General features: G+C 65.2%; 42 protein-coding genes, 10 pseudogenes and 1 riboswitch. Of the genes and pseudogenes, 27 read left to right on the top strand and 25 right to left on the bottom strand.

All coding sequences use genetic code 11. The features are described from left to right. Positions 1 to 133: 133 nt before the first annotated feature. The 8 genes from ACMGEZ_RS28265 to ACMGEZ_RS28230 form a co-directional block, all read right to left on the bottom strand. On the bottom strand, positions 134 to 1459 hold the full coding sequence (locus tag ACMGEZ_RS28265; RefSeq protein WP_436825592.1) for a D-amino acid dehydrogenase: 1326 nt from the start codon (positions 1457 to 1459) through the stop codon (positions 134 to 136). Positions 1460 to 1543: 84 nt separating this feature from the next. Further along, positions 1544 to 1649: riboswitch (glycine riboswitch) on the bottom strand. A gap of 699 nt (positions 1650 to 2348) precedes the next feature. After that, complete coding sequence (locus tag ACMGEZ_RS28260) at positions 2349 to 3134, bottom strand: 3-ketoacyl-ACP reductase (protein WP_436825591.1); 786 nt, start codon at positions 3132 to 3134, stop codon at positions 2349 to 2351. A gap of 33 nt (positions 3135 to 3167) precedes the next feature. Next, on the bottom strand, positions 3168 to 4043 hold the full coding sequence (locus tag ACMGEZ_RS28255) for a sugar phosphate isomerase/epimerase family protein (protein WP_436825590.1): 876 nt from the start codon (positions 4041 to 4043) through the stop codon (positions 3168 to 3170). Beyond that, a complete protein-coding gene (locus tag ACMGEZ_RS28250; RefSeq protein ID WP_436825589.1) occupies positions 4043 to 5227 on the bottom strand; it encodes a dihydrodipicolinate synthase family protein in 1185 nt (394 codons plus the stop codon). The genes ACMGEZ_RS28255 and ACMGEZ_RS28250 overlap by 1 nt, the downstream gene beginning before the upstream one ends. Before the next feature lie 17 nt (positions 5228 to 5244). Further along, a complete protein-coding gene (locus tag ACMGEZ_RS28245) occupies positions 5245 to 6051 on the bottom strand; it encodes a shikimate dehydrogenase family protein (protein ID WP_436825588.1) in 807 nt (268 codons plus the stop codon). Further along, positions 6048 to 6833, bottom strand: a complete 786-nt coding sequence (locus ACMGEZ_RS28240) for an enoyl-CoA hydratase/isomerase family protein (protein ID WP_436825587.1) — start codon at positions 6831 to 6833, stop codon at positions 6048 to 6050. The genes ACMGEZ_RS28245 and ACMGEZ_RS28240 overlap by 4 nt, the downstream gene beginning before the upstream one ends. Next, on the bottom strand, positions 6830 to 8347 hold the full coding sequence (locus tag ACMGEZ_RS28235; RefSeq protein WP_436825586.1) for an acyl CoA:acetate/3-ketoacid CoA transferase: 1518 nt from the start codon (positions 8345 to 8347) through the stop codon (positions 6830 to 6832). Before ACMGEZ_RS28235 ends, ACMGEZ_RS28240 begins: the two co-directional genes overlap by 4 nt. Positions 8348 to 8358: 11 nt before the next feature. Beyond that, the gene (locus ACMGEZ_RS28230; RefSeq protein WP_436825585.1) at positions 8359 to 9318 is read right to left on the bottom strand and encodes a tripartite tricarboxylate transporter substrate binding protein; all 960 of its coding nucleotides are present in this window, start codon (positions 9316 to 9318) and stop codon (positions 8359 to 8361) included. Between the two features lie 176 nt (positions 9319 to 9494). On the opposite strand from ACMGEZ_RS28230, the gene ACMGEZ_RS28225 reads away from it, so the two are divergent. Both ACMGEZ_RS28225 and ACMGEZ_RS28220 read left to right on the top strand, forming a co-directional pair. After that, on the top strand, positions 9495 to 10541 hold the full coding sequence (locus tag ACMGEZ_RS28225; RefSeq protein ID WP_436825584.1) for a LacI family DNA-binding transcriptional regulator: 1047 nt from the start codon (positions 9495 to 9497) through the stop codon (positions 10539 to 10541). Positions 10542 to 10759: 218 nt separating this feature from the next. Then, positions 10760 to 10915: a hypothetical protein gene (locus ACMGEZ_RS28220; RefSeq protein ID WP_436825583.1), complete on the top strand. Its 156-nt coding sequence runs from the start codon at positions 10760 to 10762 to the stop codon at positions 10913 to 10915. A 134-nt stretch (positions 10916 to 11049) separates the two neighbouring features. On the opposite strand, the gene ACMGEZ_RS28215 is transcribed toward ACMGEZ_RS28220, so the two are convergent. Beyond that, positions 11050 to 12060: a LysR family transcriptional regulator gene (locus ACMGEZ_RS28215; RefSeq protein ID WP_436825582.1), complete on the bottom strand. Its 1011-nt coding sequence runs from the start codon at positions 12058 to 12060 to the stop codon at positions 11050 to 11052. Positions 12061 to 12134: 74 nt separating this feature from the next. On the opposite strand from ACMGEZ_RS28215, the gene ACMGEZ_RS28210 reads away from it, so the two are divergent. The 4 genes and pseudogenes from ACMGEZ_RS28210 to ACMGEZ_RS28195 form a co-directional block, all read left to right on the top strand. Beyond that, on the top strand, positions 12135 to 13649 hold the full coding sequence (locus ACMGEZ_RS28210; protein ID WP_436825581.1) for a sulfatase: 1515 nt from the start codon (positions 12135 to 12137) through the stop codon (positions 13647 to 13649). Positions 13650 to 13674: 25 nt separating this feature from the next. Continuing rightward, entirely contained in the window at positions 13675 to 14643 is a 969-nt protein-coding gene (locus tag ACMGEZ_RS28205) for a Bug family tripartite tricarboxylate transporter substrate binding protein (protein ID WP_436825580.1), read from the top strand. 7 nt (positions 14644 to 14650) lie between these two features. Further along, positions 14651 to 15511, top strand: coding sequence for an aldose epimerase family protein (locus ACMGEZ_RS28200; protein WP_436825579.1), 861 nt, complete (start codon positions 14651 to 14653; stop codon positions 15509 to 15511). A 96-nt stretch (positions 15512 to 15607) separates the two neighbouring features. Further along, positions 15608 to 16285 (top strand): annotated as a pseudogene (locus ACMGEZ_RS28195) (AMP-binding enzyme); the annotation flags it as partial. A gap of 366 nt (positions 16286 to 16651) precedes the next feature. Here ACMGEZ_RS28195 and ACMGEZ_RS28190 read toward each other — a convergent pair. Then, a complete protein-coding gene (locus tag ACMGEZ_RS28190; RefSeq protein ID WP_436825578.1) occupies positions 16652 to 16867 on the bottom strand; it encodes a hypothetical protein in 216 nt (71 codons plus the stop codon). Positions 16868 to 17222: 355 nt separating this feature from the next. On the opposite strand from ACMGEZ_RS28190, the pseudogene ACMGEZ_RS28185 reads away from it, so the two are divergent. From ACMGEZ_RS28185 to ACMGEZ_RS28165, 5 genes and pseudogenes are all read left to right on the top strand, one after another. Beyond that, positions 17223 to 18669, top strand: a pseudogene (locus ACMGEZ_RS28185) (IS1182 family transposase). 691 nt (positions 18670 to 19360) lie between these two features. Then, positions 19361 to 20320: a Bug family tripartite tricarboxylate transporter substrate binding protein gene (locus ACMGEZ_RS28180; protein WP_436825577.1), complete on the top strand. Its 960-nt coding sequence runs from the start codon at positions 19361 to 19363 to the stop codon at positions 20318 to 20320. Next, positions 20321 to 21079 (top strand): SDR family NAD(P)-dependent oxidoreductase, encoded by a 759-nt coding sequence (locus ACMGEZ_RS28175; protein WP_436825576.1) that lies wholly within the window; start codon positions 20321 to 20323, stop codon positions 21077 to 21079. 82 nt (positions 21080 to 21161) lie between these two features. Further along, positions 21162 to 22321: pseudogene (locus tag ACMGEZ_RS28170) on the top strand (acyl-CoA dehydrogenase family protein). Positions 22322 to 22356: 35 nt separating this feature from the next. Continuing rightward, entirely contained in the window at positions 22357 to 23565 is a 1209-nt protein-coding gene (locus ACMGEZ_RS28165; protein ID WP_436825575.1) for a CaiB/BaiF CoA transferase family protein, read from the top strand. Here ACMGEZ_RS28165 and ACMGEZ_RS28160 read toward each other — a convergent pair. Then, the gene (locus tag ACMGEZ_RS28160) at positions 23558 to 23710 is read right to left on the bottom strand and encodes a hypothetical protein (RefSeq protein ID WP_436825574.1); all 153 of its coding nucleotides are present in this window, start codon (positions 23708 to 23710) and stop codon (positions 23558 to 23560) included. The genes ACMGEZ_RS28165 and ACMGEZ_RS28160 overlap by 8 nt on opposite strands. Between ACMGEZ_RS28160 and ACMGEZ_RS28155 the strand changes: the two genes are divergently transcribed. Beyond that, entirely contained in the window at positions 23709 to 24578 is an 870-nt protein-coding gene (locus tag ACMGEZ_RS28155; RefSeq protein WP_436825573.1) for a tripartite tricarboxylate transporter substrate binding protein, read from the top strand. The genes ACMGEZ_RS28160 and ACMGEZ_RS28155 overlap by 2 nt on opposite strands. A gap of 61 nt (positions 24579 to 24639) precedes the next feature. Here ACMGEZ_RS28155 and ACMGEZ_RS28150 read toward each other — a convergent pair whose 3' ends face one another. After that, entirely contained in the window at positions 24640 to 25596 is a 957-nt protein-coding gene (locus ACMGEZ_RS28150; protein WP_436825572.1) for a Bug family tripartite tricarboxylate transporter substrate binding protein, read from the bottom strand. 303 nt (positions 25597 to 25899) lie between these two features. Here ACMGEZ_RS28150 and ACMGEZ_RS28145 point away from each other — a divergent pair. Continuing rightward, positions 25900 to 26103, top strand: a pseudogene (locus ACMGEZ_RS28145) (SMP-30/gluconolactonase/LRE family protein); the annotation flags it as partial. Positions 26104 to 26266: 163 nt separating this feature from the next. On the opposite strand, the gene ACMGEZ_RS28140 reads toward ACMGEZ_RS28145, so the two are convergent. Beyond that, the gene (locus ACMGEZ_RS28140; RefSeq protein WP_436825571.1) at positions 26267 to 27175 is read right to left on the bottom strand and encodes a LysR family transcriptional regulator; all 909 of its coding nucleotides are present in this window, start codon (positions 27173 to 27175) and stop codon (positions 26267 to 26269) included. A 297-nt stretch (positions 27176 to 27472) separates the two neighbouring features. On the opposite strand from ACMGEZ_RS28140, the pseudogene ACMGEZ_RS28135 reads away from it, so the two are divergent. Continuing rightward, positions 27473 to 28228: pseudogene (locus tag ACMGEZ_RS28135) on the top strand (IS30 family transposase); the annotation flags it as partial. Positions 28229 to 28489: 261 nt separating this feature from the next. Here ACMGEZ_RS28135 and ACMGEZ_RS28130 read toward each other — a convergent pair. After that, entirely contained in the window at positions 28490 to 29131 is a 642-nt protein-coding gene (locus tag ACMGEZ_RS28130) for a TetR/AcrR family transcriptional regulator (RefSeq protein WP_436825570.1), read from the bottom strand. Between the two features lie 7 nt (positions 29132 to 29138). Beyond that, entirely contained in the window at positions 29139 to 29492 is a 354-nt protein-coding gene (locus tag ACMGEZ_RS28125; RefSeq protein ID WP_436825569.1) for an MATE family efflux transporter, read from the bottom strand. A gap of 437 nt (positions 29493 to 29929) precedes the next feature. Here ACMGEZ_RS28125 and ACMGEZ_RS28120 point away from each other — a divergent pair, with 437 nt between their 5' ends. Further along, a complete protein-coding gene (locus ACMGEZ_RS28120) occupies positions 29930 to 30823 on the top strand; it encodes an NAD(P)/FAD-dependent oxidoreductase (RefSeq protein WP_436825594.1) in 894 nt (297 codons plus the stop codon). A 141-nt stretch (positions 30824 to 30964) separates the two neighbouring features. Continuing rightward, positions 30965 to 31426, top strand: coding sequence for a methyltransferase family protein (locus tag ACMGEZ_RS28115; protein ID WP_436825568.1), 462 nt, complete (start codon positions 30965 to 30967; stop codon positions 31424 to 31426). Positions 31427 to 31691: 265 nt separating this feature from the next. On the opposite strand, the pseudogene ACMGEZ_RS28110 reads toward ACMGEZ_RS28115, so the two are convergent. Next, a pseudogene (locus tag ACMGEZ_RS28110) lies at positions 31692 to 31863 on the bottom strand (IS5/IS1182 family transposase); the annotation flags it as partial. Between the two features lie 18 nt (positions 31864 to 31881). Then, positions 31882 to 32073 (bottom strand): annotated as a pseudogene (locus ACMGEZ_RS28105) (transposase); the annotation flags it as partial. Between the two features lie 116 nt (positions 32074 to 32189). On the opposite strand from ACMGEZ_RS28105, the gene ACMGEZ_RS28100 reads away from it, so the two are divergent. The 6 genes and pseudogenes from ACMGEZ_RS28100 (at position 32190) to ACMGEZ_RS28075 (ending at position 40808) form a co-directional block, all read left to right on the top strand. Continuing rightward, entirely contained in the window at positions 32190 to 33611 is a 1422-nt protein-coding gene (locus ACMGEZ_RS28100; RefSeq protein WP_436825567.1) for an efflux transporter outer membrane subunit, read from the top strand. After that, positions 33608 to 34741, top strand: a complete 1134-nt coding sequence (locus ACMGEZ_RS28095) for an efflux RND transporter periplasmic adaptor subunit (protein ID WP_436825566.1) — start codon at positions 33608 to 33610, stop codon at positions 34739 to 34741. The genes ACMGEZ_RS28100 and ACMGEZ_RS28095 overlap by 4 nt, the downstream gene beginning before the upstream one ends. Beyond that, positions 34738 to 37848, top strand: coding sequence for an efflux RND transporter permease subunit (locus tag ACMGEZ_RS28090; RefSeq protein WP_436825565.1), 3111 nt, complete (start codon positions 34738 to 34740; stop codon positions 37846 to 37848). Before ACMGEZ_RS28095 ends, ACMGEZ_RS28090 begins: the two co-directional genes overlap by 4 nt. A gap of 29 nt (positions 37849 to 37877) precedes the next feature. Further along, positions 37878 to 38789 (top strand): alpha/beta fold hydrolase, encoded by a 912-nt coding sequence (locus tag ACMGEZ_RS28085; protein WP_436825564.1) that lies wholly within the window; start codon positions 37878 to 37880, stop codon positions 38787 to 38789. Positions 38790 to 39010: 221 nt separating this feature from the next. Beyond that, positions 39011 to 39244: pseudogene (locus ACMGEZ_RS28080) on the top strand (TetR/AcrR family transcriptional regulator); the annotation flags it as partial. A gap of 19 nt (positions 39245 to 39263) precedes the next feature. Then, positions 39264 to 40808, top strand: a complete 1545-nt coding sequence (locus tag ACMGEZ_RS28075; RefSeq protein WP_436825563.1) for an IS3 family transposase — start codon at positions 39264 to 39266, stop codon at positions 40806 to 40808. A gap of 56 nt (positions 40809 to 40864) precedes the next feature. Here the strand turns inward: ACMGEZ_RS28075 and ACMGEZ_RS28070 are convergent. Next, positions 40865 to 40987, bottom strand: a pseudogene (locus ACMGEZ_RS28070) (IS5/IS1182 family transposase); the annotation flags it as partial. A 130-nt stretch (positions 40988 to 41117) separates the two neighbouring features. Between ACMGEZ_RS28070 and ACMGEZ_RS28065 the strand changes: the two are divergent. The 4 genes and pseudogenes from ACMGEZ_RS28065 to ACMGEZ_RS28050 all read left to right on the top strand — a co-directional run bounded on the left by ACMGEZ_RS28065 (position 41118) and on the right by ACMGEZ_RS28050 (position 43858). Beyond that, on the top strand, positions 41118 to 41348 hold the full coding sequence (locus tag ACMGEZ_RS28065; protein WP_436825562.1) for an AbrB/MazE/SpoVT family DNA-binding domain-containing protein: 231 nt from the start codon (positions 41118 to 41120) through the stop codon (positions 41346 to 41348). Next, entirely contained in the window at positions 41338 to 41763 is a 426-nt protein-coding gene (locus ACMGEZ_RS28060; protein WP_436825561.1) for a PIN domain-containing protein, read from the top strand. Before ACMGEZ_RS28065 ends, ACMGEZ_RS28060 begins: the two co-directional genes overlap by 11 nt. A gap of 591 nt (positions 41764 to 42354) precedes the next feature. Next, on the top strand, positions 42355 to 42954 hold the full coding sequence (locus ACMGEZ_RS28055; RefSeq protein ID WP_436825560.1) for a type IV toxin-antitoxin system AbiEi family antitoxin domain-containing protein: 600 nt from the start codon (positions 42355 to 42357) through the stop codon (positions 42952 to 42954). Continuing rightward, a pseudogene (locus ACMGEZ_RS28050) lies at positions 42951 to 43858 on the top strand (nucleotidyl transferase AbiEii/AbiGii toxin family protein). Before ACMGEZ_RS28055 ends, ACMGEZ_RS28050 begins: the two are co-directional and overlap by 4 nt. Positions 43859 to 43961: 103 nt before the next feature. Here the strand turns inward: ACMGEZ_RS28050 and ACMGEZ_RS28045 are convergent. The 6 genes from ACMGEZ_RS28045 to ACMGEZ_RS28020 form a co-directional block, all read right to left on the bottom strand. Beyond that, positions 43962 to 44198 (bottom strand): type 2 periplasmic-binding domain-containing protein, encoded by a 237-nt coding sequence (locus ACMGEZ_RS28045; protein WP_436825559.1) that lies wholly within the window; start codon positions 44196 to 44198, stop codon positions 43962 to 43964. Positions 44199 to 44354: 156 nt separating this feature from the next. Continuing rightward, the gene (locus ACMGEZ_RS28040; protein ID WP_436825558.1) at positions 44355 to 45419 is read right to left on the bottom strand and encodes a tartrate dehydrogenase; all 1065 of its coding nucleotides are present in this window, start codon (positions 45417 to 45419) and stop codon (positions 44355 to 44357) included. A gap of 27 nt (positions 45420 to 45446) precedes the next feature. Next, positions 45447 to 46253: a 4-hydroxy-2-oxoheptanedioate aldolase gene (hpaI, locus tag ACMGEZ_RS28035; RefSeq protein ID WP_436825593.1), complete on the bottom strand. Its 807-nt coding sequence runs from the start codon at positions 46251 to 46253 to the stop codon at positions 45447 to 45449. A gap of 9 nt (positions 46254 to 46262) precedes the next feature. After that, complete coding sequence (locus ACMGEZ_RS28030) at positions 46263 to 47732, bottom strand: NAD-dependent succinate-semialdehyde dehydrogenase (RefSeq protein WP_436825557.1); 1470 nt, start codon at positions 47730 to 47732, stop codon at positions 46263 to 46265. Between the two features lie 39 nt (positions 47733 to 47771). After that, positions 47772 to 49301: a UxaA family hydrolase gene (locus ACMGEZ_RS28025; protein WP_436825556.1), complete on the bottom strand. Its 1530-nt coding sequence runs from the start codon at positions 49299 to 49301 to the stop codon at positions 47772 to 47774. Positions 49302 to 49324: 23 nt separating this feature from the next. After that, entirely contained in the window at positions 49325 to 50308 is a 984-nt protein-coding gene (locus ACMGEZ_RS28020) for a tripartite tricarboxylate transporter substrate binding protein (RefSeq protein WP_436825555.1), read from the bottom strand. 106 nt (positions 50309 to 50414) lie between these two features. Here ACMGEZ_RS28020 and ACMGEZ_RS28015 point away from each other — a divergent pair, with 106 nt between their 5' ends. Next, positions 50415 to 51392, top strand: coding sequence for a LysR substrate-binding domain-containing protein (locus tag ACMGEZ_RS28015; protein ID WP_436825554.1), 978 nt, complete (start codon positions 50415 to 50417; stop codon positions 51390 to 51392). A gap of 589 nt (positions 51393 to 51981) precedes the next feature. Here the strand turns inward: ACMGEZ_RS28015 and ACMGEZ_RS28010 are convergent. Then, positions 51982 to 52251: a GlsB/YeaQ/YmgE family stress response membrane protein gene (locus tag ACMGEZ_RS28010; protein WP_436825553.1), complete on the bottom strand. Its 270-nt coding sequence runs from the start codon at positions 52249 to 52251 to the stop codon at positions 51982 to 51984. Positions 52252 to 52651: the final 400 nt, after the last annotated feature.

Below are 52651 nucleotides of genomic sequence, written 5' to 3'. Positions count from 1 at the left end.
TTCTACATGGACAAGACCATGATGGTCTTCGGCGACGCGAAGAAGGTGGTCGAGGACATGGGCAAGGCAATCGAGTAGGACAGTCCTGCTGCACGCACGTCGTCGACCCTCGTGCGTGGCAGCAAGCAGATCGTCAGTGCGGCAGCCAAGGAGCGGATGAGGCAGGCTGCCGGGCGCCTTGCGTCCCGCGTTCCAGCCCGGTGAACGCGAAGTCCACCTCGGGCGCGAGCCCGCTCACGATGCGCGCGATCGATTTGCCCGAGCCGCAGGCGTGCGTCCACCCCAGCGTGCCATGGCCGGTGTTGAGGAACAGATTGGGCAGCTTCGTCTTTCCGATCAGCGGCACGTTGCTCGGCGTCGCCGGCCGCAGCCCGGTCCAGAACTGGGCCTGGCGGGTATCGCCGGCGCCCGGGAACAGTTCTTCGACGCGTCGGACGATGGCTTCGCAGCGCACGCGGTTCAGGTCGCGGTCGTAGCCGTTGAGTTCGGCCGTGCCGGCGATGCGCAGGCGATCGCCGCTGGCCGAGGTGTAGCGCGAGAACACCAGCTTGTACTCGTCGTCGGTCAGCGAGACCTGGTGCGCTTTCGAAGCGTCCTTGACCGGCAGCGTCACCGAATAGCCCTTGGCCGGGTAGATCGGCAGCTTGATGCCGAGCGGTGCGGCGTAGAGGGGGCTCAGCGAGCCCATCGCCAGCACGAAGGCATCGCCGCGGATGCGCTGGAAGCGGCCTTCATCGTCCGTCGCTTCCACGTGGTCGATGCTGCCGCCGCTCTCGCGCAGCGCGGTCACGGTGTGGCTCATGAGGAAGTTCACGCCGGCCGCGGACGCGAGCCTGACCAGTTCGCGCGCGAAGCGGTTGGCATCGCCCGACTCGTCCTCCGCCGTGTAGGTGGCCCCGGCCAGATGCGGCCGGATGTGGGCCAGGGCGGGCTCGATCTTCACCGCCTCGTCGGCCGAGATCACCTGCCGCTCGCAGCCCAGCGCGCGCATCTGCTCGGCCGGCTTCAGCGCGCCGTCGAACTCCTTCTGCGTCGTATAGAAGTGCAGGATGCCCTGGGTGCGCTGGTCATAGGCGAGGCCGGTTTCGCGGCGCAACTGCTGCAGCGTCTCGCGGCTGTAGGTGCCCAGGCGCACGATCTGCTCGATGTTGTGGCGCGTACGCGCCGGCGTGCATTCGCGCAGGAACTGCAGGCCCCAGAGCCACTGGCGCATGTCTGCGCGGATGCGAAACAGCAGCGGCGCATCTTCCTTGCCGAGCCATTGCAGCACCTTGAGCGGCGCGCTCGGGTTGGCCCAGGGTTCGGCGTGGCTGACCGAAATCTGGCCGCCGTTGGCGAAGCTGGTTTCGGCAGCCGGTGTGGCCTGCCGGTCGACGACGGTCACTTCGTGGCCGAGTTGCTGGAGGTAGTAAGCCGAGGTCACGCCGAGCAGGCCGGCGCCGAGAACGATCACGCGCATTTCATGAACCTTTGAGGTTGCAGCGCTCGAACGCATTGGAAACGGAAGCTCGAGAAGAATGCAGCCGGACCATGCGTCCAAGTTGCCGCTCCCCCTGTCCTCGGTACCTGAGAGATTCACCTGCTGCGCCCGCAGCGGGTTTGCTCCTTCGGTGCGTCGCGTGGTGCGACGGCTCTCCAGACGGCTTTGACAGATCCTGCAGTACGGGCCCGCGCCTGCGGACGAACCTGAGCGTTTATGGGAGTTTGCGCCTTCGGTGGGACCGCTTCGCGCGGCCCTCTCTCCTGCGGGAGCGAGTCTAACCAGTTCGCTTCAGGATGTCGATGAGCGGCATCACAACCTTGCCGAGAGATGGGTGTGGAGGCTTTGGAAAGGCGGCCAGCACGGCGTTCATAGAACGTCGATCTCAGCGCCAAGCGGACGCCCCGGTGGCGCTCACTCCATGGTGCGAAATGGGTAATTCGGGCAAGCTGACCCAAAGATCATGCACCTCCTTCGATTTGAACCTGCTGGTTGCATCGGATGCGCTGCTGACAGATCCACATGTCACCCGCGCCGCCGTGTGGGCTGCGGACCGCGCCGCAAGACCGCAGCGAGTGGCTCGCCGAAATTCCTACAAGCAAAGATGAAGAGGACGCCCGAGCCCCTTGGATGACAGGTTTGGAGCACGGACGTATAGCCGGTTAGGGCTCACCAGCGACGTTCCGCCCCCCTAACTCATCGCCGCGAAGCGGCCGGTCGTAGCTGTACCGGCTCCGGCCTGTCATTCCACCATCAGCCGACAGGCGAGCCGATGTTTTACCGAGACGCCTTGCCATTCCGGGCTTCCAGCCTTGCAGTCGGAAGCTGACCTTACCGCCGATCACCGTTCGCTTCGCCCCAGCCGCCTCTAAAGCCTCTGGATGTGCAGTCCTCCGTCCACGTGAATCGCATCCCCCGTGCTGAATGCGAAGGCACCACTTGCCAAAGCGGCCGCGGCCCGGCCAACATCCTCAGATTCGCCCCACCTCTGCATGGGGGAAAGGCCAGCGGCGATCCTCTTGTCGTAATCCGCAGTTGCCACGGCTGTCATGCTGGTGCGGATCACACCGGGTCGAATCTCGAACACCCCAATTCCCGCTTCGCCAAGTCGCGTCGCAAATAGCTTAGTAGCCATGCTGATGGCTGTTTTGGAAATGCAGTACTCGCCGCGGTTCGGCGATACCGCATAGGCGTTTGCGGACGATATATTGATGATGCAGCGGTACTTCTCGTCTTTGCGTTCTAAGAAGCGCCGGGCCACCTTCTGAGTCAAGAAGAATGGGCCGCGGAGGTTGACACGAATGAGCTGATCAAAGCTCTCCGGAGTGGCCTCGAGCAAGTCGCCTCTCTTTGCCACACTGATGCCGGCGTTGTTGACCAAGCAGGACAGCGGTCCGATCTCCCGCTCGACCTTGTCAAGAACAGCGTCATGTCCTTCGATATCTGCAATGTCACATTGCACGAACGCCGCACGCGCACCTAGCTGCTGAATCCCGCGCAGCGATTCCTCGACGTCAGCATCCATCGCCAAGTCCCCGATGGTCACCTCCACGCCCTTTCGAGCCAATTCGTACGCGATGCCGCGGCCAATGCCGCGGCGCCCGCCCGTCACGAACGCGTGGCCTGCCTTAGTTCTGTGGGTATTTGCATTCATCTGATTCCTTCCGCGCACCTACGGTGCAGTGACCTATACCGCGCTACGATGGCGCTCTATACAGAGATCGAGCACATCGTTGTGCGACTGCTTCCACCAGCGATCTGAAAAGATCTCGACCTCTGCATATCCATCGAAGCCTTGTGCCTCGATCCAGCCTCGAATCTTCGGAATCTCGACCACGCCATCGCCCATCATTCCGCGGTCATTCACCATGTCGGCGGTCGGCGTCAGCCAGTCGCAGACGTGAAAGGCAAGCAGGCGATCCTTGCCTGCCCGTGCAATCTGGCGCTCGAGGTTGGGGTCCCACCAGACGTGGTACACGTCCAGCGCCACGCCCAACATGCCGCTGCGCTGCGGATCGAGTTCGTCGCAGATGTCGAGTGCATGATCTAGCGTGTTGATGCAGGCGCGCTGGGCAGCCTGCATGGGATGCAGCGGCTCGATGGCGAGCGGCACGCCCACCTCGCGCGCGTACTCAAGTGAGGCGGCAATTCCATCGCGCACCTGGGCGCGTGCGCGGCCGAGGTCCTTATAGGCAGCTTGGCCCGCCAGGGCGCCGGGCAAGCTTCCCACCACCAGCACCAGGCAAGGCGCACCGAGCGTTTTGGCCTCATCGATGGCGCGACGGTTGTCCTCCAGCGCGGCCTTCAAGCCGGCGGCGTCGGCCGCGGGGTAGAAGCCGCCGCGGCAGTAGCCAGATAGCTCCATATCGTGGGCCCGGAGCTGCGCCGCCACCTTGACCAGGCCGGCGGACCCGACCTGGTCGCGCCAAGGCGAGACGGCACGAATTCCGCGGCGGGCGCAGGCATCCAGAATGGCTGGGAGGGGTAAGTCCGCGCGCAGGCTCTTTCGAACGGTGGCCGTGTTGATCGACAGCCATCGGTGATCACGTGAGAAGTCTCGCATCACTCGACCCCATGCAGCGCCATCAGCGTGCGCATGCGCTGGACGGCCAGTTCGGGTTGCACCAGTAGGTGGGCCGCGTCGGCCAGCCGGAACAGTTCAGCGAAGTGCTGTGCGCTGCGTGCGCTGTGCTGGCCGCCGACCATGGTGAAGTGCTTCTGGTGGCCGTTGAGCCATGCCATGAAGACCACGCCGGTCTTGTACAAGCGCGTGGGCGCCGCGAAGATGTGGCGCGACAGCGGCACGGTCGGGCCGAGGATCGCGTGGAACTTCTCGGTGTTGCCCTGGGCCAGTTCGCACAGTGCGGCGCTGGCCGCGGGCGCGATGGCGTCGAAGATGCCGAGCAGCGCGTCGCTCTTGCCATGCGTGGGTTCCCGGCCTTCGCCATCGCCCGCGATCATTTCCGCGTAGTTGAAGTCGTCGCCGGTGTACATGCGCACGCCCGGCGGCAGCCGGCGGCGCATCGCGATTTCCTTGTCCTTGTCCAGCAGCGAGATCTTGATGCCGTCCACCTTCGCCGGGTTTGCAGCGATCACGCCCAAAGCGGTTTTCATAGCCTCGTCAACATCACTGCTGCCCCAGTAGCCTGCCAGCGCCGAGTCGAACATGTCACCCAGCCAGTGCAGGACAACGGGCTGCTTCGCCTGGCGCAGCACGCGGTCGTACACCCGCTCGTAGTCGGTCGGACCCCTGGCCACACGGGCCAGTGCGCGGCTGGCCATGATGATCAGCTTGCCGCCCAGGGCTTCGATGGCTGCCATCTGCTCTTCGTAGCCGCGGATCACATCGTCCACACGCTTGACCGCATCGATGTCGAGGTGATCTGTGCCGCAGCCGGAAGCGACAAGGGCCCCCGGTACGTCCCTGGCGGCGTCCAGCGAGCGGCGAATCAGCTCCAGCGAGGTGGGCCAATTCAGGCCCATTCCGCGCTGCGCGGTGTCCATGCCCTCGGCCACGCCCAAGCCGAGCGACCAGAGGTGCTGGCGGTAGGCCATGGTTGCGTCCCAATCGAGCGCCGATTGCAGCCAAGGGTTGACGACGGCGATGGAGTCGGCCACCACGTGTGCCGCCGAATATGCGATGCGGTTGAACTTCACGCCGGCTTGAGGCCGCGCGGGTTGCATTCCGGAAAGAGTGTAGGTCTGCGTTGTCCCTTGAAGGGTCGGCAGGGTGAGGGCGAGTGACATGAATTGTTCCTTTTCAGTCAGTCCAGTTCGTACCCGAAGAACGCCGCCACGCGCCGGGCTTGGCCAAGGTGCATGTGCTTCCCCGAATGCACGCGATGGCCCGTGTCGATGGCGCGCTGAAGAAGCGGGGTGATCTCGGGCTTGGTGATCACGTCAACGACCAGCGCTTCGCCGGGCAGTTCGGCAGGATCGAACGGAAGGGGATCCCTGCTCTTCATCCCCAGCGGCGTCGCGTTCACGACTGCGTCAAATGCCCTGCCCGACGCCGTTTCCGTGGCGATGCACACCGTGGGGAACGCGGCCTGTAATTGCCGCACGAGCCTGTCACGCTTGTCGATGTCCGGATCGTGGAGCGTAAGGCCTGCGACACCGGCCTGGGCTAGGGCAATGGCAATCGCTGCACCTGCGCCACCGAGCCCGAGGAGCCGTACGTTCCAGCCGCTGAGGTCGTGACCCTCACGGCGCAAGCCGTCGACGAAGCCGACTCCGTCGAACATGTCACCCGTCCATCGGCCGTCCGGCTCCCGGCGAGCCGCATTGACGGCACCCACGAGCCGGCCAGCGGCGCCCACATCGTCCAGCAGGGCAACCACCCGCGCCTTGTGGGGCATGGTGACCACAAGCCCGCGCAGATTGCGCAGTCTGGACAGGCCAGCCCATGCCGACGCGATGTCCTCCTCGCCGACGTGCATTGGCACGAGCACTGCGTTGACGCCCCGATGCGAGAACATGGCGTTGAAGACCTCCGGAGAGCGTACGGCCGAGATCGGGTCGCCCACGATCCCGTAGAGCTGCGTCGAACCGTCGAGTTGCTCCGGCCTCACGTTCGGTCTCCGGCCGGCTTCGTTGCCGAGCGGCGTTCGAGGAAGTTGCCGATGCGCGTCTTGGCTTCGGCGGTATCGAGGACCACGGCGGCAAGCAGCCGCTCGATGCGAAGCGACTGCCGCAGCGGCCCTTCCGATGCCTCCAAGATCACCTCGCGGGCGAACGCGACGGCGGGTGCGCTGCGTTTCGCAATGGCCTCTGCCATGCCTATGGCCGTTTCCAGGACTTCACTCGCTGGCACGGCACGCGCGGCAATGCCATGGCTCCTGGCTTCCAGACCAGATAGTTCGCGGCCCGTCAGGACCAGATCGGCCGCGATGGCGCGGCCTGCCAGTCCGATGAGGCGCTGGCTTCCGCCCTGGCCCGCGATGACGCCGATGCCGGTCTCGGGCAAGGCGAATCGAGCGTCCTCTGCGGCCACGATGAGGTCGCAGTACAGCGCAAGCTCGAAGCCGCCGCCCACAGCGTAGCCGCGCACCGCAGCGATGATCGGCTTGGGCATCCGGCGGATCGCGTCAAGCTCATCGAGCCAGCCGACGAGAATCGCCTGAACGCCTTGGAGCTTGGCCACGTCCACCAGGTCCGCGCCTACGCAGAAATAGGTGGGCGTACCTGCGAGGACCACGCACCGCACCTGCTCGTCGGCCATCGCCTCCGAGAGGGCATTCAGCAGCGCCCGACCCAACTCGGGTGACATGGGATTACCTCGGCGCGGAACACCCGTCATAGTGACGATGCGAACCGAGGCTCGGTTCTCTACGCCGATGAGAGCTTCGCTCATTGCATGACCTCCGGCTCGTACGTATGCACAACTCGCACGACGGGTGAAAAGCCCATCTGCGACAGGACATCGCGGTGGATGTCCACGCCGGGCGCCAGTTCGGTGAGTTCAACACCGTCGGCCGTGAGCTCGAATGTGGCTCGCTCAGTCACGTACAGCACCCGCTGGCCTCTACTCAGGGCTTGCTGGCCGCTGAATGTGACGTGAGATACCTCACCCACCAGCTTTCGGATGCGACCGTTCTGTTGCACATCCATTTGGCCGTTCTCCACCTTGACCTGGCTGCCCTTCGCATCGAAGGTGCCGCAAAAGACCACCGTCCTGGCGTTTTGCGAGATATCAATGAAGCCCCCGGGACCATTGACGTTGCCATTCAGTTTGGAGACGTTGACATTGCCGGCGCCGTCCATTTCGGCCATGCCCAGGAATGCCATGTCCAGCCCGCCGCCGCTATAGAAGTCGAACTGTGACGGCGAATCGATGATGACCGACGGATGGTGCGCCATGCCGAAGAGGTCGTCATCGATCATGTGGCCGCCATGGATGCCTTGCTCGATGGTCATCCAGTAATCGCCGGAATTGCCGCGTTCGGCGATCAACGAGGCGACCTGAGCGGAAGCTCCGAATCCAAAGTTCAGGCTGTCACCGGGTCGAAGTTCAAGCGCTGCGCGTCGGGCGATGATTCGTTTGAGTGGATCGGTCGATGCCGGGGGTTTCTGAAAATCCCCGCCACGGCCCACCAGCGACGGATCGAAGCCGCCCCGGTAGGTCTGCATCTGTTCCGGCACGACGACCAGCGCGTCGACCAACGCGCCCGGGATGGCGACGCTGCGGGGATTGAGGCTGCCGGCGGGCACGACTTCACGCACCTGGGCGATGACCTTGCCGCCGCTGTTGTGGGCGGCGAGCGCCACGGCATACCCATCGAGGTCCGCAGGTTCTTCCTCCAGGGAGATGTTGCCCGTGGTGTCCGCGAAGGTGCCTCGAATAATGCCAACATCAACGGAAAAGGGCTTGTAGCGAAGGTACTCCCTGCCGTCGAGATGGAGCAGTTCAACCATTTCATCCTTGGCGGCAGCGTTCATTCGACCGCCGCCCTTGCGAGGATCAACGAAGGTGCCGAGCCCGACGTGGGTGATCAAACCCGGGCGACCGGCGCCGATCTCGCGCAGCAGGTGGGTAATCACGCCACCGGGCAGTGAATAGGCTTCCAGGCGGTTGTCCCTGGCCAGGGCCTGCATCCTTGGCGACCAGGTCCAGTGGCCGCCGATCACGCGGCGCACCATGCCGTCATGGGCGAAGCGATTCGACCCGCGCTCGTTGCGGTCACCGAGCCCGAGGGAATGGACAAGGGTCAACCCGGCAGCGCCTTCCCCATTGCGAAATCGTCGTTCGACGGCCTCAAATATCGCGTCGGGCTCGACCAGCCCCCCACCTGAGCCAGTCACTGCGACGACGGCGCCGTCGCCGATCAGGGCGGCTGCCTGCACAGCGGTCATGGTCTTCTGTCGCATTGCACCTTCGCTCACTTCAACTGCAACTTGGTAACGATGTCGCTGTAGAACTTGAATTCACGCTCGAGTTCGGGCGCGAGCTTGTCGCCGTCCTCGTAGACCATGCCGAGGTACTGATTGGCGAAGAACTGCTGGTACTTCGGCTCCTGACTTACCTTCTGGGCGACCTCCTTCAGCCGTGCGATGACCGCCGGCGGTGTTCCCTTCGGCGCGGCCAGAGCGCGCCACGTGCCGAGCTTCAGGTCGATGCCACGTTCCTTGAAGGTCGGAACGTCTGGGAAGTCCTTCAGCCGCTCGTCAGCCATGACGCCGAGCAGACGGAACTTGCCGGCCTTGACGTAGTTGCCGGCCTCCCCGGTTGTCGCAAAGCCACCTTCGACCTGGTCGCCGAGGATCGCGGTCATCTCAGGACCGGCCCCGATGTACGGAATGTTGTTGAAGCTCAGCCCGGTCTTCTCCTCCAGCGCGACCGCTGCCAGGTGGTACGTGGCGCCCTTGCCGGAGTTGGCCAGCGCCACTTCGCCCGGCTTGGCCTTCGCCTTGGCCAATACATCATCCAGCGTTTTGAGCGGGGAGTTCGCTGGCACGATGAGCACGATCGGGTCGATGTTCAGGCGCGCGATGAACGTGAAGTCCTGGGGCCGTGCCTTGCCGATGCCCTGGAGGTAGGCGAGGTTGATCTCCGGGGTCACCATGGTCAGTTTGTAGCCATCGGCCGGCGCTTTGGCGCCCTCCTGGTGGCCGATGGCACCTGCGGCACCTGGCCTGTTGACCACGACCATTCCCTGGGAGAGTTGCCGTCCGGCGGCATCGGCAAACGCTCGTGCGACCGCATCGGTTCCGCCGCCAACGGCATAGGGCACAAGCAGTTCGACCGGACGGCTAGGGTAGTCGTTCGCCGACGCGGCGGCAGCGAAAGCAGAGAGGGCGAGAGCGCCGATCGCGGCGCGCAGGAAGGTCGAGCGTTGCATGAGTCAGTCTCCAGGAAGATCGTTGCGAAAAATTGAATCGGTTCAATTGAATCGATTCAATTTGAACCGATTCAAATATAGGGCTAATATGGGGACTAACCCTAAGTTGTCGGCCGCCGTTGTTGCCAAGCGAGACGTTCAAGCAGCTATGCTGGGCAACGCCCAACACTGATCAGATGCAAGACAAGAAAATTACCCTGAAGGACGTCGCTCAAGTCGCGGGCGTGGCAACCGGGACCGTTTCGATGGTCCTCAACGACAGCCCATTGGTTGCGCAAGCAACCAAGACGAGAGTGCAGGCGGTGCTGCACGATCTCGGCTATGTCTATGACCGCGCCGCCGGCAATCTGCGCAGCAAGCGTTCCCGCATCGTTGGGGTGTCCGTCTGCAACCTGATCAATCCGTATTTCGCGGATGTCACGGCCGGCATTCAGGAGGCATTGGAGGACCTGGGGCGTGTACTGGTTCTTGGAAACTGCGCCGAATCGGTGTCCCGGCAGATGAACTTCCTGCAGTCCCTTCGGCAGTACAGTGTTGAGGGGGTGCTGTTGACCCCGGCCATTTCAACGCCGAAGTCGCATATCGAACAGTTGCTTGCTTGGCGGATGCCCGTTGTGCAAGTGACGCGGTACGTCGCGGGTGTGAGCAGCGATTACGTCGGGAATGACAACAAGGCTGGGGCAAAGCTTGCGACTCGCCATCTGCTCGACTTGGGCCATGAACGCATTGCCTACTTGGGCCGCAACCGACTCACGTCCACCGGCAAGGACCGGTTCGACGGGTTTCGAACCGCCATGCGGGAAGCGGGGCTGGCAGTCCTGGATGAATGGACTGTTGAATGCCCAGCTACACGAGAGGACGGGTTCAGAGAGGCGGTCAAGCTGATGGAAGGTCGCAACTCGCCAACCGCGATCCTGTGCTTCAACGACCCGATCGCATTTGGTGCGATGCTGGGGCTGCGCAGCATCGGTCGCGAGCCTGGAACGGATTGCTCCGTGGTGGGCATGGATGACGTTTCCGAGGCAGCGCTTTGGCAGCCAGGCCTTACTACCGTTTCCATCGGCCGCGACACTATCGGACGAGCTGCTGGCCGGCTGCTCATGGATCGCGTCGAAGACCTAGATCGACCATTCGAGCGCGTCATCATTCCGCCTGAGTTGGTCATACGTTCCTCAACCTGCCCCCCACGCTCCGAGGAAAGAAGGATCGCTCGAGCGCGCTGAAGTGCAGCGGGCACGGGTGGTCATCGGTCCCGCTTCAACGAATGTCCGCTGAGCAAGCGGAAGCGGAAGCGGAAGCTCGAGGATCCAAGGTGAATGTCCGCAGCTGGCCGGGGACCGGGCCTCACAGCGGACGGCAACGGGGTCCGGAAGCAGCCGTTTGGATGCTGGCTGCACCTGCAGGCGCGCGGGATTTTTGGGGTGCCCGATACGTCACGACCATGGACGCGGAATGGATGCCCGCGCCGCTCGGCGCGCCCACGATCACGGCGCAGTCGCGCTCCCTTCGCGTCGCCGTGGGCACGCCGGCGGGCTTCCTGGTGGAGGCCGAAGGAGTCGGGCGCGGCTACCAATGGGAGCACACGACGGCCAGGTGATCGTCTCGCCGAACGGCTACAAAAGAATCCACCACGGCGGCACTGCGCCTGCGGTCGGTGACCAGCGCGGGCATCTACACAGTGAAGGTCTGCAACGGCGGGCAGCGCCACGTCGATCCCGGTGACGTACGAAGTTATCCCTTGACGGCGCGGGACGCGCGGCCGCTCGGAGCGGCGGGCCGCGCGGCGAGGAACTTGCGAATCTTCTGGGGGCTCGCTGGCAGCAGCTCGCAGCCTTCCGGCAGCTTGCCGACGTTGGCGGCGAGGTAGTCGAACGCGCTGCGCACGAACGCCTGCACCGCGGGCATCGGCTCGCGATCCGGCGGCAACGCGAAGGCCATGATGCGCGAGACCTCCGGCCGGGCCAGAGGCCGGCTCACCACCGAATGCAACGCGGGGCTCGGGCATGACAAGGCGGGAAGCAGCGAAACACCGAGGCCCGCTTCCACCATGCCGACCAGCGTGCCGGACTGGTCCACCTCCATCGGCTCCTGCACGACAGGGAGTCCGCTGATCACCGCATCCATGTACGAGCGGAAGAGGGCACCCCGCCTCAGCAGGATGAGGCGCTCGCCCGCGAGCTGCGAGGCCTCGATCACCGCGCTCAACGCCAGCGGGTGCTCCCGCGGCAGCACCACGCGGAAGCGGTCCCTCAGGAATGGCAGGAGATCCGGGGTGGCGACCGGGCCGCTTTGGCTCAGGATGGCCAGGTCGCCTTCGCCGCGCCCGAGGCGCTGACGCAGCACGGGATCGGGATGGTCGTGGAACGCGATGCTCACGCCATCGTGCGTGGCGGTGAATTCGCGCACGAGCGCCGGCAGCAGCCGGTGCGCCATTGAGGGCACCGTGAGCAGCTCGATCCTTCCGCGGCGCAGGTGCGCCCATTCCGTCCCGCGGAGCATCATGCGCTCGTACGCGTCGAGCACACGGCGCGCCTCGACCAGGAACTCCTCGCCCGCCGGCGTGAGCCGCACCGAGCGTGTCGTCCGCTCAATCAGCCGCACGCCTACGGTTTCCTCCAGCTTAGCGATCGCCTGACTTAGCGCGGGCTGTCCGAGATGCACCGCCTCCGCCGCCAGGCTGAAGGAACCGGTGTCTGTCAACGCGGTGAACGCGCGCAGGTGGCGGGGATTTGGATAGATCATCGAAATCAATAAGTGCGAAGGCAGATTCGATTTGTTGCATGCGTGGCCGGCACCTAGTATTGCCTGCTCCGGCCATGAAAACCATCTTTCTCCTGTTCGATTCGCTCAACCGTCGCAGCCTGGAGTGCTACGGCGGGATCACGATCAAGACGCCTAACTTCCGGCGGCTTGCCGAGCGCTGCGTGACCTTCGACAACCACTATGTCGGCAGCCTGCCCTGCATGCCCGCCCGGCGCGACATGCACACTGGGCGGCTGAATTTCCTGCACCGTGGCTGGGGTCCGCTCGAGCCCTTCGACAACTCGTTCGCGGCAATGATGCACAAGGCGGGCATCTACTCGCACCTCGTCTCGGACCACTACCACTACTGGGGCGACGGGGGCGCCACGTACCACAACCGGTACGACACCTACGAGTTCATCCGCGGCCAGGAGCGCGACCCCTGGAAAGCCATGGTGCAGCCTCCGTGGGAGCGCTTCCGGGAGACGTACCACCCGAAGCAGTTCACGCGGGAGCGGCGCCACAAGCATTCGGCGCACATGATCAACCGCGAGTCCATCCGCGAATACAAGGACTTCCCGTCCGTGCGCTGCTTCGACGCCGGCTTCGAGTTCCTGGAGGGCAACCGCGAGGCGCAGGAGTGGATGCTGCACCTGGAGACCTTCGACCCGCACGAGCCCTTCCATGCGCCCGAGGAGTTCCGCAAGGCTTACCCGACGAACTACAAGGGCCCGATCTTCGACTTCCCGCCCTACAAGCGCGTGACCGAGACGATCGAGGAATGCGAGGAGCTGCGCGCCAACTACGCGGCGATTGTGGCCCTGTGCGACCACGAACTCGGACGGCTGCTGGACTATATGGATGAACATGCCATGTGGGACGACACTGCGCTCATCGTGACGACCGACCACGGGTTCCTGCTCGGCGAGCATTCGTGGTGGTCGAAGAATGTGATGCCCTGCTACGACGAGGTGGCGCACATCCCCCTGTTCATTCACCACCCAGCGCATCGCAGCCAGGCAGGCACCCGCCGCCGGGCCCTCACCCAGACCGTGGATCTCATGCCCACATTCCTCGAGATGCATGGCATCGAACTGCCGCCCGAGGTGACGGGCGTGTCGCTCCTGCCGCTGATGGAGCGCGAGACCACCGTGCGCGAAGCGGCGATCTACGGCGTCTTTGGCAGCGCGGTCAACGTGACCGATGGCCGCTACACCCTGTTCCTCTACCCGCCCGAGATGCACCGCGCCGGCCTGAACCAGTACACGCTGATGCCGATGCACATGAAGGAAATGTTCGCGCTGGAGGAACTGGCCGACGCGCAGCTCGCGCCGCCGCTTCCCTTCACCAAGGGCGCGCCCGTGCTGCGCGTGCCGGCCACGCCGAAGTCGCCCAACTACAAGCTGCACGGGCCCGCCGCGCAGAACGACACGGTGACCGTGATGTTCGACCTGGCCACGGACCCCGGCCAGGAGCACCCGATCACGGACGAAGCCGTGCACGCGCGCCTGTGCCGCGAGATCGCGAGGCTCATGAAGCAGAACGATGCCCCACCGGAGTATTTCGAGCGGCTCGGCGTCGCGGCCTGATTCCCGGATTCCCAGGAGACAAGCAATGCAGAAGAGAAGGTTCCTTGCCGCGATTGCGGCGTCGCTCGCGCTCGGCACGAGCCTGCAGGCCGCCGCGGCCTGGCCGGAGAAGACGATCCGCTTCGTGGTGCCCTGGCCGGCCGGCGGCTCGTCGGATGCGGCCGCGCGCCTGTTGGCGAAGCATCTCGGCGACCGCCTGAAGCAGCCGGTGATCGTGGACAACAAGGCGGGCGCGTCCGGCAATATCGGCACCGCTGAAGTGGCGCGTGCGGCGCCGGACGGCTACACGATCCTCTTGTCCTCCGGGCCGTTTTCGATCAATCCTGGCCTGTACCGAACGCTGCCTTTCGACACCGTCAAGGACTTCGTGCCCGTCGCCCAGATCGCCAGTACGCCCAGCGTGTTGGTGGTGAACCCGTCGACGCCGGCACAGACCATGCAGGAGTTCGTGAAGCTCGCGCACGATCCCGCCAAGCCGTTGGCGGTCGCCACCCCGGGCAATGGGTCCGCGCAGCACCTCGCGCTCGAACTGCTGAAGAAGAAGGCCGGCCTTGCAATTAACCACATCCCCTACAAGGGCGGCGCGCCGGCCGTGAATGACGTCCTCGGCGGCCAAGTGGCCGCGATGATGTCCGGCTTCCCCGAAGTCGCACCGCACATCAAGGCCGGCAAGCTGCGCGCGCTGGCGGTGACGACGCCCGCCCGATCGTCCTTCTTGCCCGACGTGCCCGCCCTCACCGAGCTGAAGCTGGCCGACTCCGGTAGTGCGGGCTGGAACGGCATCCATGTTCCCGCGAAGACGCCGCCGGAGATCGTGAACCGTCTGCACGACGAACTGAATGCGGTGCTCGACATACCCGAGGTCAAGCAGCAGCTCGCCGGGCTCGGATTCGAGGTGCGCCGCACGACGCGGGAGGAATTCGCGACATTCGTGACGCAGCAGATGGTGCGCTGGAAGGAAGCGGTGGATCTATCGGGCGCCCGGATCGACTGAGCGGCCCGTGGAGCTGTGCTGCACGAATGAAATCGAACTGCGCTCGGGCACGTATCGGGCGCGCATAGCCCCGGAAGCGGGCGGGCGCGTCGCGTCGCTTTCCTGGTGCGGTGCGCGCGATTCCGTCCATCTGCTCGTGCCTTGGGACGGTTCTCCCTTTCCGGAGCACGCCTGGCCCAAGGCGGGTGCGTTTCCCATGCTGCCTTTTGCAAATCGCCTGCCTGCCCACGGCTTTGAATTCCGCGGCTGCATCGTCCGGCCCGAAAGCGCGCCGAGCGGGCTCGTCCAGCACGGGTTCGCACACCGGCGCGCGTGGAGGGTGATGGACGTTTCCGCCGAGCGGGTGCGCATGCGGCTGGACGAGGATGCCTCCGCGGGCTGGCCCTGGAGCTGGTCCGCGGAGATGGACGTCTCATTGGGCGGAGCCGGTATGACGGTGCTGCTGCGCGTGCGCAATGCGTCGCGCGAGGCGATGCCGCTCGGCATGGGGTGGCATCCGTACCATCCCGCTGGACCGGGCACTTGCGCGAACGACCTCCGCTTCGACGCCGCCGCCAGGCACGATCTGGACCACGCCGCGCAGGCATGCATGCTCGCGGCGGAGCCGCGCTTCGCCATGCGTCCGGGCGAAACTGCGTCCTTGAGTGGTTGGTCGGGGCGAGCGCAACTGCACTTTGCAGGCGGCAGCATCATGGTTGCTTGCGAAGGCGCACGAGATGCCGTCCTGCACAGGCCCACCAGCGGCGACTACGTTTGCATCGAGCCGGTGACGGTCCTGCCGGGACACCTGGGTGATGATGCGGCGAGCCTGCCGCCCGGCGAGGTGCAGCAGCTGACCTGGAGCTGCGGCTACGCGCGGACCGTGTAGAGCCCTCATCCCGATCTGTCGGTCGGGCGATGGCGAGGGCGAATTCCAGAAGGGGACGTGTGCAATGGGCCCGGAACTGCAATCGAAAGCCCGAACGGGGAGCTCCTCGGCGCCGAGTTGCTGTCGTGGGGCCGAGAGTCCCTGGGCGTCACGATCAATGAGTTCTACGGTCAGACAGAGTGCAACATGACCGCTTCTTCGTGCTCCAGGTGGTTCCCTGCGAAGCGCGGAACCATCGGCCGCGCCGCTCCCGGCCACGACGTGCGTGTCGTCGACGGAGAAGGGCGTCCGGTGCCTAACGGCGAGCCAGGCGAGATCGCGGTCCGGGCGCCAGATCCTGTCATGTTTCTCGGGTACTGGAACAACCCCACAGCAACGGCAGAGAAGTTCGCAGGGGACTACCTGCTCACCGGCGATCTGGGCTGCATCAATGACGAAGGGTTAATTCAGTTTGTCGGTCGCAATGACGATGTGATTACCAGTGCCGGCTATCGCATCGGTCCCGGCCCGATCGAAGACTGCCTGCTTGGGCATCCCTCAGTACGGATGGTTGCTGTGGTGGGCATCCCCGATCCTGCTCGCACCGAGATCGTCAAGGCCTACGTCGTTCTCCGGGATGGTGCAGTCGCCAGCGATGGGCTCACGGCGGAGTTGCAGGACCACGTCCGCAGGAAGCTCGCCGCACACGAGTATCCGCGGGTGATCGCGTACGTCGACGCCCTGCCGATGACCGCGACAGGCAAGGTAGTCCGGCGGGCCTTGAAGGCATTGTGATGTGCTGCTGAGGACGCGTCGGATCTGAGCGCTTCTCACCAAGTGAGTAGCGCACAGGCGAACCATGCGTTTGCGCACAGATCGTCAGAAGCAGCCCTCCGGCACGTGGTTCGGCGCCACAATTCAGCGTTCGTGCTCGCAGCGAGCGCCGGGCGCAGTTCACGGGATCTCTACACGGAGAGCCGGATTTCCTCAACCATCCGCTCGCGCATCACGTACTTTTGCAACTTCCCCGTGATCGTCATTGGCATCTCACTCCCAGCAGCGTCGTCAAGGTAGCGGTCGAGAGCGGCACGTCGCTTGCCCCTGCACGTGCGAAAAGCCATCTCGCGGCGCCACACCGCGTGGCGCTTTCTTAATCATGGCTCAACCCCCTGGCGTGCGAGGCAGTGCGTCGTCCATGCCGCGGTACTGGCGGTCGAAGTCGGCCACCCAGTCGAAGCCCATAAGCGCGCTCATCTTCTTGAAGTCATATAAGGGAACGGACAAGTCGGAACTCGAACCGCTCGCTTTCAACCCTGCATAAGCCTGCTCGAGGGCGGCGGTCGCAGCCAGGAAGCCCAGTGCGGGATAGATGGCCATACGGTAACCGATGGCTTGCAGCTGAGCTGCATCACAGTCCTGCCGCGATGACTTTGCGGCGTGATGGCTGATTGGTGGCCGTCCATCGTTGCGACCTTGAAGGTCGACCGACCTAGACACGCTGGGTGTCGACGATCGGCTGACGCTGGCGAATGTCCGAGCAGGTCCCTGGCGACCTTGAATGACCGCTGACCAGCAGCCGACCGAACGTCACTTGATGACCGGCCGCTGAAACTCGCGAGGGTCTGCTTCGTTACAAGCTGGCCGACAGCAACGGGCCGAGGCCGTGTGAAAACAGGTTGAATAGGTGAAGGTGCTCGCCTAGATTGTGGCAATGCTACTGAAGGGCAGCCACATGAAGCGATTCATCGAAGGCGAGGACCGACAACAGGTCACTCTGCTGCCGAGTGCCTTGACGACTACACCGGCGAGGACAACCCGGTGCGAGTTGTCGATGCCTTCGTCGAGGAACTGGATCTGCATGCACTGGGTTTTGAAGGTGTCGATCCGGCAGTCACCGGTCGACCCTCGTACCACCCCTCGGTCCTGCTGAAGCTCTACATCTACGGCTACCTGAACCGCATCCAGTCGAGTCGTCGCCTGGAGCGCGAGGCGCAGCTCAATGTCGAGCTGATGTGGCTCACCGGCCGGCTCGCCCCGGACTTCAAGACCATCGCCGATTTCCGCCACGACAATGGAGCGGGCATCCGCAATGTCTGCCGCCGCTTCGTCGCCCTGTGCCGCGACCTCAAGCTGTTCTCTCACGCCATCGTGGCCATCGACGGCAGCAAGTTCAAGGCGGTCAACAGCCGCGACCGCAACTTCACGCCAGGCAAGATCGATGCGCGCCAGCGCCAGATCGAGCAGAGCATCCAGCGCTACCTCGACGCCCTGGAGACGGCCGACCGCACGCAGCCGGCGGAGGTCGAGGCCAAGACCGAGCGGTTGACGGAGAAGATCAAGAAGCTGCGCGAGCAGATGAAGCAACTCGACGACACCAAGGAACAGCTGAAGAAGGAGCCCGACGGGCAACGATCGCTCACCGATCCCGATGCGCGCTCGATGCTTCAGTCAGGCAAGAGCACGGGCATCGATGGCTACAACGTTCAAACCGCCGTCCATGCCAGGCACCATCTGATCGTTGCGCACGACGTCACAAACGTCGGCCACGAGCGCGCGCAACTCAGCAGAATGGCCAAGGCTGCACGGGAGGCGATGGGCAAGACCAAGCTGCAAGCCCTTGCCGACCGCGGCTACTTCAACGGCACGGAGCTCAAGGCCTGCGAGGACGTTGGAATCACGACTTACGTGCCCAAGCCAATGACGTCGGGTGCCAAGGCCGAAGGCCGCTTCGACAAGAGCGATTTCATCTATGTGGCGAAGGACGATGAGTATCAGTGCCCGGCGGGTGAGCGGGCCATCTACAGGTTCAGCGAAGTCGAGAGGAACGGTCTCAGGACACGCCTTTACTGGACCAGCGCTTGCCCCAGGTGTCCCATAAAGGATCAATGCACGCCCAGCGACTATCGGCGCATCCGGCGATGGGAGCATGAGGACGTGACCGAGCGTGTCCAGCAACGCATGGATCTCAAACCTATGGCGATGACGCTGCGAAGGTGCACCGTGGAGCACGTGTTCGGAACCTTAAACACTGGATGGGCTGGACGCACTTCCTAACGAGAAAACTGGAGCACGTGAGCACCGAGATGAGCCTGCACGTGTTGGCTTACAACCTGAAGAGGGTCATCGCGATCCTGGGTATCGCCAGGACGATGAAGGCGATGAGATTGGTCGGGGCGTGACCCTTCAACGGCCTTTTTTAAGCTTGCGCAGCAACGCTCGATCGGGCTACCCGCGCGTTTGTGCAACGAGACTACTGGATGACTCGGTGGCGCCGATGACACCCACATGGGCGCGCGTTCGGCATACTCGCTAGGCAAAGCCGTTTCCACACGGCCTCGGCCCATAGCCGCTGTACGGCTGTACGTAGTGGCTCGCAGGGCATCAAGAAGGTTCGGAGCCGCTCGGCCGCGCCCCTTTCACCGCTTTGCTGCATTCCCATGAGCCCTTGATCATTTCACGCCGACAGTTACTCGTCTGGATTTCTCCCCAATGCGTTGCCATGTCCGCAAAGGCGAATGCAAGCTTCCCGTTTACGCCCAATCGAATGGCTGAGGGATTTCGCAATGAGCAAGTCGCGTGTCGACTGAGTCCAGGGGCGCTGCCACGTGCCGAGCGCGTAAAGTCAACGATGACAGTGCCGGTGGATGGCTGGTCGAGAGTAACCGTGCAGAGCCAGATGATCCCAGTCGACATGAGTGCATCGCTTCGGCTGGATATACCAACGCGGAAGCTCATGGGAAACCCGCCTGGAAGCCGGCAATCTCCCTCCTAAAACTACAAAGCACCTTTTCATACCTTGATGCATGTCGCGAAGCGCACGTCCCTAAACTGAGGAAAACCGTTCTGCGGTAACCTCGTTCAGGAGACATCATGCAAATCCGAAAGCGCATCGGCGGCATTCTGTTCGCCCTCGTTTTCGCCGCCGGTGCGGTGCAGGCCCGGCAACCCATCTGGATCGCCGTTCCCTTTGCCGCCGGCGGCGGCACCGACCAGTACGCGCGGCTGCTGGCTTCCGAACTCACGAAGCGCGGTATCCAGACCATCGTGGAGAACAAGCCCGGCGCCAGCGGCATCGTGACGGCGGACAACGTTGCGCGTTCCAAGCCCGATGGCACCACCTTGCTGATGAGCTCGCTGAGCATTCTGGCCAGCAACACCGTGATGTACGACAAGCTGCCCTACAACCCGGTGAAGAGCTTCACGCCGGTCACGCAAGTCGCCTATCAGCCGACCATCATCGTGGGGCGCACGGATCTGCCTTACAAGAACATCAAGGAAATGGTGGCCTATGCCAAGGTCCATCCGGACAAGATCAACCGTGGCTCGCCGGGTGCATCCATCCTGACCAACCTGGCTCCCGTGGCCTTCGAGGGCATAGCGGGCATCCGCCCGACGCACATTCCGTTCAACGGGGATTCCCCCGGCCTGCAGGCCATGCTCGGCGGCCAGATCGATATCCAGGACACTTCCATCACCGGGCCGCTGCAGCACGTCAAGGCGGGCAAGATGCGCGTGCTGGGCGTCATGGACACCAAGCGCCTCCCCCAGGTGCCCGATGCGCCCACTTTCAAGGAGCAGGGCTACGACATCGAGGCGCTGCTCTGGTATGCGCCTTCCGCGCCCGCGACCACGCCCAAGGACACGGTCGACAAGCTCAACCGCGCCGTCAACCAGGTGCTGGTCGATCCTGATTTCATCGCGCGATCGCGAGTGATCGGCATGGAGCCTCGCGGCGGCACGCCGCAAGCACTGGCCGACTATGTAAAGGCCGAGACGCAGCGCTGGGTGCCGCTGCTCGAGCGTCTGGACCTGCCCACGCAGAGGCAATGAATGCGCCCACTGTTCGATGACACGGTGGCCCTGGTCAGCGGCGCGAGCCAGGGCATCGGTTTCGCCATAGCAACCGGCCTGCTCGAGGCCGGTTGCCGCGTGGCACTGACCGACCTTGACGCCGAGCGGACGCGCGAGGCGGCCACACGCACGGGCTACCCAGCCGACCGGGTGCGCCCCTATGCGCTGGACGTGCGCGATGCCGCGCAATGCGCCCGCGTGGTCGCCGAGGTAGAGCAAGCCTGGGGCCCCGTGGGCGTGCTCGTGAACAACGCGGGTGTGGGTGGCCGCAGTGCCGTGTTCGAGGCGCAGGTGCTTTCGCAGGACATCGACCACGTGATGGCGGTGAACGTGAAGGGCGTGCTCAATCTCACTGTGGCATGCACCGAAGGCCTGCACTGCACGCGCGGCGCGGTCGTCAACGTGACGTCCATCACGTCGCTCGTTGCGACCTCGGCCCACATGACCTATGGCGCCTCGAAGGGCGCCGTCGCCCAGCTGACCAAGTTCCTGGCGCGGGACTTCGGGCCGCATGGCGTGCGCGTCAATGCCGTCGCACCCGGCCTGGTGATGACGCCCATGACCGCGCACATCGCGGACGACGCCGAGCGCCATGAACGCATGGTGCGCCGCACGTTGCTGCGCCGCGCGGGCGAGCCGCAGGACATCGCGGGGCCCGTGGTGTTCCTGGCATCGCAGCAGGCGCGCTACGTGACCGGAACCATCTTGCCGGTGGACGGCGGCTACACCGCCAACTGATGCAGCCGCGCACCCCCACCGGGGCGGGCACGACCTACCAAGAACCAGGCATGCCGCCATGCCTCCATTGCGAAGAGAACACATGATCCGAGATTCTTCCGCGTTCGACGAAACGCTGGGCGCCCTGCGGCGCTACGTGCGCGATCAGCTGTTTTCACGCGAAGCCGAGGTCGAGCGGCTCGACGAAGTGCCGGCCGACATCGTCGATGACCTGGCGCGCCGAGGCTTCTTCGGCTGGTCCATTCCGAAGGCGTGGAACGGTGCCGGAATGACGACCGAAGAGTTGGCGCTCGCGGCGATGGAACTGTCCTCCGTCGCTTTCCGGGCGCGGGTCGGAACCAACACCGGCATTGGCTCGGAGGCGCTGGTCGCCGACGGCACGCCCGAACAGAAGGCCCGCTACCTGCCATTGCTGGCCAGTGGGGACCTGACCGGCGCGTTCGCGCTCACCGAGCCCGATGCCGGCTCGGACGCGACCGCTCTGGCGACAAGTGCCGTGCGCGAGGCGATCACTATGTGCTCAACGGAACCAAGTGCTTCATCACCAATGCACCGATTGCGGGGCTGTTCACCGTGATGGCGCGCACCAATCCGCAAGACCGATCCGCTCACGGCATTTCGGCTTTCCTCGTCGAGCGCGGAACGCCCGGGCTTACCACGGGTGAGCCGTACCGCAAGATGGGGCAGGCCGGATCGCCGGTGTCCGAGGTGCATCTGGCCGACTGCCGCGTGCCGGCCGACAGCATCATCGGCGGCGTGGAGGGCATGGGCTTCAAGACGGCCATGAAAGTGCTCAACAAGCAGCGCATCCATCTGGCGGCGCTGTGCACGGGCCCCGCCATCCGCATGCTGGACGAAGCGGTGGCGTGGACCTGCCAGCGCCGGCAGTTCGGCCAGCCGGTGGCCAGCTTCCAGCTGGTGCAGGCCCTGATTGCCGACTGCCAGACCGAGATTCAGGCCGCACGGGCGCTGATACTGCAGACCGCGCGCGAGCGAGACGCCGGAGAGGACGTGGCGATGCAGGCGTCGATCTGCAAGTACTTCGCGTCGGAGATGTGCGGGCGCGTGGCGGACCGCTGCGTGCAGATGCTGGGTGGCACGGGTTTTATCCACGGCCACCCGATCGAACGCTTCTACCGGGACGTGCGGCTGTTTCGCCTCTATGAAGGCACCAGCCAGATCCATCAGCTCAACATCGCCAAGCGCACCATCGCGGCGGCCGGCCATCGCCCGGGCGAATGAGCGAGCCGCACCGAACCAGATCCGAGGATGACCGGATGAACCACTCTTCTATGCCGCCCCTTGCCGGCGTGCGTGTGCTGGACCTGTCCAGGGTCATGGCAGGTCCGCTGTGCGGCATGGCGCTGGCGGATCTGGGCGCGGACGTGATCAAGGTCGAGCACCCCGAGCGCGGCGACGACACGCGGGATTGGGGCGTGCGCATCGGCAGCCACAACACGTCCTACTTCAACAGCTGCAATCGCAACAAGCGCTCCATCTGCGTGGACCTGCAGGACAAGGACGGACAGGAGCTCGTGCGCAAGCTTGCAGCCCAGTGCGACGTCGTCATCCAGAATTTCAAGTACGGCGGCGCGCAGAAGATGGGTCTGGGCTATGAAGACCTGCGCCGCATCAACCCGAAGATCATCTACTGCTCGATATCCGGCTATTCGGTGCTGACCCGGGAGAAGGCGCGGCCCGGGTACGACCTGGTGATCCAGGGCGAGACCGGCCTGATGGCCATGAACGGCGAAGAGGGCCAGGGGCCGCTGAAGTTCGGCATTGCGGCGGTAGACATGTTTACCGGCATGTACTCGGCGCAGGCCATCCTGGCCGTGCTCTATGAACGCACGCGCACCGGTGACGGCCGCCACATCCAGATGTCGCTCTACGACAGCGGGATGATGATCACCTCGTACTACGGGCTGACCGCCTGGCTCGGCAAGGGCGATCCCGCCAAGTTCGGCAACTCGCATCCGTCGATCGTGCCCTACGGTGTGTTCGAGTCCGCCGACGGCCCGTTGGTGATCGCGGTCGGAAACAACCGGCAGTTCGAAAAGTTCTGCGAGGCGGTGATCGCGTGTCCCGAGCTGGCCGTCGATCCGAGGTTCGCCACCAACACCGAGCGCTCCAGGCACCGGCATGAACTCCTGCCCATCCTGCGCGAGAAGATCGGGCAGTTGTCCCGCGCCGATCTCATCGATCGCATGAACAAGGCCGGTATTCCGTGCGGCGAGGTGCTCGGCCTGTACGAGGCGCTGCAGTCGGACCGGACGGCGCAGACCCAGATCTGGCACCGGTTCGAAGACACGCAGGCGGGGCCGCAGGCCGTGCACGCACCGCCCTACATCATCGATGGCGAGCGCTCCGGCGTGCGCCACCATCCGCCGCACCTGGGGGAGCATACGGCTCAGGTGCTTCGCGAGCTGCTCGGCATGGGCGAGAGCCAGCTCGAATCGCTGACCAGCCGGAGCGTCATCAAATGAGCGACAACTGCAGGCGCGAAGCCGAACGGGTCGCCACGCGGCGGCGCATGTTGAAGTTGTGCGTTGCGGCCGGGGCCACGCCCGTCCTGGCTTCACTGTCGGGCCGCAGCAGCGCGGCGGCCTGGCCGGAGAAGGCTCTTCGCATGATCGTGGCTTTCCCCGCCGGCGGCCCCACCGATGCGACCGCGCGCCTGATCGCGCAGAAGCTGTCCGTTGCGCTGAGCCAGCCGGTCATCGTGGACAACCGTCCCGGTGCTTCGGGTGCCATTGGCACGACCGCGCTGATCAAGTCCGCGCCAGACGGCTACACGGTGTCGATGTTCGGCATGCCCGCGCTGGTCGCCCCAATCGTCTACAGGAACAACGCGTACGACGTGCGCAAGGACTTCACCTGCGTGGCGTCGGTCTACGACCTGCCGCTGGTCTTCATGATCAACCCGGCGGTGCTGCCGGGCGTCGGCACCCTGAAGGACTTCATCGCAGCGGCCAAGGCGCAGCCGGTCAACTATTCCACCGCCGGGTCGGGCAGCATCGGCCACCTGGCCATGGAGCAGCTCAAGGACATGGGCGGCTTTCCGATGCAGCACGTGGGCTACAAGGGCAGTGCGCCGGCCATCACCGATTTGCTGGGCGGGCAGATCGCCGCGATGTTCGTCGACTTGGTCGCGGCCATGCCGCACATTCGCAGCGGGCGCCTCAAGGCGCTGGCACTGGGCTCGGCCGATGCGCGCGCTTTTCTGCCCGATGTGCCGTCCATTGCCCAGCAGGGCTTCGCCGATTTCAACGTGAGCAGCTGGAGCGGCTTGATCGTGCCCAACGCGACGCCGCCTGCCGTCTTGGCGCGGCTTGATCAGGGATTGCGCCGCATTCTGGCCGAGCAGGACACCCGGACCCGGCTCCAGAACATCGGCGCGCTCAGCGCCTACCAGCCCCCCGAAGTCATGAAGCGGCGCATGGCCGGCGAGTTCGAGCGTTGGAGCAAGGTGGCTTCGGAGAAAGACATTTCCATCTGATGCGCGGCCGGCACCCCCATGGGTGCCGATAGCGTCCGCGGCGGGGCTGCGAACCGGCCGGTCAGTGCGACTGCTTGGGCAGGTTCAGGCTGCGCAGGATCGGGAGCCAGCGATCCGCCTCGGCCTTGATGAACTTGTCCAGTTCTTCGGGCGTGCCGCCGCGAGGCTCCATGCCGATCGCGCGGGCACGCGCCACAAAATCGGGGTCTGCAATCACCTGGTTCACGGCCTTGTTCAGGCGGTCGATCGCCTGCTTGGGCGTGCCCGAGGGAACCGAGAGCGAGTACCACAGCGTGGCTTCCATGTCGAAGCCTTGCTCCTTGAAGGTGGGTGCGTCGGGCACCTGCGGCAGGCGCTTCGAATCCATGACGCCCAGCACGCGCAGCTTGCCCGATTTCACGTAGGGCAGCGATCCAGTGATGGATGTGCCGTGGATGTCGATCTGGTTGCCCAGCAGGGCCTGCAGCGCAGGAGCGTCCCCGTTGAAGGGAATGTGCAGCGTGCTGAAGCCTTGCTCCTTCTCGAAGGCGACCGGCGCCAGGTTCGTCAGGATCGCCGCTCCCGGCGAACCCCGGTTGATCTTGCCGGGGTTCTGCTTGGCATAGGCCACCATTTCCTTGATGTTCTTGTAGGGCACGTCGGTGCGTGCCACGACGATGGCCGGCTGGTAGGCGATCTGCGTGACCGCGGAAAAATCCTTTGCCGGGTCGTAGGGCAGCTTGTCGTAGAGCACGCTGTTGTTGGCGAGCGTGCCCAGGGAGGACACGAGCACCGTCTGTCCGTCGGGCTTGGCGCGGGCGACATAGTCGGCGGCGAGGATGCCGCTGGCACCTGGCTTGTTCTCGATGATGACGTTGAGCCCCTGCTTGTTGAGCTCCTGGGCCAGGATGCGGCAGTACTGGTCGGTTCCGCCGCCGGCCGCAAAGGGTACGACCAGGCGGGTTACCTGCTGGGCGAGGGCCGGGGCGAGCGCGCAGGCACCCAGTGCCAGCCCCATGACGAGTTTCCGATAGCTCATTTTGTCTCCTGCTTGTGGTCCGGATTCGGACTTTGGCTTCAGTCTAGATGCCGGCCAACCGCGGTGATCGACAAGAAATGAAAAGCAGCTTTGCGCGATGCGCCGCCAGCGGCAAGGTGCCTGCCTACACACTTGGCCGATAGCTGTGAAGATCACCAGAATCGGGGCGACGAAAGACCAATTGGGCGAGAGCCCTTGCTGGGATGCCGACGCGCAGGCCCTGAACTGGATCGACTCGCGCGCTGGAGCACCTGGCCCGCATTCCCGTGGATCATCCCAAGGCTCGCTGACAGCCTGGAGCGGGTGATCTGGGCCTACGACTACGACCCGGACGGTCCGCTGCGTAACAAGCGCGTGTTCGTGCGCACGCACGCTTTCGACTCCGGCCCTGATGGCGCAACGGTCGATTCGCAAGGCTTTCTCTGGACCGTGCTGACCCGCGCGGCCGAGCTCGCGCGCCATGCGCCGGACGGCGCGCTGGACCGCATGATCGATCTGCCGGTCAGCTACCTGACGAGCATCTGCTTTGGCGGCCCACGGCTGGAGCACCGTTACCTCACCAGCATCTCCCGCAGCGCACGGCTGGAGGGGAGCAGGGCGCAGGATGGCGGCCTGTTCCGGCTGGAAGGCCTGCCCGCGGCGGGACCCTGCCCGACCACTTTGGCGATTGCTAGCCGGGCTGGCTTCGCAGCGCGTCCGCAACGTAGTTCACGAAGGCGCGCACCTTCAGCGGAAGGACGCGGCTCTGACGGAAGACGGCGAAGATGCCGTTGGAGAACGCGCGAACCGCAAAGCGGTATTCCGGCAGCAGCCGCACCAGGGTTCCGTCGCCCAGGTCGTCGCGAACCGTGGCCTCGGACAGCAGCGCCACGCCCATGCCGCCGATGGCAGCCAGCCGCAGCAGCTCACCGTTGTTGGCGCTCAGCACACCCTGGATGGCCAGTTCCTGCTGTTCTCCTGCCTCGTCGATGTACTTCCATGAGGTGACCTCGCGGTCGCGCCGGTAGGTGAGGCAGCGCGCCCGCGGCAGATCGGAGGGGTGCCGGATGCGCGAGTAGACGCTCAGGAAGGCGGGGCTGGCCACCAGCACCTCGTCGCTGGACACCAGCCGCTTGATGACGAAGCCCGAGTCGTTGGACTCGCCGGTGCGGATGTCCACGTCGAAATCCTGGTCTACCAGGTTGATCGGATGCTCGGAGAGTTCGACCTCGACGCAGATGTCCGGATAGAGCTCCGAGAAGCGCGGCAGCAGCGGCGCCAGCACCCGCAGGCCGATGTGCGTTCGCGAATGCACGCGCAGCCGGCCCTCGGGCCGCTGGCGGGCGTTGTGCACGGCCTGCTCGGCCTCGTTCATCAGCTCGAGCATTGCTTCGGCCCGCTCCAGGAACGCCTGGCCTGCCTCGGTCACTTTGAGGTTACGGCTGGTGCGGTCCACCAGCTGCACGCCCAGTTCTTCTTCCAATGCGCTGATGCGCCGCGAGATGGTTGCCGGCGACAGGCTGAGGCTGCGGGCCGCGGCCGAAAGGCTTCCCTTGCGCTGGGTGGTAACAAAGATGCGCAGCGAATCGAGGGCTCTCATTTCGAAAGACGCAAAGAAGCTGTGCATTCGCTGGTGATCCAGCGAGGGCGCCAGTTCCTACGATTGACTGCAATCGGAAACAGCCAACCAGGAGCAACAGCGATGGATTTCGGAATCTTCATTTTGATGCAGCAGCGGAACAAGCATAAGACGTCCCACCAGATTCTGCGCGACGTCGTCTGTCACCTTCCGGCGTATTGGAGCCACCTGTCTTCGGCATATTGGAGCCGGGTGCAACCAGGGTCGAGGGCATCTTCGAAGGTTCAAGCTTGAGCGGTTTTGGTCTCACCGGCCATGCTGCTGGACTGGAAGTGGTCGCCCCAGCAGATCGCGGGTACCCTGAAGCGCGTATTTCCCAAAGAGCCCGAGCGCCACGTGTCCCACGAGACCATCTACAACGCCATCTACGCGCAGCCGCGAGGCGAGCTTGGACGTCAGCTCATCGCCTGTCTGCGCCGCGGGCGCAGTACCCGCATGGCGCGTACCCGAGGCGACGATCGCCGTGGCCTGATCCCGGACATGGTCAGCATCCACGTGCGCCCGCCCGAGGTGGACGACCGCGTCATGCCGGGTCACTGGGAAGGCGACTTCATCAAGGGCGCGGGCAACCAGTCCTCGGTGGGCGTGCTGGTCGAGCGCACGAGCCGTCTGGTGCTGCTGGCCAAGATGGACGACGCCACGGCCGCCTCGGCGCTGGCGGGCTTTTCTGCCAAGCTGAATTCGATCGCCGCGCCGCTGCCCCAGAGCCTGACCTACGACCAGGGCAAGGAGATGTCGCGTCACGCCGACCTGGCAGCGCAGACGGGGGTGAAGGTGTACTTCTGCGACCCGCACAGTCCGTGGCAGCGTGGCACTTGCGAGAACACCAACGGGCTGCTGCGCCAGTACCTGCCCAAGGGCACCGACCTGAGCGTGTTCAGCCAGGACGAGCTCCACGCGATCGCCCACAGCATGAACAACCGGCTGCGCGCCACACACGCGTGGCACACGCCCCTGGAGGTGTTCGCAAGAACGCTCGCCTCGGTCCATCAACCCTCAGCCTCGATTCATTGAATCAAGTCTGTTGCGCCTCAGACTTGAAACCGCCGTTCAAAAATCGTCAATGCTGGGTGAAAAGCGAAGGGGCACCCGCAGTAGCTGCAGTTCATCGAAGCTGTGAGAGCCAAGCCTGGTGAGGCGCAGTTTTCGCCAAACTCAGCCCTGATCGGACGATCAGATTTCGCACGTCGCCTGACTTGAGGAGAACACTAGGCTCGACATTTGGGATCGGCATGTTGGGCGAGCCAACTAAGCTCCGCACGAGAAATCGGGTACCTACGCGACATAGGCCGCCATGAAGACCCGTACAGCCTCGCGCAGAAGAGCCCTGTTTTCCCGGGAATCCGGCATCTCGAGCTTCAGCAGTCCGCGGATGTGCCCGGAGCCCAGGAACATCGACAGGAACAGGTCCGCTGCCTGAAGCGGGTTCCGCACCTTCAGCGTGCCCGCCGAGTGGGCACGGCGCAGGTATGCAGCCAACTCGCCCTTCACACGCTCAGGGCCGTCCTTGTAGAACGCACGGCAGACTTCCGGCTGCGTCCCCGCGACGCCGTAGACAGAGCGCAACGCGCCCAGGGCGTCGTCCCCGCGCGCCAGTGCGAGAAACCGGGCCCCGATCGCCAGCAACGCCTTCTCCGGCTGGTCCGGATCCAGCGCCCCGGCGCCCGGGACGCCAGCCACCACCGGCGCCGTCCTGTCGCGCACGACCGCCTGGAACAGCCTCTCCTTGGAGCCGAAGTTGTTGTACACGGTCATCTTGGACACACCGGCGTCCGCGGCGATGGCATCCACGCTAGCACGCTCCAGGCCATGCTCGTTGAAGTGCCTTTGCGCCGCTTCCAGGATGCGCCGGACGCGCTCGGGATCGCGTGGCCGCCCGCGTTGGGGCTTGAGAGCGGGAGCTGGGGGACGGTCCATGGCAGATTTATTGGATTGACAGTTCACTATAGTTCACATGAGTTCGACAGCGTGCCCCGAGGACGAGGCCGCCCAATGTCAACTGGGGGCGCGCCGCATCGCCCGCTCCATCGCACGTGGGTTCGGCGACTCCCTTGCGGCCACGGGCGCGCGCGATGGCCGAGGACAGACCGCCGCCGATCCCCCCGATCGACACCATGGTCATCAGCAGGATCACGGACACCACCAGCGACGCCGCGGCGATCGCGTCCGTGCCGAGCGAACTCACGAAGTAGGTCTCCGCCGCGCTGAGCAGGGTTACGAGGAACATCACGCCCACGGTGGGCAGGGGCGAGCCGCGCGAGCAGCGGCAGCGGGCCATCAAGCATGGCGGGCTCGTGGATATTAACTGGACTTGACAGTTTACTATATCCGCCGCATATTACTGTACTTGTAGTCCAATAAACAAACGACCCATGACTTCCTCCTCCTGGCGCAGCCGCGGGCCGGCTCCCCGGGCAATCCGCCTCCTGTCGCTCGCGGCATGGGCCGTGCTGTCGGCGTGCTCGACACCCCCGTGCAGACTCCCGCACCCTCAGTGCCCCTCGCGGCCGCCTTTGCCCACAGCCATGCGGCACAGGCGCAAGGCGCAGCCGCGGGCGCTGACGACATTGCGTCGAGCCACAGCACAAGGGGACTTCCATGCAACGACGAGCCCTGCTGACGCTGGCCGCGCTTGGCACCACCGGCCTTGCCCACGCACAGCCCACCGCCAAGCCCAGCCCACCCCCCTCCATCCACAACACGGAGCCCATCACCATGAATGACGTCATCATCATCGGCGGCAGCTTTGCCGGCCTCGCCGCCGCCCTGCAGCTCGGCCGTGCCCGCCGCAAGGTCACCGTTCTCGATACCGGCCTGCCGCGCAATCGCTTCGCCGGCCATTCGCATGGCCTGCTCGGCCACGATCACAAGCCGCCGCTGGACATCCTGGCCGAGGCGCGGCAGCAGCTGGCGCGCTATCCCACGATCAGGCTGGTCAATGCCCGGGCCGACAGCGTCTCCGGCGCCATCGACCATTTCTCCGTCCTCACTGGCGATGGCGAAAGCCTTGAGGCGCGCCGCCTGATCCTGAGTTATGGCATCGCCGACCAGATGCCCGATGTTCCGGGCTTTGCCGAAAGCTGGGGCACGTCCGTCGTGCCCTGCCCCTATTGCGACGGCTTTGAAGTCGCCGGCCAGCATTGGGGCCTCGTCTGGTCCGGCCCGCAATCGCACAATCAGGCCAGGCTGTTCCAACATTGGACCGACAAGTTGACTGTCTTCGCCGATGGTCTCGACATTCCGCCCGACATCCAGGCCGATCTGGCGCGCCGCAACATACCTGTCGTCGATGGCCGGATCGTTGAGATCGCCCATCGCAAGGGCCATATCACCACCGTCAATCTCGATACCCGCCGCAATATCGCGGTCGACGTCCTGTTCGCCCATCCGCGCAACAAGCCATCCGCAAGCCTGCATGAATCACTGGGCCTCGCCACGGTGGATACGCCTACCGGCATCGTCCTCAAGGTCGACGAGCGTCGCCAAACCAGCATGCCCGGCATCTACGCCGCCGGCGACCTCGCCACGCCCCTCTTGCCCTCGGTCACCCAGGCATCATCGCAGGGCGCGATGGCGGGTATCTTCGTCCAGCAATCGATGGTGGTTTGAGGGCATAGATTCCGTTCTCCGGTTGCCGCGGGCTATCGCCAGAAGGGCGATCCCGGCGAGGGCGCGATCCGCAAGACTTGCCGCTAACCAGGTGTGTGCGTGGCGGGTCATGCCGGACGCCAGGCCTCATCATGGAGTGATATGAGCGTGCTTGAACTGAAGGTTCCTCCACCCATCGTGGCGCTTGTCCTGGCGCTTCTTATGTGGCTGACGCCAGCCGTCGCGGGCCTTGTGCAGATTCCCTCTCCGGCGCGTGTGCTCTGCGCCGTCGCTTTGGTGTGCGTCGGCCAAGGCATCAGCATCGCCGGAATGGTTGCGTTTCGGCGCGCCAAGACCACCGTGAACCCGGTCAAGGCAAGCTTGGCGTCCTCGCTGGTCGTCCAAGGCGTGTACCGGTACACGCGCAACCCCATGTATGTCGGGCTCTTGCTGACCCTGTTGGGGTGGGCAGTGTTTCTGGCGAATCCGTTCGCTGTCCTGTGGGTTGTCGTGTTCGTGCTTTACATCACTCGGTTCCAGATCATTCCGGAAGAACGTGTGTTGGTGTCTCTATTCGGGGCAGAGTACGAGGCTTACAAGGGGAGGGTACGCAGATGGGTATGAAGCCTGACGAGCTTGCAAGTACTTCCCCCTAAGGTAAGGTCTGCAAAACCTGCCTACAGCGCTGATCGGCGCGTAGGGCAGCTTGAAGCCGCGCGGCGCGCAATCTGAAGCCGATTTCGAAGCTCCATTGCCTCCAAGGAGTCCGTTCTGGGGCTTGTCGCGCCCCTATTGGCGCACTGCGGGCCGCACTCATGCCTGCAGCCCAAACAGTTGCCGGCGCGCCATTCACAGGTGCTCAGCGCGAACAGCTGTTGCTTGATTGCGCGAACGGGTGCTCGACCTTGGCCGGGATGCTGGCCTTGATCTGATCGACCCGGTCGATATCGCGTGCCAGTTCGCTGCTCAGGTCCAGCGCCTCGCACTTGCCCGGCCGCATGGCCACGTCAATTCACCTTCAAGTCGGGATTGCGCGTGTCCACGCCCTGGTAGCCCGCATCGGCCAGCACATCCGGGCAGTGGATGCGCAACATCGTCTCGATCGGAAAGGGAGGCCGGCCGTCCAGCGCCAGTGCGCGCCGCGTGCGTGCGACTGGATCAGCGCCACCAACTCAGCCCACGGAACACTTGGTTCATCTCGTCGAGGAAGGCTCCTTGCGTGTCTTCTTGGGCAACGGGTCAAGGCCGAACGTGATCTGAGCCTGTGCCATCGGTTCGCGTTTGTGGACTTGACAGTCCATTATATGCGGCTACACTTAATGGACACGAGAGTCCACTAAATGAAGAAATGAAGCCTTCTTCCATGAGGCCTGCTGCGGCGGCCGCCTTGTCAGTTTTGATCCTGGCCGCATGCTCGACCCCGGCGCCTCAGGCGCCATCCCCGTCCGTGCCGCTGGCGGCCAACTTCTCGAACGAGAAGCCTGCTGCCCGCGCTGCATCGGCCCCCGACGATGCTTGGTGGGACGGCTTTGGGGACGCAACGCTCGCGCGGCTCGTCGAGGAAGCCTTGTCCGCCAACCAGGATGTGGCCATGGCGCTGCAGCGCGTCGGGCAGGCGCGCGCCGGAGCCGACGCGCAGGCGTCCCGGCTGTGGCCCACGGTGAGCCTGCAGGCTTCGGCATCGCGCAGCGAAAGCGGAGTTCCTGAACCGGTCAAGCAAGGCATGCCGGACACGCGTGTGCTGCGCGCAGGTGTGGACGTCACCTGGGAGATCGACCTCGCGGGTGGCGTTCGTGCGGCGCGTGACGCGGCGCAGGCCGATGCCGCCGCCGCCGCCGCTGGCGTCCATGGGGCCCGCCTGCTCGTGGCGAGCGAAGTGGGGCGGCAGTACTTCGTGCTGCGCAGTGCCGAGGAACGGCTGCGCATCGTGCAGGCCCTGGCTGGCGCGCAGCGCCAGACCGCGGCCCGGGTGGAAAGCCGCCTGCGCGAGGGCCAGGCCAGCGCATTCGACCTGGACCGTGCACGCGCCGAGGCCGATGCACTGGACGCTCAACTGCCGGCGCTGCGGATGCTGGTGGGTACCACGCAAACGAAGCTGGCCGTCCTGCTCGGCCGCAACCCGTCAGCGAAGGTTGTCGAAGGTGACAACGACTTCGCGTGGCCGGCGGCGCGTCCCATCTCGGCAGGCCAGCCCAGCGAACTTCTGAGGCGACGTCCCGATCTGGTCGCCGCGGAGGCACGCGTCGGTGCCGAAGCGCTGCGCACCGCCGAAGCCCGCGCCCAGTGGTGGCCCAAACTGTTCCTGAGCGCACTGCTGGGTCGCGAGGACTTGCGGCTGAACGCGCTGGATCTCGCGCCGGTTCACTTCTCCAACGTGGCGCTGGCCTTTGCCACGCCGGTCTTCAATGCCGGCCCTATCGATGCAGGCATCCGCGTGCAGTCCGCGCGCGCCGATGAGGCCTTGCTGGCCTGGCAGAAGGCGGTTCTGGTGGCGGTCCAGGAAGTCGAGGACAGCCTGCTCGTGCGCTCGCAGGAAGGCGAGCGCACGGCGGCGCTGGCGCGCACCGTCGAGCACCGCCGCCGCTCCCTGCAGCGCGCCGAATCGCTGCAGCGCGAAGGCCAGATCGACCTGCTCGTCCTGCTGGACGTGCAGCGCTCCGTGCTGGCCAGCGAACTGGCCTTGTCGGACAGCCGCCTGCAGCAGGTGCTGGCCGACGTGCAGCTCTACAAGGCGCTCGGAGGAGGCCTGCCCCCGGGGGGCCAAGTCAGCGCCGACACAACCCCTCTTGCCGCAAGGACGACCCAGTGAACAGAAACCATCTCACCTTCTCGCTCACGAGCATGGCGGCCGCCAGCCTGCTGCTGGCCGGCTGCAGCGAACCGCCCGCGCCTGCCGCGGTCGAAAAGCCCGTCTTCGTGACGACTGTCAGTCAGACCCCATCGACACAGACACGCAGCTTCACATCGGTGGTCCGTGCGCGCGTCGAAAGCGACCTGGCCTTCCGCACCGGCGGCAAGGTCGTCGAGCGGCTCGTCGATATCGGTGACCGTGTGAAGGCCGGTCAGGTGCTGGCGCGTCTGGACTTGGCTGACTATCGGTTGGCCGTCCAGGCTGCGGGTGACCAGGTGCAGGCTGCCACGGTGGATGCGCAGCAGGCGGCCTCCGACGAGGCGCGGTTCCGCCGGCTGTTGGCCGATGGCTCGGTCGGCACGGCAGACCATGAAAGGCAGAAGGCCCGCTCCGACGCCGCGGCGGCCCGGCTGGACCAGGCGCGGCGGCAGCTGGAACTGGCGCGCAATCGCGAGGGCTACGCCGCGCTCGTTGCGCCCTATGCCGGCGTCGTCACCGCCATCCGCTTCGAGCGGGGCCAGGTGATTCCGGAAGGCCAGCCGGTGGTCTCGCTGGCACGCGAAGGTGACAACGAGGTGGTGGTCGACCTTCCCGAGGACTGGGTGGGCCGCGCGCGCAGCCTGACGGCCACGGCCGCGCCGTGGACCGACCCTAAGGCGATGCTGCGCCTGGTGCTGCGCGAGCTGTCGCCGCAAGCCAGCGCCCAAGGCCGGACCTACCGCGCCCGCTATGCGGCCGCGCCCGAATCGCGCGCGCAGGTCTCGGCGCTCCCCTTGGGCAGCACGGTGCAGTTGACGCTGTCGGCGCCCCAGGCAGGGACGGGCACCGTCTCGCTGCCCGTCAGTGCGTTGGTCAAGGGCAGCGGCCCCGAGGGGGTCTGGGCCTTGAACGCCAAGGGTTCCGGCCTGGTGTTCACGCCGGTCAAGGTGATCGCCATCGACGACGCCACGGTGCAGGTCACCGGCCTGACCCTGGGCAGCCGCGTCGTGAGCGTCGGCGCCCAGAAGCTCGATGCCGGCACCGCCGTGCGCGCGATCGAGCGTGCCGCGGATGCCGTGACGGCCACGGTCACCAAGAGCAGCTCATGAAGCGCTTCAATCTCTCCGAATGGGCCGTCACGCACCGGCCGATGGTGCTGTTCCTCATCATCACGACACTGGTCCTCGGCGTGTTTTCTTTCAGCCGGCTGGGGCGGCTGGAGGACCCGACCTTCGAGGTGCCGCAGATGACGGCCATCGTGGTGTGGCCCGGCGCCACGGCGCAGGACGTGCAGGACCAGGTGCTCAACCGCATCGAGCGGCGCTTGCAGGAGCTGGACCAGTTCGACTACGTGCGCAGCTTCGCACGCCAAGGCTACGGCGGCATCACGCTGTGGATGAAGGGCGGCAGCAGCAAGGAAGAGCTCGACAACGCCTGGTACCAGGTGCGCAAGAAGATCGGCGACGTCCGCCAGGAGTTCCCCGAGGGCGTGCGCGGCCCGTTCTTCAACGACGAGTACAGCGACCGCTACAGCGTGCTCTATGCGCTGAGCGCGCCCGACCTCTCGATGGCCGAGCTGCTGACGGTCACCGAAGACGTGAAGCGGCGCTTCCAAAGCGTGCCCGGTGCCGGCAAGGTCGACGTGCTGGGCAAGCAGGCCGAGCGCGTGTACGTGGAGGTCTCCACGCGGCGGCTGGCCGCCCTGGGCATCCCGCCCTCCGCCATCTTCGACGCGCTGGCGCGGCAAAACCTGGTGACGCCAGCGGGCTCGGCCGACACCACGCACGACCGCGTGCAGGTGCGGGTTGACGGCCGCCTCGCTAGCGTGCAGGACGTCTCGAACGTCACGCTGGAAGTCGGCGGCCAACTGCTCCGGCTGGCCGACGTCGCCACCGTGCGCAGCGGCTACGAAGATCCGCCCAGCCTGACCATCCGCCACAACGGCGTGCCGGTGCTGGCCATCGGTGTGACGCTGCAGAACAAGGGCAACGTGACGGACTTCGGCAAGGCGATGGAGGAGCGCCTGTCGCAGATCCGCCAGGAGCTGCCGGCCGGTGTGGAGATCCAGCAGTACGCCGACCAGCCCCGCGTGGTGGCCGATTCGATCTGGGAGTTCGAGCGCGCCTTCCTGGAGGCGCTGGCCATCGTGCTGGCGGTCTCGTTCCTGTTCCTGGGCTGGCGCACCGGCATCGTGGTGGCGGCTTCTGTGCCGCTGGTGCTGGGCCTGGTCGCGGCCGTGATGTACGCGGCGGGCTGGAACCTCGACCGCATCTCGCTCGGCGCGCTGATCATCGCGCTCGGCCTGCTGGTCGACGACGCGATCATTGCCGTCGAAATGATGGTGGTGAAGCTGGAACAAGGCTGGGACCGCCTGCAGGCCGCCACCTACGCCTACTCGTCGACCGCGTTCCCGATGCTGACCGGCACGCTGGTCACTGCCGCGGGCTTCATGCCGGTCGGGTTCGCAAAGTCCATCGCCGGCCAGTACGCCGGCGGCATCTTCTGGGTGGTGGGCGTCGCGCTCATCCTGTCGTGGCTGGTCGCGGTGGTCTTCACCCCGTACCTGGGCGTGATGCTGCTGCCCAAGAACCTCGGCTCGGGCCAGGACCACGATGTGTACGACCGGCCGGTCTACCACCGGCTGCGCCGCGTCGTCGACTGGGCCGTGCAGCGCCGCTTTGTCGTGCTGGCGCTGACCGTGCTGCTGCTCGGTGCGGCAGGCGCCGGCATGCTGACGGTGCAGCAGCAGTTCTTCCCGACGGCGGCCCGGCCGGAGCTCCTGGTCGAACTGCGGCTGCGCGAAGGCGCGTCGTTCGCCGCGACGGAGCGCCAGGTCAAGGTGCTGGAAAGCTATCTGGCCAAGGACCCCGACGTCGAGTTCTTCACCGCCTACACCGGCGCCGGCACGCCCATCTTCTATCTCTCGATCCAGCCCGAGCTGCCGAACCCGGGCTTCGCCCAGGTCGTCGTCAAGACGGCCGGCATCGAGCAGCGCGAGCGGGTACGTGCCCGACTCGTGGAGCTCTTCGCCAAGGACGAAGCCCTGCCCGACGTGAAGGCGCGCGTCACGCGGCTGGAGTTTGGCCCGCCGGTGGGCTTCCCGGTCCAGTTCCGCGTCATCGGGCCCGACAAGGCCGTGGTGCGCGACATCGCCTATCGCGTGCGCGACGTCGTGCGGCAGAGCCCGCTGGTGCGCGATACGCAGCTCGACTGGAACGAGCAGGTGCGATCGGTGAAGGTGCGGGTGGACCAGGACAAGGCCCGCCAGCTGGGCCTGAGCACCGCGGACATCCAGGGCCTGGTGCAGACCACGCTGGACGGCGCGCCGGTCACGCAGATCCGGCGCGGCGAGGAACTTGTCGACGTCGTCGTGCGGGCCACGCCGGAAGAGCGCAAGAGCATCGGCCGGATCGGCGACCTGCAGGTCTTCACGCGCAGCGGCGTGACGGTGCCGCTGTCGCAGATCGCCCGGATCGAGCCGACGTTCGAGGAGCCCGTGCTCTGGCGGCGCAACCGCGACATGGCGCTGACAGTGCGCAGCGACGTCGCCGACGGCGTGCAGGGCCCGTATGCCACGGCGCAGATCCGGCCATCGCTGCAGCCCATCCTCGACAGCCTGCCGCCGGGCTACCGAATTGAGGAGGGCGGCGCGATCGAAGAGAGCGACAAGGCCAACGACGCGCTGTTCGCCGTGTTCCCGGCGATGTTCGCGGTGATGCTGACGCTGCTGATGATCCAGCTGCAGAGCTTCTCGCGGCTGTTCATGGTGTTCATGACCGGGCCGCTGGCGATCATCGGCGTCGTGCCTGCGCTCCTGATCTTCCAGGCGCCGTTCGGCTTCGTCGCGCTGCTGGGCGTGATCGCACTCGGCGGGATGATCATGCGCAACTCGATCATCCTCGTCGACCAGATCGACCAGGACATCGCCCGCGGCGTCGCGCCCTGGGCCGCGATCGTCGATGCGACGGTGCGGCGGTCACGCCCGGTCGTGCTGACGGCCGCGGCGGCGGTGCTCGCGATGATCCCGCTCACGCGCAGCGTGTTCTGGGGGCCGATGGCCATCTCGATCATGGGTGGCCTCGTCGTGGCCACGGCGCTGACCCTTGTCTTCGTGCCGGCGCTGTATGCCGCGTGGTTCCGCGTCCGGCGTGACAGCCCGGCGCAGGCATCGGCCGCTGCACCGCTCGCCGCCACGGTCGCACCCGCGGCCCATTGACGCATCCACCCAGTTTTCAGGAGACGAGCATGTCTGCAACCACCGATTCCCATTCCGGAATCAGAATCCCAGGAACCAGCGAACACTTTCTTGACCCGCTCGGGCCGGAACCCCGAAGCCACGGTCGACTGCGTTACCTCGCGGGCGGAACGGGGGCGCCGTTGGTCCTGCTGCACACTGTACGCACGCAGGCCGAGCACTTCCGCCACCTCATCCCGCTGGTCCAGGAGCGGTACACCGTGTACGCGCTCGATCTGCCCGGCATGGGTTACTCGCAGATCGTGCCGGGTGCTTCGTATGACGAGCCCGCGATGCGCGCGGCGGTGAAGAGCCTCATCACCCAACTCGACCTGCGCGACGTGACGCTGCTGGGCGAGTCGATGGGCGCGACGCTCGCCCTCACCACCGCGGCCGATCTGCGCGAGCGAGTGCGGCGCGTCGTGGCGATCAATGCCTACGACTACGCGGGCGGCATCGCGCGGTCCAGCCTCCTGGCCCGGTTCATCGTGACTGGCGTGCTTGCGCCGGGAATCGGCCCGACCGTCGCCGGAGTCGAACCCAAGCCGATCATGCGCGCCGTGCTGCGTGGGGGTCTGGGCGACAAGGCCGCGCTGCACGACGACTACGTCGATGAATTGCTGAAGATCGGGCGCCGCCCCGGCTACCCGTTCGTCGCCCGCGCGGTGTACGGGAACCTGCGCAGCCTCATCGCGGCGCGTTCCCGCTATCCCGAGGTCAGCGCACCAGTCCATCTCATCTATGGAGAAAAGGATTGGTCACGACCGTCGGACCGACAAGCCAACCAGCAACTCCTTCCCGCGGCCGACTTTGTCCAGGTGCCTGACGCCGGTCACTTCATCGTCCTGGAAAGGCCCGACGTGCCCGCCAAGGTGCTGAACGACGCGGTGCGGCTCGCGAGCGTTCCGAAAACCGCCGCCTGATGTCGCGCGACGCGACCTTCCCCTTCCTTGACCCGAGACGCAAAGGATCAGACATGTTCATCCCCCAACGGATCTTCGGCGTGGGCGGCAACATGTCCGACAATGACGAGTGTGCGCGCAGGCCGCCCTTGACGCGATGAAGGACCTTTTGAAGTAGCCGAGCCCAGTGCCGCGATCACCGCAGAAGGACCAGCGTCGTTGCATGGCGAGCAAGCAATTCCATGATTGATCGCACCGTCTTCCCGATCCGACGACGCAAGGACGCGCGGCCTCAGGAGCTTCTGGATGCCGCCCTCAGCCTGTTCATCGAAAAGGGTTTTGCGGCAGCGCGTGCCGACGAGATCGCCGCGCGCGCCGGCGTCTGCAAGGGGACGCTCTACCTCTACTTCGACAGCAAGGAAGACTTGCTCAAGGAATTGATCGCGCAGCGCTTGGGGGTGCGGCAGAAATCTTGGACTACCCTGAAAGTAGTTCATGTATTCATACGAAGACCGAATCCGAGCCGTCAAGCTCTTCATCAAGCTGGGGAAGCGCACCGGGCTGACGATCCGCCAGTTGGGCTACCCGACAAAGAACTCTTTGAAGAGCTGGCATCTGGAGTACGAGCGAAGTCGCGATCTGCCTGCCGGCTACGTGCGCTCGAGGCCGAAGTATTCGCACGCGCAGAAGTGCCTGGCGATTGACCACTATCTCACCCACGGTCGCTGCGTTGCTGCAACCATGAAGGCGCTAGGCTATCCGGCGCGGGGGACCCTGGCCGCCTGGATTGGTGAGCTGAATCCTGAATCAAGACAGCGAGTTGTTGGCAGAGCTGGCAGCGTGACTCGAGCGCCGGAACTCAAGAAGGCAGCGGTCCTTGAACTGTGCACCCGCGAAGGAAGCGCGCGGGCGGTTGCTCAGAAGATTGGCGTGAGCAGGCCGACGTTGTACAACTGGAAGAACCAGCTCGCCGGCCCGGAGGTTCCAGCATCCATGAAACACCGCAAAGATTTGCCACCAGAGCCGCAGCCCGAGCGAGCGGAGCTGGAGCAGCAGGTTGAATCGCTTCGTCGCGACATTCGACGGCTGCAGCTCGAGCACGACCTTTTGAAGAAGGCGAGCGAAATCATAAAAAAAGACCTGGGCGTCAGCCTGCAGCTCCTGACGAACCGGGAGAAGACGCTGCTGGTTGACGCCCTCAAACAGACCCATGCGATGTCGGATCTCTTGACGGAGCTGGGCCTTGCCCGCAGCTCGTACTTCTATCATCGGGGGCGCCTGCAGGTTGCGGACAAGTATGCCGATGCGCGCCGGGCGCTTGCCGACATCTTCGAACTCAATCACCGTTGCTACGGCTACCGCCGGATGCAGGCGGCGCTGAGCAGGCAGTGCGTGCGCCTTTCAGAGAAGGTGGTGCAGCGTTTGATGAAGCAGGAGTGCCTGGTCGTCGCAAAGCCGAAACGTCGGCGATACGGCTCCTACCTGGGAGAGATCAGCCCGGCGCCAGAAAACCTCGTCGATCGCGACTTTACAGCCCCTGCCCCGAATGAGAAGTGGCTCACCGATATCTCGGAGTTCCAAATCGCCGCCGGCACGGTGTATCTGTCACCGATGATCGACTGCTTCGATGGTCAGGTCGTCAGTTGGTCGATCGGCACGCGACCGGACGCTGAGCTTGTGAACACGATGCTGGATGCGGCCATAGAGACGATTCCCGGCGACAGCGAACGGCCTGTCGTGCACTCCGATCGCGGCGCCCACTACCGCTGGCCCGGATGGCTATCGCGCATCGCGGATGCCAAGCTGATTCGTTCGATGTCACGCAAAGGGTGCTCGCCTGACAACGCTGCCTGCGAAGGGTTCTTTGGCCGGTTGAAGACGGAGATGTTCTATCCTCGTGACTGGCAAACAGCGAGCATCGAGCAGTTCACCCAGGCCTTGGACTCATACATCCGCTGGTACAACGAGAAGCGGATCAAGATCTCCCTCGGCGCTCTCAGTCCGGTTGAATATCGGAAGAGCCTGGGGCTCGCGGCATAACCAGTCAAAGATTTCTGCCGCACCCCCGACTGAGGAGAATCCGGCGACCCTTGACACATCTTGGCCAGCGCCTCATTGACCATCACCCGGATGCGGCGCAACGGGTGGTCGGCGGGAACGAAGTCGTCCAGCCGTCTCATCGTGAACAAGCCTTCGGTGAATGTGTCAGGGCCGCGCATCGGGGGTGGTTTAGTAGGTCTGCAAGGACAACGCGCCAAGCCCGCTGACGGGGGACCTTCGAGTTAGGTACTTCAGCAGCCTGCTACGCGTGCGTATCTACAATCTTAAAAGTAGATACAGGAGTCAGTCATGCAAGTCGCCAAGTGGGGCAACAGCCTAGCCATTCGCCTGCCCCTGGCACTGGTCAAGAAATTGAACCTGTCAGAAGGAGACGAGGTGCGCCTGAGCGTGCACAGCCCGCGCGCCCTTGGTCTGAGTAAGAAACCCGGGAAGGAGGAGATCGTCGCCGCCCTGCGCGAGTTCGAAGGCCGGCTGCCAGAAGCGTTCAAGTTCGATCGAGACGACGCCAATGAAAGATAGAGCGTTCGCGGACACCAATGTCGTGCTCTACATGATGTCCAAGGACGCAGCAAAGGCGGAGCGCGCACGCACGGTGGTTGCGGGGCGCCCGATCATCAGCGTTCAGGTCCTCAACGAGATTACCAGCGTTGCGCGGCGCAAGCTGACCCTTCCATGGAAGGAAATCGACGAGTTTTTGCAGTTGGCGCGGGGGCTGTGCCCAGTCGAACCCTTAACCGTTGAATCTCACGATTTGGGGCGCGCGCTCAGCGAAAAATACCAGCTATCGGTGTACTACTCGATGATCTTGTCCTCGGCTCTCCTGTCTGGCTGCGACACGCTGTATTCGGAGGATATGCAAGACAGTCTGCGCATCGAGCAGACGCTGACCATCGTCAACCCATTTCGCCCGGACGGTCCCAACTTCGCCCTGTGAGACGTATTGCGGCCACGAGCATCGGTGATCGGGCGTACCTGCGCTCCTTGGTGTCGTCTTTCTAGACTCGTACTTCACCGGAATCGATGTGTCGCTGCGCTCTGGCGCTCTGGCAAGGTCTGCCACGCAATCGACCTTGAGGTCGTACTCAATGACCTTTTTAATGGCGCCTTGGGAGAGCTTGGTATCGCCGTCGGCCCGGCTGCCTCCGCTCAATGCCCTGCGCAGCATCGAGGCGTTGGCCGTGCAGGCAACTTCGCCTCCACGACGGCCGGCTGAATCTGACCATGGGCGATCGGCAAACAGATCCGCCTGTTGGAGGACGGGTTCGGCAAGCCGCTGGTCGACCGCCGTGCGCGTGCGACTGACCGATGGAGGCGCGGCCCTGCTTGGCGACGCAGCGACGCCATGCCAGCATGCCAACTATGGAATTGGCGCACGTGGAGCTAGCTTGCTCGCTCCATCCATATCGTCGCGCCTTTCCGGCCGGCGGCGGCGCGATGGGTACGCACGACTAGCTGCGATGCCCAGCCTGCCGGAGAAGTTAAAAAACTCATTACTTGAAAACAAGTAATGTAAATATTAAGCCAAGTGAGCCAGTCCGACCACATCCTTGACCTTGCCCGTGACCGGCGCGTGCTGCGTGCAGCAGATGTGCGAAAGCACGGCTGGTCGCCACAACTGCTGCTCAGGCTGCACCAGATCGGCAAGCTGCAACGAGTGGCCCGGGGTCTGTACAGCCTGCCGGGTGCTGAAATCACCGAGCACCAGACGCTGATCGAGGTGTGTCAACGCGTGCCCAAGGCCGTACTGTGCCTGCTGAGCGCGCTGCAATTCCACGGCATTGGCACCCAAATGCCCCATGAGTTATGGGTTGCGCTGCCCGAAGCCACACAGACCCCGGCGCTGGATTACCCCACGTTGCGCATCGCGCGCCTTCGAGGCCAAGCCTATTCCGAAGGCATCCAGACCGTGACAGAGCACGGTGCACCGATTCGAGTCTACAGCGTGGCCAAGACGGTGACCGACTGCTTCAAGTTTCGCAACAAGATCGGCCTCGACGTGGCGCTGGAGGCGCTCAAGGAGTCCTGGCGCAGCCGCAAGGTAACCATGGCCGAGCTGAACCACTTCGCCAAGATCAACCGGGTGGAACGCGTCATGCAGCCTTACCTTGAGGCGGTGACGGCATGAGCGGAAATCTATCGGCCTCCATCCTTGCGACTGCTGACGTTGGCCAAGCAGCGGGGCGATGACTACAGTCTGCTGCTCAACCGCTTTGCGCTAGAGCGCCTGCTGCTGCGCATCAGCACCTCACCGCATGCCAGCCGATTTTTGCTCAAGGGCGCTCTGCTCTTCGCACTCTGGTACGACGACCCGCACCGCCCCACACGGGACGCCGACTTGCTGGGCTTTGGCGACGACGACGAAGCGAATCTGATCGCCACTTTTCGCAGCATCGCTGCAATGGACTTGGGTGACGGCATCGTGTTCGAGCCTGAGTCAGTCAAAGCAGATGCCATACGCGAAGACAACACCTACGGCGGTACCCGCATCACCCTGGCGGCACGCATAGGCTCCGCACGCTGTGCATTGCAAATTGACGTGGGGTTTGGCGACGTGGCGACGCAGTGACGCCCGAGCCGCAGACCGTCGCCTTTCCCACCCTGCTGAAAGACTTCCAAGCTCCGACGCTGCGGGTCTATCCGGTCTACACCGTGATCGCCGAGAAGTACCAGGCCATGGTGATGCTGGGTCAGGCGAACAGCCGCATGAAGGACTTTTACGATCTGGCCGTGATCGCACGGCGCACTGAGCTGGATGGTGCAATCCTGACCGCGGCCATTGCGGCCACCTTTTCCAGACGGCAAACCCCCTACCTACCGAGCACCCGCTCGCGCTCACCAGCCAGTTCAGTGAAGACTCCGCCAAGCTGAGGCAGTGGCGGGCCTTCCTGAACAAGAACCGTATTACGGCAGGCAGCTTGGCCGAGACGGTTGCACTGCTGAACCTGCTGCTGTGGCCGCGCACGCAAGCTGCCGCAGCCAACATTCAGGCGACGGCCACATGGCGTCCTGAATCATTACGCTGGGTCTGAACCTCAACCCATGCCCCTACAAGCCAGTCAAAGCAGCGATTCATCGACGTGGTCGTCAGGAGCTCCAGAGCCAATGCGCGAAGGCTCGCTCCTCAGGCAGCACTCAGGACGCGCTCTGTACGAAGTCCGCGAAAGCCCTTAACGGTGCCGGCAGCAACCGACGGCCGGGATAGTAGAGGAAGGGGCCGGAGAACCGCAGCCACCAGGGCTCGAGGATTGATTCGACCGCGCCGCTGTCGAGGTGAGGTCGCAGCCGCTCTTCGAACAGGTAGACCCCGCCGGCACTGGCTATCGCCGCATCGACCGAGAGATCTGCCGCTGCGCCGATCCGCACGGTCAACTGCCCCGGTCACATCGATTCCAGGGCTTGGCCAGCTGCGAAGGCTTCCTGAGCCACCGCGGCTTGGGCCCGCGTCCGCTCCAGCCATTACCGGGCGGCTGGGCCCGTCTGGAGATGCGACGAACTCGAGGGCCAGGGATGCAAAATCGAGACTGCTCAGATCAGCGCACCGATCGCAGCCCCCATCTCCGCCGTCGTCGCCTTGCCACCCAGATCGCCCGTTCGCGGACCGGAAGCCAGCACCTGCTCGATGGCGTGCACGATCGCATCGTGCGCGTCCCGATGGCCGAGGAAATGGAGCAGTAGCGCGCCTGACCAGATCATCGCCACGGGGTTGGCGATGCCCTTGCCGTAGATGTCGGGCGCCGAGCCGTGGACCGGCTCAAACAACGACGGGAACTTGCGCTCCGGATTGAGATTGGCCGACGGCGCCAGGCCGATCGTGCCAGTGCAGGCCGGCCCCAGGTCCGACAGGATGTCGCCGAACAGGTTGCTGGCCACCACCACGTCGAAACGCTGCGGCTGCAGCACGAAGCGCGCCGACAGAATGTCGATGTGCTGCTTGTCCACCTTCACCTCGGGATAGCTGCTGCCCACCGCATCCGCGCGGCCATCCCACCACGGCATGCTGATCGCGATGCCGTTGCTCTTGGTCGCTACGGTGAGCTGCTTGCGCGGCCGCGACTGCGCGAGATCGAAGGCGTACTTCAGCACCCGGTCGGCGCCAAAGCGGCTGAACACCGCTTCCTGCACGACCACTTCGCGCTCCGTTCCCTCGAACATCACGCCGCCGAGCTTGGTGTATTCGCCCTCGGTGTTCTCGCGCACGATGTAGAAGTCGATATCGCCCGGCTTGCGCCCGGCCAGCGGCCCGGGCACGCCTTCGAACAGGCGCACAGGACGCAGGTTCACGTACTGGTCGAACTCGCGCCGGAACTTCAACAGCGAGCCCCACAGCGAAACGTGATCGGGCACGGTGTCCGGCCAGCCGACGGCGCCGAAGTAGACGGCATCCATGCCTTCGAGCTGCGACTTCCAGTCGTCCGGCATCATCTGCCCGGTCTTGGCATAGTAGTCGCAGCTGGCCCAGTCGATATGCGTGACGGCCAGTTCGATGCCGAAGCGGCTCGCGGCCTTCTCGAGGACGCGAAGGCCCTCGGGCATCACTTCCTTGCCGATGCCGTCGCCCGGAATAGCAGCGATGCGCAGCGTCTTGCTCATGGTGTCTGCCTTCTTGTCGATGTTCATTCAATAGGCCGATGCGCCAGCGGCGCTCATCGCGCTCTCGGTGCCGAGGCCGAACTCGCCGGCCAGGCGGCGCGTGGCCTGTGCAAGCAGCGAGACGTCGATGCCGACTGCCACGAAGGTGGCGCCGAGCTCGAGGTACCTGCGTGCCAGCGCGAGGTCCGTCGCCAGCGTGCCGGCGGCCTTGCCGCTGGCGACGATGGTGCGGATGGCGCGCTCGATGGCGGCCTGGACCTCCGGATGCCCCGGCGCGCCGCGGCGGCCCATCGATGCCGCCAGGTCGGCGGGGCCGATGAACACGCCATGCACGCCGTCCACCGCGCAGATCTCTTCGAGGTTGTCGAGCGCAGTCGCGGTCTCGGCCTGCAACAGCAGGCAGACCTCGTCGTTGGCGGCGCCCAGGTAGTCGCGCCGCGCACCCCAGCGCGAGGCCCGCGCCACGGCAGCGCCGACGCCGCGCACGCCTTCGGGCGGATAGCGGGTGGCCGCCACCAGCGCGCGAGCCTGCGCAGCGGTGTCGACCATGGGCACCAGCAGGTTCTGCGCGCCGATGTCGAGCAGCTGCTTGATCAGCGCGGTGTCGCCGTCGACAGCGCGTACCACCGGCTGGGCGGGGTAGGCCGCGACCGCCTGCAGCTGCGCGAGCGTGCTGCGCACGTCGTTGGGTGCGTGCTCGCCATCGATCAGGAGCCACTGGAACCCGGCAGTCGCGCAGACTTCCGCGCTGTAGGGCTGCGCCATCGACAGCCAGAAGCCGATCTGCGGCTGCTTCGCGCGCAGTGCGTGCTTGAAGGGGTTGTTCATGACCATAGCTTTCATTCAGTCCAGTCCACCCTGGCACATGTACTTGGTGTGCAGGTAGTCGTCCAGCCCGTGCACCGAGCCCTCGCGGCCGTACCCCGATTCTTTCACCCCACCGAAGGGCGCGGCCTCTGCCGCCAGTGCGCCTTCGTTGATGCCGACGATGCCGGACTCCAGCGCATCGGCCACGCGCCAGATGCGGCGCACATCCTGCGAGTAGAAGTAGGCGGCCAGGCCAAACGGCGTGTCGTTGGCCTGCGCGATCACGTCCGCCTCGGTCCCGAAGCGCGTGATCGCCGCCACGGGCCCGAAGGTTTCCTCGCAGGCGCAGACCATCGTCGCGTCCACGTCGACGAGCACAGTGGGCGCGTAGTAGTTGGGCCCGAGCGCCGCGAGGCGCTCGCCGCCGGTGAGCACGCGCGCGCCACGGGCGAGGGCGTCGCGCACATGGCGCTCGATCTTCTCGACCGCGCGCGCATTGATCATCGGGCCGATCTGCGAGGCCGCATCGGTGGCCGGACCGACCTTGAGTGCGCCGACACGCGCGGCCAGCTTGTCGACGAAGGCGTCGTGCGCCCTGGCCTGCACGAACACGCGGTTGGGGCACACGCAGGTCTGGCCGCCGTTGCGGAACTTGGCGGCCATCAGGCCTTCGACCGCGGCGTCGATGTCGGCGTCTTCGAAGACGATGAAGGGTGCGTTGCCGCCCAGCTCCAGCGACAGCTTCTTGAGCGTGTCGGCCGAGCGGCGGGCCAGGTGCTTGCCCACCGGCGTCGAGCCGGTAAAAGTGATCTTGCGCACGCGCGGGTCGTCCAGCCAGACGTCCACCACCTCGGGCGTGCGTTCGCGCGAGGCGGTGACGATGTTGAGCACGCCGGGCGGCACGCCGGCCTCTTCGGCCAGCGCCACCAGCGCCAGCGACGTGAGCGGCGTGTCCTCGGCCGGCTTGCACACCACGGTGCAGCCGGCGGCAAGCGCCGGCGCGATCTTGCGTGCGATCATCGCGGCCGGGAAGTTCCAGGGCGTGATCGCGGCGACCACGCCCACCGGCTCCCTCAGCGCGAACATGCGGCGCCCCGGCAGCGGCGCGGGAATGAGGTCGCCGTTGGAGCGCGTCGCCTCTTCGGCGAACCACTCGATGTAGCTCGCGGCGTAGGCGATCTCGCCCTTGCCTTCCGCCAGCGGCTTGCCTTGCTCGCGCGAGACCAGGCGGCCCAGGTCGCCCTGGTTGGCCATCACGAGGTCGTTCCAGCGCTTGATGATCTGCGCACGCTGCTTGGCAGGAAGCTTGCGCCAGCCGGCGAAGGCGCCATGCGCGGCATCGACCGCAGCGCGCGCTTCATCGGCGCCGCTGTCGGGCACCTGCGCGATGCGTGCGCCGGTGGCGGGATCCGTCACGTCGAGCGTGGCGCCGGTGGCGGCGCGCCACTCGCCAGCGATAAAGTTGGCGCTGCGCAGCAGGCCGGGTTGGGAAAGCGTAAGGGGCATGGTGTGCGGGAGTCGGTGGGCTCGGTGGTGAAGAGGGGCTCAGCTCACGATGCCCATGTGCCAGGGCACGAACTCGTGATCGCCCAGGCCCAGCAGCTCGCTCTTGGTCGGCTCGCCCGAGGCCGCGCGCAGGATGTGCTGGAAGATGCGCTCGCCCATCTGCTGCACGTCGAGCTCGCCGTCCAGGATCAGGCCGCAGTTGATGTCCATGTCGTCCTCGAGGCGGGTGAACATGGCCGTGTTGCTCGCCAGCTTGATGGTCGGCGACGGCTTGGAGCCGAACATCGAGCCGCGGCCCGTCGTGAAGCAGATCAGGTTGGCGCCGCTGGCGATCTGGCCCGTCGAGGCCACCGGGTCGTAGCCAGGCGAGTCCATGAACACGAAGCCGGCCTTGTCGATAGGTTCCGCGTACTCGTACACCGCCTGCAGCGGCGTGGTGCCGCCCTTCATCGCCGAGCCGAGCGACTTCTCGAAGATGTTGGCCAGCCCGCCGGCCTGGTTGCCGGGGCCGACGACGCCGTTGAACTGGCCGTTGTGGCCGCGAGTGTAGGCCTCCCACCACGCGAGGCGGTCGAGCAACTTCTGCCCGACGGCCGGACTCACGGCGCGACGCGTCAGCATGAACTCCACGCCATGGATCTCCGGCGTTTCAGACAGGATGGCTGTGCCGCCGTGGCGCACCAGGATGTCCATCGCCGCTCCCAGGGCCGGATTGGCGGTGATGCCGGAGAAGCCGTCGGAGCCGCCGCATTCCAGGCCGATCTTCAGGTGCGCGGCGCTGACCGGCTCGCGCCTGACGTCGTTGGCCGCCGGCAGCATCGATTCGATGGCCGCGATGCCCGCGGCGATGGTGGCGCGCGTACCGCCGGTGTCCTGCATCACGAAGGTCCGCACATGCGGCCCGGGCACCAGGCCCTGCGAGGCCACGAGGTCGGCGACCTGGTTGCGCTCGCAGCCGAGGCCGACGATCAGCACGCCGGCCAGGTTCGGATGGCGCGCATAGCCGGCAATGGTGCGGCGCAGCACGTCGAAGTGCTCGCTGGGCGATGACATGCCGCAGCCGCTGGTCTGCGCGAAGGCGACCACGCCATCGACGTTCGGATAGGGCGCCAGCCGCTCCGGCGTGAAGTGGGCGGCTATCTGCTTGATGACGGTCGCCGAGCAGTTGACCGACGAGATCAGGCCGACGAAGTTGCGCGTGGCGACGCTGCCGTCCGGGCGCACGATGCCCATGAAGGTGGCGCGATCCGATTCGGCAACGTAGTCCACGGGGCGCACGTCCTCGCAGAAGCCCGGATCGCGGTCGAAGTCGACCAGCTCAAGATTGTGCGTGTGCACGTGGTCGCCTGGCTCGATGTCGCGCATGGCCGCGCCGATGACGGTGTCGTACTTGCGGACCTTCTCGCCGGCGGCGATCCGGCGTGCCGCGATCTTGTGGCCGGCGGGCACCTGTGCACGCATGCGCAGGGCGAACTCGGGCAACGTCTGGCCGAGCGCGATGGGCGCGCGGGCGATCAGCACGTTGTCGTTCGCGTGCAGCCGGATCAGCGGCGAAGGGGTGGCGGTCATGCGGATCTCCTGGCGGCTTCGCTTCAGTTCTTGCTCATCAGTTCCTTGAGCTTGAGCCTTTCGATGAGCACCTTTTCCTTGGCCACGCTGGCGCTCACGTACTTCTCGTAGTCCGGCGCATCGAGGTACATCAGCGGCGCATCGATCCGGGCGCAGGCGGCGGTGAATTCGGGGCTCGTGGCGGCGACCTTGAAGGCCGCGCGCAGCCGGGCCGCGATGTCCGCGGGCAGGCCCTTCGGCGCGCCGATGCCGTTAGGCGCGTCCACCACGACGTTGTAGCCGGCCTCCTTCAACGTGGGCGCGTCCTTGAACTCCGCCGTGCGCTGCTCGCCCCACGTGGCCAAGAGGCGCAGCTTGCCCGACTTGACATGTGGCGCCCAGGAGCTGGAGTCGGCCAGCACGTCGACGTGGCCGCCCATCAGCGCCTGCAGCGCCTCGGAGCCGCCCTTGAAGGGAATGGCGTTGAACTTCACGCCGGCGGCCATGGCGAACTCCTCCATGCCGACATGCGTCGCTCCGCCCAGGCCGGCGGTGCCGTAGGTGATCTTGTCGGGGTTGGCCTTGGCATCGGCGACCAGGTCCTTGAGCGTCTTCCAGGGCGCTTCGGCGCGTACCGCGATGCCGAAGGTCTGGCCGGAAACGCGCGCGATGTAGCTCAAGTCCTTGAGCGGATCGACCTGCACCATGCCGAGCTGCGAGAAGCGCGTCACCGAGATCGGGATCTGGCCGATCGTGTAGCCGTCGGGCTTCGCGCTTGCGAGCGCCTTCAGGCCGATCATCCCGGAGGCGCCGGCCTTGTTGTCCACCACCACCGATTGGCCGAGCTCCTTGGCTGCGGCAGTGCAGAGCGCGCGCATGGTCACGTCCGCCGTGCCGCCGGCGGGCCAGGGGCAGATGAAGGTGACGGGACGCTCGGGATAGCCGCCCGCAAAAGCGCGCGTGGCGGCAAGCGGAAGCAGGGCAGCGCCGAGGCTGCCCAGCACGAACTGGCGGCGATTGGATCGCATGGTCTTGTCTCCTGATTGCATGGTGGGAAGCTGCGATTGTTCAGGGTGCAGTCATTACAATCCAATGAAGTTACCGACTCTCTTCTTTCTCTTTGGGTTATGAAGCATGCCTGACATCGATCGTGTGCTGCGCTCCAACCTGAAGCTGCGCCATCTGCAGTTGCTGGTGGCGCTCGACGAATTCCGCCACCTTGGCCGCGCGGCCGAATTCCTGTCGGTCACCCAGCCGGCAGTATCGAAGACGCTGGTGGAGATCGAGCGCATGTTCGACCTCGAACTGTTCCTGCGCTCGACGCGCGGAACGGAACCGACCGCCTACGGATCGGCAGTGGTGCGCTTCGCCCGCTCGGTGCTGGCCGATTACGGCCGCACGCGCGACGAGATCGCCGCCGTGGCGAGCGGCGCGGCCGGGCGCACCAGCGTCGGCGCGATGGTGGTCGCCACGCCGTCGCTGCTGATGCGCGCCGTGGCCCTGCTGAAGGCGCAGTCGACCCAAACCACAGTGATGATCGAGGAGGGAGATCTCACCCGCCTGCTGCCGCGCCTGCGCGTCGGCGAGCTGGATCTCTTCGTCGGGCGGCTCGAGCCGGGCTATGCGGCACCGGACCTGAAGACCGAGGCCTTGTACGCCGAGCCCATGTGCGTCGTGGTGCAGCCCGACCATGCGCTGGCTTGCGCCGCCAGGCCGAGCTGGCGCGAACTTGTTCAATTGCCGTGGGTGGTACCGCCGCCCTGGGCGTCATCGCGCATGAAGCTCGAGCAGATGTTCTACAAGCACCGCCTGGTGCCGCCGGCGGACATCGTCGAGACGGCGTCTTTTCTCGTCACGCTTAGCTGCATCCGTGAGCGCTCTGCGGCCGGCTTTCTTGCGCTCGGCGTTGCGCGGCACTTCGAGGGCGAGGGCCTCGTCAAGGTGCTCCGCCTGCCGGTCCCGATCGAGCTGCCGCCCGTCGGGATGATCACGATGCAGGGGCGCAAGCCGTCGCCAGCCACCGACCAGCTGATGCAGTGTCTGCGGATCGCCGCCGCCAAGCGGACGGTTGAATCTTCCACAAGAGGCAAGAACGGCCGGCCCCTGGTCTGAGCGCTCGATAACCGGGCTCTCGGCCATCACGTCTAGATAGCCCGCCGCCGTTGGCGTTGACCGGTAGGCGCACATATGGATACCGTCGCAAAGACAATTTTGCAGCGAACGGGCCCTCGGAAGCCTTGACAATGTCCCGACTGCCGATGACCCACATCCTCCAGACTCTCAGCGACGCCAGCGGCCAATCCAGAAGTTCGCCGCATCCGAAAGCGGTCATTCGCTTTGGCGCCTTAGCGCTACCGACGGATGCTGTGTTCCTCTCCATCGATCATTGAAGTTGCAGCATGCGGGCTTGGCGCGCAGCAGCAGAGTCCGATCAGTCGCACCGGGGAGCAGCGTGTCACGGCCGCGTCAGCTTTCGTATGCGGTCAGCGGAGGCAAGTTTGATGCAGGACCAGGAGCAGGCACCAATCGCCGTTCGGTGGACTCCTGCGATCGGTTCTCGGTGGGACTAGGCGTTGGCCAATCAACGTTCGCTTGACGTGGTTCTGGCCGCGCCGCGGGATACAGGACTTTGCGCGGGTTGTCCTCCTGCACGCCAAGGGTCGCAGGGACCACGCTGGGCCGCGACGCCTTTAGCTCGCTGTTACCTGACGCTGCCGCGACGGACCAGATTCACTATCGCGAGAAGAATCACTGCACCAATCAAGGATGCCAGCAAGCCTCTCACGCTGAAATCGTTCTGGTTCACGGTAGCAGCACCCAAGAGAGGGGCAACCAGCCAGCCGCCGAGCATCGAACCGACGACCCCAACAACGATATTGAGCAAGACCCCCTGTTGATCGTTGGTCCTCATGATCATGCTGGCAACCCAGCCGATCAAGCCGCCGACGATGAGCCAGATGATGATGTTCATGTTGGATCCTTGAGAAGAGGCGGTAAGGCTTAGGCTAGCCGCTGGCCGGTCGAGTCGGAAAGTGCCACTGGCTTGCGTAGTCCCCGGAGATCTGTCCGCGTTCCCTGCGTACCTCTTCTCGGAGGCGCTCGCAGGGCCGACCGTCCAATGTTCTGCGCGGTTCAAAGTAGGTGATGACCTTCGATGGCACGCCCGCGCGAATTGCGCGCGCGTGCGATGTTGGTGACGCCCTACAGCGGCAAGGTGCGCAGCGTCCACAGTGCTTGTTGGCGGGCCAATGAAAGGGATGACTTGATGCTGCTTCCTGACTCTGCCCTCCTGAGCGCGGCCATCGACTGGCTCGGGAACGGCCTGTGGGATCTCACGTGGTGGCAGGTCGTGCTGTACACGCTGTTGACCA

It is taken from the genome of Variovorax stachyos (genome assembly GCF_051400855.1).
In the GTDB taxonomy this organism is placed as follows: Bacteria; Pseudomonadota; Gammaproteobacteria; order Burkholderiales; family Burkholderiaceae_C; genus Variovorax.
The sequence above is the reverse complement of the archived record's forward strand: the minus strand, read 5'-3'. Positions and strand labels throughout refer to the sequence as shown.

Bases quoted from the DNA above. Each gene is read 5' to 3' on its own strand.
- ACMGEZ_RS28230 (WP_436825585.1), bottom strand. From the start codon at position 9,318: ATGCAACGCTCGACCTTCCTGCGCGCCGCGATCGGCGCTCTCGCCCTC.
- ACMGEZ_RS28030 (WP_436825557.1), bottom strand. From the start codon at position 47,732: ATGCCCCTTACGCTTTCCCAACCCGGCCTGCTGCGCAGCGCCAACTTT.
- ACMGEZ_RS28235 (WP_436825586.1), bottom strand. From the start codon at position 8,347: ATGCGACAGAAGACCATGACCGCTGTGCAGGCAGCCGCCCTGATCGGC.
- ACMGEZ_RS28240 (WP_436825587.1), bottom strand. From the start codon at position 6,833: ATGAGCGAAGCTCTCATCGGCGTAGAGAACCGAGCCTCGGTTCGCATC.
- ACMGEZ_RS28150 (WP_436825572.1), bottom strand. From the start codon at position 25,596: ATGAGCTATCGGAAACTCGTCATGGGGCTGGCACTGGGTGCCTGCGCG.
- ACMGEZ_RS28180 (WP_436825577.1), top strand. From the start codon at position 19,361: ATGCAAATCCGAAAGCGCATCGGCGGCATTCTGTTCGCCCTCGTTTTC.
- ACMGEZ_RS28225 (WP_436825584.1), top strand. From the start codon at position 9,495: ATGCAAGACAAGAAAATTACCCTGAAGGACGTCGCTCAAGTCGCGGGC.
- ACMGEZ_RS28040 (WP_436825558.1), bottom strand. From the start codon at position 45,419: ATGAGCAAGACGCTGCGCATCGCTGCTATTCCGGGCGACGGCATCGGC.
- ACMGEZ_RS28115 (WP_436825568.1), top strand. From the start codon at position 30,965: ATGAGCGTGCTTGAACTGAAGGTTCCTCCACCCATCGTGGCGCTTGTC.
- ACMGEZ_RS28090 (WP_436825565.1), top strand. From the start codon at position 34,738: ATGAAGCGCTTCAATCTCTCCGAATGGGCCGTCACGCACCGGCCGATG.
- ACMGEZ_RS28260 (WP_436825591.1), bottom strand. From the start codon at position 3,134: ATGAATGCAAATACCCACAGAACTAAGGCAGGCCACGCGTTCGTGACG.
- ACMGEZ_RS28085 (WP_436825564.1), top strand. From the start codon at position 37,878: ATGTCTGCAACCACCGATTCCCATTCCGGAATCAGAATCCCAGGAACC.
- ACMGEZ_RS28015 (WP_436825554.1), top strand. From the start codon at position 50,415: ATGCCTGACATCGATCGTGTGCTGCGCTCCAACCTGAAGCTGCGCCAT.
- ACMGEZ_RS28205 (WP_436825580.1), top strand. From the start codon at position 13,675: ATGCAGAAGAGAAGGTTCCTTGCCGCGATTGCGGCGTCGCTCGCGCTC.
- ACMGEZ_RS28025 (WP_436825556.1), bottom strand. From the start codon at position 49,301: ATGACCGCCACCCCTTCGCCGCTGATCCGGCTGCACGCGAACGACAAC.
- ACMGEZ_RS28215 (WP_436825582.1), bottom strand. From the start codon at position 12,060: ATGATCTATCCAAATCCCCGCCACCTGCGCGCGTTCACCGCGTTGACA.
- ACMGEZ_RS28175 (WP_436825576.1), top strand. From the start codon at position 20,321: ATGCGCCCACTGTTCGATGACACGGTGGCCCTGGTCAGCGGCGCGAGC.
- ACMGEZ_RS28190 (WP_436825578.1), bottom strand. From the start codon at position 16,867: ATGGCCATCTATCCCGCACTGGGCTTCCTGGCTGCGACCGCCGCCCTC.
- ACMGEZ_RS28220 (WP_436825583.1), top strand. From the start codon at position 10,760: ATGGACGCGGAATGGATGCCCGCGCCGCTCGGCGCGCCCACGATCACG.
- ACMGEZ_RS28125 (WP_436825569.1), bottom strand. From the start codon at position 29,492: ATGGCCCGCTGCCGCTGCTCGCGCGGCTCGCCCCTGCCCACCGTGGGC.
- ACMGEZ_RS28165 (WP_436825575.1), top strand. From the start codon at position 22,357: ATGAACCACTCTTCTATGCCGCCCCTTGCCGGCGTGCGTGTGCTGGAC.
- ACMGEZ_RS28255 (WP_436825590.1), bottom strand. From the start codon at position 4,043: ATGCGAGACTTCTCACGTGATCACCGATGGCTGTCGATCAACACGGCC.
- ACMGEZ_RS28010 (WP_436825553.1), bottom strand. From the start codon at position 52,251: ATGAACATCATCATCTGGCTCATCGTCGGCGGCTTGATCGGCTGGGTT.
- ACMGEZ_RS28250 (WP_436825589.1), bottom strand. From the start codon at position 5,227: ATGTCACTCGCCCTCACCCTGCCGACCCTTCAAGGGACAACGCAGACC.
- ACMGEZ_RS28020 (WP_436825555.1), bottom strand. From the start codon at position 50,308: ATGCGATCCAATCGCCGCCAGTTCGTGCTGGGCAGCCTCGGCGCTGCC.
- ACMGEZ_RS28065 (WP_436825562.1), top strand. From the start codon at position 41,118: ATGCAAGTCGCCAAGTGGGGCAACAGCCTAGCCATTCGCCTGCCCCTG.
- ACMGEZ_RS28265 (WP_436825592.1), bottom strand. From the start codon at position 1,459: ATGCGCGTGATCGTTCTCGGCGCCGGCCTGCTCGGCGTGACCTCGGCT.
- ACMGEZ_RS28155 (WP_436825573.1), top strand. From the start codon at position 23,709: ATGATCGTGGCTTTCCCCGCCGGCGGCCCCACCGATGCGACCGCGCGC.
- hpaI (WP_436825593.1), bottom strand. From the start codon at position 46,253: ATGGTCATGAACAACCCCTTCAAGCACGCACTGCGCGCGAAGCAGCCG.
- ACMGEZ_RS28160 (WP_436825574.1), bottom strand. From the start codon at position 23,710: ATGCGAAGAGCCTTCTCCGGCCAGGCCGCCGCGCTGCTGCGGCCCGAC.
- ACMGEZ_RS28075 (WP_436825563.1), top strand. From the start codon at position 39,264: ATGTATTCATACGAAGACCGAATCCGAGCCGTCAAGCTCTTCATCAAG.
- ACMGEZ_RS28210 (WP_436825581.1), top strand. From the start codon at position 12,135: ATGAAAACCATCTTTCTCCTGTTCGATTCGCTCAACCGTCGCAGCCTG.
- ACMGEZ_RS28130 (WP_436825570.1), bottom strand. From the start codon at position 29,131: ATGGACCGTCCCCCAGCTCCCGCTCTCAAGCCCCAACGCGGGCGGCCA.
- ACMGEZ_RS28140 (WP_436825571.1), bottom strand. From the start codon at position 27,175: ATGAGAGCCCTCGATTCGCTGCGCATCTTTGTTACCACCCAGCGCAAG.
- ACMGEZ_RS28060 (WP_436825561.1), top strand. From the start codon at position 41,338: ATGAAAGATAGAGCGTTCGCGGACACCAATGTCGTGCTCTACATGATG.
- ACMGEZ_RS28120 (WP_436825594.1), top strand. From the start codon at position 29,930: ATGAATGACGTCATCATCATCGGCGGCAGCTTTGCCGGCCTCGCCGCC.